At 55.1% G+C, this 55,964-nt stretch carries 63 protein-coding genes, 2 pseudogenes and 1 riboswitch (1 of these 66 running past the window's edge); of the genes and pseudogenes, 7 read left to right on the top strand and 58 right to left on the bottom strand.

Annotated features, from left to right (window positions below; genetic code table 11):
• The 9 genes from codY to ligD (BUA65_RS06500) form a co-directional block, all read right to left on the bottom strand.
• Positions 1 to 382 carry the beginning of a GTP-sensing pleiotropic transcriptional regulator CodY gene (gene codY / locus BUA65_RS06540; RefSeq protein ID WP_072868221.1) on the bottom strand. The gene continues 404 nt to the left of window position 1, outside the view, so 382 of the gene's 786 nt are visible here — the first part of the coding sequence; its start codon is at positions 380 to 382; its stop codon lies beyond the left edge, outside the window.
• Positions 383 to 397: 15 nt separating this feature from the next.
• On the bottom strand, positions 398 to 1,807 hold the full coding sequence (gene hslU / locus BUA65_RS06535; RefSeq protein ID WP_072868220.1) for an ATP-dependent protease ATPase subunit HslU: 1,410 nt from the start codon (positions 1,805 to 1,807) through the stop codon (positions 398 to 400).
• A gap of 25 nt (positions 1,808 to 1,832) precedes the next feature.
• Entirely contained in the window at positions 1,833 to 2,363 is a 531-nt protein-coding gene (gene hslV / locus BUA65_RS06530; RefSeq protein WP_072868218.1) for an ATP-dependent protease subunit HslV, read from the bottom strand.
• A gap of 64 nt (positions 2,364 to 2,427) precedes the next feature.
• Positions 2,428 to 3,330: a tyrosine recombinase XerC gene (gene xerC, locus BUA65_RS06525; RefSeq protein WP_072868217.1), complete on the bottom strand. Its 903-nt coding sequence runs from the start codon at positions 3,328 to 3,330 to the stop codon at positions 2,428 to 2,430.
• A gap of 180 nt (positions 3,331 to 3,510) precedes the next feature.
• Entirely contained in the window at positions 3,511 to 4,854 is a 1,344-nt protein-coding gene (gene trmFO / locus BUA65_RS06520) for an FADH(2)-oxidizing methylenetetrahydrofolate--tRNA-(uracil(54)-C(5))-methyltransferase TrmFO (RefSeq protein WP_072868215.1), read from the bottom strand.
• Positions 4,854 to 7,097 (bottom strand): type I DNA topoisomerase, encoded by a 2,244-nt coding sequence (gene topA, locus BUA65_RS06515; RefSeq protein WP_072868213.1) that lies wholly within the window; start codon positions 7,095 to 7,097, stop codon positions 4,854 to 4,856. Before topA ends, trmFO begins: the two co-directional genes overlap by 1 nt.
• Before the next feature lie 85 nt (positions 7,098 to 7,182).
• On the bottom strand, positions 7,183 to 8,292 hold the full coding sequence (gene dprA / locus BUA65_RS06510; RefSeq protein ID WP_084062122.1) for a DNA-processing protein DprA: 1,110 nt from the start codon (positions 8,290 to 8,292) through the stop codon (positions 7,183 to 7,185).
• An 86-nt stretch (positions 8,293 to 8,378) separates the two neighbouring features.
• On the bottom strand, positions 8,379 to 8,621 hold the full coding sequence (locus tag BUA65_RS18050; protein WP_131821470.1) for a hypothetical protein: 243 nt from the start codon (positions 8,619 to 8,621) through the stop codon (positions 8,379 to 8,381).
• A 177-nt stretch (positions 8,622 to 8,798) separates the two neighbouring features.
• Entirely contained in the window at positions 8,799 to 9,734 is a 936-nt protein-coding gene (gene ligD, locus BUA65_RS06500) for a non-homologous end-joining DNA ligase (protein ID WP_072868210.1), read from the bottom strand.
• Positions 9,735 to 9,857: 123 nt separating this feature from the next.
• Here ligD (BUA65_RS06500) and BUA65_RS06495 point away from each other — a divergent pair, with 123 nt between their 5' ends.
• Complete coding sequence (locus BUA65_RS06495) at positions 9,858 to 10,193, top strand: Hsp20/alpha crystallin family protein (protein WP_072868209.1); 336 nt, start codon at positions 9,858 to 9,860, stop codon at positions 10,191 to 10,193.
• Between the two features lie 622 nt (positions 10,194 to 10,815).
• Here the strand turns inward: BUA65_RS06495 and ligD (BUA65_RS06490) are convergent.
• Both ligD (BUA65_RS06490) and ku read right to left on the bottom strand, forming a co-directional pair.
• Complete coding sequence (ligD, locus tag BUA65_RS06490) at positions 10,816 to 11,772, bottom strand: non-homologous end-joining DNA ligase (RefSeq protein WP_084062115.1); 957 nt, start codon at positions 11,770 to 11,772, stop codon at positions 10,816 to 10,818.
• A gap of 70 nt (positions 11,773 to 11,842) precedes the next feature.
• The gene (gene ku / locus BUA65_RS06485) at positions 11,843 to 12,712 is read right to left on the bottom strand and encodes a non-homologous end joining protein Ku (protein ID WP_072868207.1); all 870 of its coding nucleotides are present in this window, start codon (positions 12,710 to 12,712) and stop codon (positions 11,843 to 11,845) included.
• A 198-nt stretch (positions 12,713 to 12,910) separates the two neighbouring features.
• Here ku and splB point away from each other — a divergent pair, with 198 nt between their 5' ends.
• Positions 12,911 to 13,927: a spore photoproduct lyase gene (splB, locus tag BUA65_RS06480; RefSeq protein WP_072868205.1), complete on the top strand. Its 1,017-nt coding sequence runs from the start codon at positions 12,911 to 12,913 to the stop codon at positions 13,925 to 13,927.
• Positions 13,928 to 14,006: 79 nt separating this feature from the next.
• On the opposite strand, the gene BUA65_RS06475 is transcribed toward splB, so the two are convergent.
• The 7 genes from BUA65_RS06475 to BUA65_RS06445 form a co-directional block, all read right to left on the bottom strand.
• Positions 14,007 to 15,452: a SpoVR family protein gene (locus tag BUA65_RS06475; protein ID WP_072868203.1), complete on the bottom strand. Its 1,446-nt coding sequence runs from the start codon at positions 15,450 to 15,452 to the stop codon at positions 14,007 to 14,009.
• 142 nt (positions 15,453 to 15,594) lie between these two features.
• Positions 15,595 to 16,326, bottom strand: a complete 732-nt coding sequence (locus tag BUA65_RS06470; protein WP_242656248.1) for a GGDEF domain-containing protein — start codon at positions 16,324 to 16,326, stop codon at positions 15,595 to 15,597.
• A gap of 82 nt (positions 16,327 to 16,408) precedes the next feature.
• On the bottom strand, positions 16,409 to 17,020 hold the full coding sequence (locus tag BUA65_RS06465; protein WP_072868200.1) for a PP2C family serine/threonine-protein phosphatase: 612 nt from the start codon (positions 17,018 to 17,020) through the stop codon (positions 16,409 to 16,411).
• On the bottom strand, positions 17,017 to 17,472 hold the full coding sequence (locus BUA65_RS06460) for an anti-sigma regulatory factor (RefSeq protein WP_242656247.1): 456 nt from the start codon (positions 17,470 to 17,472) through the stop codon (positions 17,017 to 17,019). The genes BUA65_RS06465 and BUA65_RS06460 overlap by 4 nt, the downstream gene beginning before the upstream one ends.
• Positions 17,465 to 17,851, bottom strand: a complete 387-nt coding sequence (locus BUA65_RS06455; protein WP_242656246.1) for an STAS domain-containing protein — start codon at positions 17,849 to 17,851, stop codon at positions 17,465 to 17,467. Before BUA65_RS06455 ends, BUA65_RS06460 begins: the two co-directional genes overlap by 8 nt.
• Positions 17,838 to 18,581 (bottom strand): STAS domain-containing protein, encoded by a 744-nt coding sequence (locus tag BUA65_RS06450; RefSeq protein WP_072868196.1) that lies wholly within the window; start codon positions 18,579 to 18,581, stop codon positions 17,838 to 17,840. Before BUA65_RS06450 ends, BUA65_RS06455 begins: the two co-directional genes overlap by 14 nt.
• Positions 18,582 to 18,977: 396 nt before the next feature.
• Positions 18,978 to 20,171 (bottom strand): HD-GYP domain-containing protein, encoded by a 1,194-nt coding sequence (locus BUA65_RS06445; RefSeq protein WP_072868195.1) that lies wholly within the window; start codon positions 20,169 to 20,171, stop codon positions 18,978 to 18,980.
• Between the two features lie 608 nt (positions 20,172 to 20,779).
• Here BUA65_RS06445 and BUA65_RS19000 point away from each other — a divergent pair.
• From BUA65_RS19000 to BUA65_RS06425, 4 genes are all read left to right on the top strand, one after another.
• Positions 20,780 to 20,911, top strand: coding sequence for a hypothetical protein (locus BUA65_RS19000; protein ID WP_013822067.1), 132 nt, complete (start codon positions 20,780 to 20,782; stop codon positions 20,909 to 20,911).
• A gap of 319 nt (positions 20,912 to 21,230) precedes the next feature.
• On the top strand, positions 21,231 to 21,464 hold the full coding sequence (locus BUA65_RS06435) for a FeoA family protein (RefSeq protein WP_072868193.1): 234 nt from the start codon (positions 21,231 to 21,233) through the stop codon (positions 21,462 to 21,464).
• A 211-nt stretch (positions 21,465 to 21,675) separates the two neighbouring features.
• Positions 21,676 to 22,446, top strand: a complete 771-nt coding sequence (locus tag BUA65_RS06430; RefSeq protein WP_072868192.1) for a FeoB small GTPase domain-containing protein — start codon at positions 21,676 to 21,678, stop codon at positions 22,444 to 22,446.
• The gene (locus BUA65_RS06425; protein ID WP_242656252.1) at positions 22,427 to 23,809 is read left to right on the top strand and encodes a nucleoside recognition domain-containing protein; all 1,383 of its coding nucleotides are present in this window, start codon (positions 22,427 to 22,429) and stop codon (positions 23,807 to 23,809) included. Before BUA65_RS06430 ends, BUA65_RS06425 begins: the two co-directional genes overlap by 20 nt.
• A gap of 192 nt (positions 23,810 to 24,001) precedes the next feature.
• On the opposite strand, the gene BUA65_RS06420 is transcribed toward BUA65_RS06425, so the two are convergent.
• The 9 genes from BUA65_RS06420 to BUA65_RS06380 form a co-directional block, all read right to left on the bottom strand.
• Complete coding sequence (locus BUA65_RS06420) at positions 24,002 to 25,432, bottom strand: diguanylate cyclase (RefSeq protein ID WP_072868190.1); 1,431 nt, start codon at positions 25,430 to 25,432, stop codon at positions 24,002 to 24,004.
• Positions 25,429 to 26,832 (bottom strand): DUF7125 family protein, encoded by a 1,404-nt coding sequence (locus BUA65_RS06415; RefSeq protein ID WP_072868189.1) that lies wholly within the window; start codon positions 26,830 to 26,832, stop codon positions 25,429 to 25,431. The genes BUA65_RS06420 and BUA65_RS06415 overlap by 4 nt, the downstream gene beginning before the upstream one ends.
• Before the next feature lie 3 nt (positions 26,833 to 26,835).
• Entirely contained in the window at positions 26,836 to 27,204 is a 369-nt protein-coding gene (locus BUA65_RS06410; RefSeq protein WP_072868188.1) for a hypothetical protein, read from the bottom strand.
• A gap of 62 nt (positions 27,205 to 27,266) precedes the next feature.
• Positions 27,267 to 27,899: an HD-GYP domain-containing protein gene (locus BUA65_RS06405; RefSeq protein WP_072868187.1), complete on the bottom strand. Its 633-nt coding sequence runs from the start codon at positions 27,897 to 27,899 to the stop codon at positions 27,267 to 27,269.
• Between the two features lie 96 nt (positions 27,900 to 27,995).
• Positions 27,996 to 28,086: riboswitch (cyclic di-GMP riboswitch) on the bottom strand.
• A gap of 130 nt (positions 28,087 to 28,216) precedes the next feature.
• A complete protein-coding gene (locus tag BUA65_RS06400) occupies positions 28,217 to 28,846 on the bottom strand; it encodes a YkgJ family cysteine cluster protein (RefSeq protein ID WP_242656251.1) in 630 nt (209 codons plus the stop codon).
• 83 nt (positions 28,847 to 28,929) lie between these two features.
• Positions 28,930 to 29,985 carry a dTDP-glucose 4,6-dehydratase gene (gene rfbB, locus BUA65_RS06395; protein ID WP_072868184.1) on the bottom strand — a complete coding sequence of 352 codons (1,056 nt, stop codon included), beginning with the start codon at positions 29,983 to 29,985 and terminating at the stop codon, positions 28,930 to 28,932.
• An 18-nt stretch (positions 29,986 to 30,003) separates the two neighbouring features.
• On the bottom strand, positions 30,004 to 30,861 hold the full coding sequence (gene rfbD, locus BUA65_RS06390; RefSeq protein WP_072868182.1) for a dTDP-4-dehydrorhamnose reductase: 858 nt from the start codon (positions 30,859 to 30,861) through the stop codon (positions 30,004 to 30,006).
• Positions 30,854 to 31,315, bottom strand: a complete 462-nt coding sequence (locus BUA65_RS06385; protein WP_072868181.1) for a dTDP-4-dehydrorhamnose 3,5-epimerase family protein — start codon at positions 31,313 to 31,315, stop codon at positions 30,854 to 30,856. The genes rfbD and BUA65_RS06385 overlap by 8 nt, the downstream gene beginning before the upstream one ends.
• A gap of 17 nt (positions 31,316 to 31,332) precedes the next feature.
• Complete coding sequence (locus tag BUA65_RS06380) at positions 31,333 to 32,400, bottom strand: glucose-1-phosphate thymidylyltransferase (RefSeq protein WP_072868179.1); 1,068 nt, start codon at positions 32,398 to 32,400, stop codon at positions 31,333 to 31,335.
• 421 nt (positions 32,401 to 32,821) lie between these two features.
• Between BUA65_RS06380 and BUA65_RS06375 the strand changes: the two are divergent.
• A pseudogene (locus BUA65_RS06375) lies at positions 32,822 to 33,685 on the top strand (protein prkA); the annotation flags it as partial.
• 509 nt (positions 33,686 to 34,194) lie between these two features.
• On the opposite strand, the gene BUA65_RS06365 reads toward BUA65_RS06375, so the two are convergent.
• The 31 genes and pseudogenes from BUA65_RS06365 to BUA65_RS06210 form a co-directional block, all read right to left on the bottom strand.
• Positions 34,195 to 36,138: a VirD4-like conjugal transfer protein, CD1115 family gene (locus tag BUA65_RS06365; RefSeq protein ID WP_072868175.1), complete on the bottom strand. Its 1,944-nt coding sequence runs from the start codon at positions 36,136 to 36,138 to the stop codon at positions 34,195 to 34,197.
• A gap of 194 nt (positions 36,139 to 36,332) precedes the next feature.
• Positions 36,333 to 36,722, bottom strand: coding sequence for a type II toxin-antitoxin system VapC family toxin (locus BUA65_RS06360; RefSeq protein ID WP_072868173.1), 390 nt, complete (start codon positions 36,720 to 36,722; stop codon positions 36,333 to 36,335).
• Positions 36,712 to 36,942, bottom strand: coding sequence for a hypothetical protein (locus BUA65_RS06355; protein ID WP_207543866.1), 231 nt, complete (start codon positions 36,940 to 36,942; stop codon positions 36,712 to 36,714). The genes BUA65_RS06360 and BUA65_RS06355 overlap by 11 nt, the downstream gene beginning before the upstream one ends.
• Positions 36,943 to 37,096: 154 nt before the next feature.
• Positions 37,097 to 37,429 carry a nucleotidyltransferase domain-containing protein gene (locus tag BUA65_RS06350; protein WP_072868170.1) on the bottom strand — a complete coding sequence of 111 codons (333 nt, stop codon included), beginning with the start codon at positions 37,427 to 37,429 and terminating at the stop codon, positions 37,097 to 37,099.
• Positions 37,430 to 37,574: 145 nt separating this feature from the next.
• Positions 37,575 to 38,525 carry a tyrosine-type recombinase/integrase gene (locus BUA65_RS06345; protein WP_072868168.1) on the bottom strand — a complete coding sequence of 317 codons (951 nt, stop codon included), beginning with the start codon at positions 38,523 to 38,525 and terminating at the stop codon, positions 37,575 to 37,577.
• Positions 38,437 to 38,883, bottom strand: coding sequence for a phage integrase N-terminal domain-containing protein (locus tag BUA65_RS06340; protein WP_072868166.1), 447 nt, complete (start codon positions 38,881 to 38,883; stop codon positions 38,437 to 38,439). Before BUA65_RS06340 ends, BUA65_RS06345 begins: the two co-directional genes overlap by 89 nt.
• A 671-nt stretch (positions 38,884 to 39,554) precedes the next feature.
• A complete protein-coding gene (locus BUA65_RS06330; protein WP_072868163.1) occupies positions 39,555 to 39,746 on the bottom strand; it encodes a hypothetical protein in 192 nt (63 codons plus the stop codon).
• The gene (locus BUA65_RS06325) at positions 39,743 to 40,099 is read right to left on the bottom strand and encodes a hypothetical protein (RefSeq protein WP_072868161.1); all 357 of its coding nucleotides are present in this window, start codon (positions 40,097 to 40,099) and stop codon (positions 39,743 to 39,745) included. The genes BUA65_RS06330 and BUA65_RS06325 overlap by 4 nt, the downstream gene beginning before the upstream one ends.
• A gap of 16 nt (positions 40,100 to 40,115) precedes the next feature.
• Positions 40,116 to 40,466, bottom strand: coding sequence for a hypothetical protein (locus BUA65_RS06320; protein WP_013823457.1), 351 nt, complete (start codon positions 40,464 to 40,466; stop codon positions 40,116 to 40,118).
• A 17-nt stretch (positions 40,467 to 40,483) separates the two neighbouring features.
• The gene (locus tag BUA65_RS06315) at positions 40,484 to 41,488 is read right to left on the bottom strand and encodes a toprim domain-containing protein (RefSeq protein ID WP_072868159.1); all 1,005 of its coding nucleotides are present in this window, start codon (positions 41,486 to 41,488) and stop codon (positions 40,484 to 40,486) included.
• Between the two features lie 18 nt (positions 41,489 to 41,506).
• A complete protein-coding gene (locus tag BUA65_RS06310) occupies positions 41,507 to 41,947 on the bottom strand; it encodes a JAB domain-containing protein (protein WP_072868157.1) in 441 nt (146 codons plus the stop codon).
• Between the two features lie 75 nt (positions 41,948 to 42,022).
• Complete coding sequence (locus BUA65_RS06305; RefSeq protein ID WP_072868155.1) at positions 42,023 to 42,214, bottom strand: hypothetical protein; 192 nt, start codon at positions 42,212 to 42,214, stop codon at positions 42,023 to 42,025.
• Positions 42,211 to 43,071, bottom strand: coding sequence for an ArdC-like ssDNA-binding domain-containing protein (locus tag BUA65_RS06300; RefSeq protein ID WP_072868153.1), 861 nt, complete (start codon positions 43,069 to 43,071; stop codon positions 42,211 to 42,213). Before BUA65_RS06300 ends, BUA65_RS06305 begins: the two co-directional genes overlap by 4 nt.
• A gap of 45 nt (positions 43,072 to 43,116) precedes the next feature.
• The gene (locus tag BUA65_RS06295) at positions 43,117 to 43,350 is read right to left on the bottom strand and encodes a hypothetical protein (RefSeq protein WP_072868151.1); all 234 of its coding nucleotides are present in this window, start codon (positions 43,348 to 43,350) and stop codon (positions 43,117 to 43,119) included.
• A 39-nt stretch (positions 43,351 to 43,389) separates the two neighbouring features.
• Complete coding sequence (locus tag BUA65_RS06290) at positions 43,390 to 43,608, bottom strand: hypothetical protein (protein WP_072868149.1); 219 nt, start codon at positions 43,606 to 43,608, stop codon at positions 43,390 to 43,392.
• A gap of 76 nt (positions 43,609 to 43,684) precedes the next feature.
• A complete protein-coding gene (locus BUA65_RS06285) occupies positions 43,685 to 43,921 on the bottom strand; it encodes a hypothetical protein (RefSeq protein WP_072868147.1) in 237 nt (78 codons plus the stop codon).
• Positions 43,922 to 44,049: 128 nt separating this feature from the next.
• On the bottom strand, positions 44,050 to 44,235 hold the full coding sequence (locus tag BUA65_RS18215) for a hypothetical protein (RefSeq protein WP_072868145.1): 186 nt from the start codon (positions 44,233 to 44,235) through the stop codon (positions 44,050 to 44,052).
• 32 nt (positions 44,236 to 44,267) lie between these two features.
• Positions 44,268 to 44,831, bottom strand: a complete 564-nt coding sequence (locus tag BUA65_RS06275) for a hypothetical protein (RefSeq protein WP_131821469.1) — start codon at positions 44,829 to 44,831, stop codon at positions 44,268 to 44,270.
• A gap of 113 nt (positions 44,832 to 44,944) precedes the next feature.
• Positions 44,945 to 45,223 carry a YgiT-type zinc finger protein gene (locus BUA65_RS06270; RefSeq protein ID WP_013823466.1) on the bottom strand — a complete coding sequence of 93 codons (279 nt, stop codon included), beginning with the start codon at positions 45,221 to 45,223 and terminating at the stop codon, positions 44,945 to 44,947.
• A 16-nt stretch (positions 45,224 to 45,239) separates the two neighbouring features.
• Positions 45,240 to 45,584: a DUF4258 domain-containing protein gene (locus tag BUA65_RS06265; protein WP_072868142.1), complete on the bottom strand. Its 345-nt coding sequence runs from the start codon at positions 45,582 to 45,584 to the stop codon at positions 45,240 to 45,242.
• An 858-nt stretch (positions 45,585 to 46,442) separates the two neighbouring features.
• Positions 46,443 to 47,096, bottom strand: a complete 654-nt coding sequence (locus BUA65_RS18210; protein WP_072868140.1) for a hypothetical protein — start codon at positions 47,094 to 47,096, stop codon at positions 46,443 to 46,445.
• Complete coding sequence (locus BUA65_RS06255; RefSeq protein ID WP_072868138.1) at positions 47,065 to 47,904, bottom strand: hypothetical protein; 840 nt, start codon at positions 47,902 to 47,904, stop codon at positions 47,065 to 47,067. The genes BUA65_RS18210 and BUA65_RS06255 overlap by 32 nt, the downstream gene beginning before the upstream one ends.
• Positions 47,895 to 50,297 (bottom strand): DNA topoisomerase III, encoded by a 2,403-nt coding sequence (locus BUA65_RS06250; RefSeq protein WP_072868136.1) that lies wholly within the window; start codon positions 50,295 to 50,297, stop codon positions 47,895 to 47,897. Before BUA65_RS06250 ends, BUA65_RS06255 begins: the two co-directional genes overlap by 10 nt.
• Positions 50,298 to 50,301: 4 nt before the next feature.
• Complete coding sequence (locus tag BUA65_RS06245) at positions 50,302 to 50,877, bottom strand: LNS2 domain-containing protein (protein WP_131821468.1); 576 nt, start codon at positions 50,875 to 50,877, stop codon at positions 50,302 to 50,304.
• The gene (locus tag BUA65_RS06240; RefSeq protein ID WP_072868132.1) at positions 50,762 to 51,115 is read right to left on the bottom strand and encodes a hypothetical protein; all 354 of its coding nucleotides are present in this window, start codon (positions 51,113 to 51,115) and stop codon (positions 50,762 to 50,764) included. Before BUA65_RS06240 ends, BUA65_RS06245 begins: the two co-directional genes overlap by 116 nt.
• A 14-nt stretch (positions 51,116 to 51,129) precedes the next feature.
• A complete protein-coding gene (locus tag BUA65_RS06235; protein ID WP_013823472.1) occupies positions 51,130 to 51,393 on the bottom strand; it encodes a hypothetical protein in 264 nt (87 codons plus the stop codon).
• Positions 51,394 to 51,555: 162 nt separating this feature from the next.
• A complete protein-coding gene (locus tag BUA65_RS06230; RefSeq protein ID WP_072868130.1) occupies positions 51,556 to 52,539 on the bottom strand; it encodes a ParM/StbA family protein in 984 nt (327 codons plus the stop codon).
• A 40-nt stretch (positions 52,540 to 52,579) separates the two neighbouring features.
• Complete coding sequence (locus tag BUA65_RS06225) at positions 52,580 to 53,245, bottom strand: SOS response-associated peptidase (protein ID WP_072868128.1); 666 nt, start codon at positions 53,243 to 53,245, stop codon at positions 52,580 to 52,582.
• 38 nt (positions 53,246 to 53,283) lie between these two features.
• Complete coding sequence (dinB, locus tag BUA65_RS06220) at positions 53,284 to 54,432, bottom strand: DNA polymerase IV (RefSeq protein ID WP_072868126.1); 1,149 nt, start codon at positions 54,430 to 54,432, stop codon at positions 53,284 to 53,286.
• A gap of 851 nt (positions 54,433 to 55,283) precedes the next feature.
• A pseudogene (locus BUA65_RS19185) lies at positions 55,284 to 55,352 on the bottom strand (SEC-C metal-binding domain-containing protein); the annotation flags it as partial.
• Between the two features lie 144 nt (positions 55,353 to 55,496).
• Positions 55,497 to 55,964 (bottom strand): plasmid pRiA4b ORF-3 family protein (locus BUA65_RS06210; protein WP_131821467.1); only part of this gene is annotated, 468 nt, incomplete at its 5' end.

Below are 55,964 nucleotides of genomic sequence, written 5' to 3'. Positions count from 1 at the left end.
GGGTTCCCAGGCGAGAACCGGCTCCCACGATGGGAACCACGGTGGTTACCTTATTGTTGAACTTGCAGCGCTGGTTGTGATTGAACACGCATGCATTTACAGTCTGGCAAAAGTTGGCCTGTGTTTCGTTAATACGCAACAGGTATTCATTATATTCTTCGGGGAAACCCTCGGGGGACTCCACCATTTCACGCATGATCTCACAGCTGAAACCTTTCATAAAGGCATAACCCAGAGCTTTACCCCGCCGGTCGATTATATAGACACTGCAGCCTATATTTTCACTCAAGGTGGCGGCCATTTCTTTATAATCTACCGGGTAACCGGCGGACTTTTGCAGCAGTTTATTCAAAGCACGGGTTTTTTCCAGAAGATTGCGCATGCCTGCACTCCTTTCCTATAAGATGTAGCGACTCAGATCTTCGTTTTTTACTATGTCGCCTAGTTTTTGCTGGACATAATCCCGGTCGATGGTAATTGTTTGTCCCTGCAACTCCGGTGCATCAAAGGACAGATCTTCCAACAACTTTTCCATAATCGTGTGTAACCGCCGGGCACCTATGTTTTCGGTTTGCTCATTTACAGTATAAGCGATTTTTGCGATTTCGACAAGAGAATCTTGTGAAAATTTCACGTTAAGACCCTCAGTAGCTAAAAGGGCCGTATATTGTTTGATCAAGGCATTTTCCGGTTCAGTAAGAATTTGCAGAAAATCCTCTTCTGAAAGGCTTGACAATTCAACACGAATCGGGAAACGCCCTTGAAGTTCGGGGATGAGATCCGAAGGTTTGGCCATATGAAAGGCCCCAGCAGCAATAAAAAGGATGTGGTCGGTTTTCACGGGCCCGTACTTGGTCATCACCGTTGAACCTTCTACAATGGGTAGGATGTCCCGCTGCACCCCGCCCCGGGAAACATCAGGGCCGGCTCCCCCTTCCCGGCTGGCAATTTTATCGATCTCGTCCAGGAAGATGATTCCGTGCTCCTCCGCCCGGCGCACGGCATCAGTAGTCACTTCGTCCATATCGATCAGCTTTTGTGCCTCCTGCTGGGTAAGTATTTTCCGGGCCTCGGCCACCGTTACCTTGCGCTTACGTTTCTTTTTAGGGAAAATCCCCCCCAGCACGTCCTGGATGTTGATGCCCAATTCTTCCACCCCGGAACCGGTGAACACCTCCAGGGTGGGGATGGTGTTATCTTCTACTTCGATTTCCAGGTATTCGTTTTCCAGCTCGCCCCGGGCCAGCTTCTGGCGCAGGGTCTCCCGCTCGAACTGTACCCGCTTAATACGGCTTTCCTGCATGGAATCGGTTTCCCCGCCTTGCCGGGTCACGCTGCCGAAGGCGCTTCCCAAAATGGCTTCCAAGGGATTGCGGGGTGTTTCCTGGCGAGGCATGGGGGCAAGCAGCTCGATGATGCGTTCTTCGGCCATCTTCTGCGCCTTATCCATTACCTTCTCCATTTTTTCCTGGCGCACCATGCGGATGGATGTTTCCACCAGGTCGCGCACCATGCTCTCCACATCCCGGCCCACATAACCCACTTCCGTAAATTTGGTGGCCTCCACCTTGATAAAGGGGGCCTTTACCAGTTTGGCCAGGCGGCGGGCAATTTCCGTTTTACCCACTCCCGTAGGGCCAATCATCAGGATGTTCTTGGGCACCACCTCGTCCCGCAGCTCCTTGGGCAGGCGGCTGCGGCGGTAGCGGTTGCGCAGGGCAATGGCCACCGCCCTTTTGGCCTCTTTTTGCCCGATCACGTATTTATCCAGCTCGGCTACAATCTGGCGTGGAGTAAGGTTTTCCATCCCTGCTCTCTCCTTAAAAATAAAATTATAGCTCCTCCACGGTAATATTGTCGTTGGTGTAAACGCAAATTCCTGCGGCAATCAACAGGGCTTCCCGGGCGATTTCCCCGGCGGAAAGAGCTGTATGCTTAGCCAGAGCTCTAGCGGCAGCCAGGGCGTAGGGACCTCCCGAACCAATGGCAGCAATCCCGTCATCTGGCTCAATAACCTCCCCACCCCCGGAAAGGACGAGCAGGTGCCGCCGGTCGGCTACCACCAGAAGAGCTTCCAGGCGGCGCAAAAACTTATCCATGCGCCATTCCTTGGCCAGTTCCACGGCGGCCCGCTGAAGCTGGCCGGAATAGGTTTCCAGCTTACCCTCAAACTTTTCAAAAAGGGTGAAGGCATCGGCTACGGAACCGGCAAAACCGGCAATGACTCGGTCATTGTGCAGGCGGCGGATCTTTTTCGCCTGGTGCTTCAATATAGTATGCTGGCCTAAAGTCACCTGGCCATCCCCGGCCATGGCTACCCGGCCATCTTTATGGACCGCTACAATAGTTGTGGCATGAAACATATCTACCTTCCCTTCATCAGGCATCAACACATTATTGTATACTTCCCGGTTCTAAAATGCAACTTCAGGCTCTGGGATGGGCACGGCGATAAACTTCCTTTAATCGCTCTCTGGTAACATGGGTGTATATCTGGGTGGTGGACAGGCTTGCGTGTCCGAGGAGTTCCTGTACGGACCGCAAATCGGCCCCATTGTCCAGCAAGTGGGTGGCAAAGGAATGGCGCAACACGTGGGGACTCACCTGCCGCTCCAGGCATATCTGGTGGACATATTTATCGATTATTTTCCTTACCCCTCGTGCCGAAAGCCTCTTACCACGGTAATTGAGAAAGAGGGCCTCCCCGGAACTTGCAGTTACCAGTGCCGGCCGGCCAGCTAAAAGATAATTTTCCAGGGCCCGTACTGCAAACGCACCAATAGGCAGCAGCCGCTCCCGGGCTCCTTTACCGGCCACCCTTATACAGGCGCGCGACAGATCCACGTCATCCAGGCTCAAAGCCACCAACTCCCCCACCCGCACGCCGCTGGCGTAAAGGGTTTCCAGCAGTGCCCGGTCCCGCCGGCCCAGGGGAGTGTCAGCCGGGGGCGCCTCAACCAGGACCCGGCATTCATCGGCAAAGAGAAACCGGGGCAACTTACGTTCAATTTTCGGGGAAGAAAGGTGACTGGTAGGATTGGCCGGTATTACTTCTTCACGGGTTAGATAACGGAAAAAAGAACGCCAGGTGGCCAGCTTCCGGGCAATAGTGGCCCGGGAAAACCCCTGGGACTGCAGGTGGGCTAAAAAAGCCCGTAGCAATTGGCGATTGATGTCTTCGGGCAAAACCAGGTGGTCGGGTTTTCCCAGAACCCGGGCGAAAAAATCCAGCCCCTGGAAGAGATCCCGCTGGTAGTTATCCAGCGTATGGGGGGAGGCGTTCTTTTCCAGCTGAAGGTAGTAGATAAAGTTGTCTATGTATGGGTACAAACGGTTCACTCCTACTTGCCTGCCGTTCGCACGCGCTCGCTCCGTTCCCCAGCACTCACCGGGTGTAGGTACCTGGCAGGCATTTAAACAGTATATAGTCAGCACTCATCCCCTCAGAGAACTCTGGTTGCAGTGAGTGTTGGGGCAAGGTCGCTCGTTTCGTACAAAACGGCGGCCATTCTATCCTCTGTTGGTGGCAATGAAAACGTCATGGGTATCTACTTCCTTCTTCCATCCTTCCAGCGTTTCCAGCGCCCGTTGGGCCAGGGCCAGGTTGCGCCTGCGCCGGTCCTTGATGTTTTCATCCAGGGGAGGGAATAAACCGAAGTTAACATTCATGGGTTGAAAATGCTTCGGGTCCGCGCTGGTAATATAATGGGCCAGGGAACCGTGGGCCGTCTCTGGAGGAAAAGCCACGGGCTGCTGACCCCGGTAAAGCCGGGCGGCATTGACACCGGCCATCAACCCGGAAGCAGCCGACTCCACGTAGCCCTCCACCCCGGTCATCTGTCCGGCCAGGAAAAGCCCAGCCCGTTTTTTGCACTCAAATGTAGGATAAAGCAGGATTGGCGAATTGACATAGGTGTTGCGGTGCATCACGCCGAACCGGACGAATTCCGCCTCTTCCAACCCCGGGATCATGCGGAAAACTCGTTTTTGTTCGTCCCACTTGAGGTGGGTTTGAAACCCCACCAGGTTATAAAGGGTACCAGCGGCGTTGTCCTGGCGCAGTTGGACTACCGCGTAGGGCTGGCGGCCCGTGCGGGGGTCAATTAAACCAACGGGCTTGAGGGGGCCGTAGCGCATGGCATCCTTTCCCCGCCGCGCCAGGACTTCAATGGGCAAACAGCCTTCAAAATTAACTTCCTTTTCAAACTCCTTGCGAGGCGCCCTTTCGGCAGTGGCCAGGGCTTCTTGAAAACGCTCGTATTCTTCTTTAGTCATGGGACAGTTGATGTATTCCCCTTCCCCTTTGCCGTAACGGGAGGAACAAAAGACCTTATCGAAATTAATGGACTCCCGGGTGACAATGGGCGCCACCGCATCGTAAAAATAAAGATACTCTACGCCGGTTAAATCCCGCAGGGACCTGGACATGGCCTCCGAGGTCAGGGGACCGGTAGCCAGAACCACTATGCCTTCCCGGGGGATGTCAGCAACTTCTTCCCGGCAGACCTCCACCAGGGAGTGGTTTTCCAGGATCTCTGTAACTGCCCGAGCAAAACCTTCCCGGTCCACGGCCAGGGCACCCCCGGCCGGCACCCTATGTTTATCTGCACAGGCCATGATCAGGGAGTCCAGCCGGCGCATTTCCTCTTTTAACAGGCCTACGGCATTTTCCAGGGCCGCAGCCCTTAAGGAATTGCTGCAAACCAGTTCGGCAAAAAAGCCGGTATGGTGAGCCGGGGTAAATTTTTGCGGACGCATCTCATAGAGTTTTACCGGTACATTCCGCCGGGCTAGCTGCCAGGCCGCTTCAGCGCCGGCCAGCCCGGCACCTATAACCGTTACTGCCTCGGCCATTAACTTCTTCCTCCAGTTCCTGGGTTTGCAGTGCGGCTTGATTTTGCTCCCGCTGGTGAAAGCAAAGCATCGCCGTGCCAGGACTCGAAAAAGGGCCCTTCTTCCGCCAGTTCACTCCCGGCAGCCACATCCCGGGCGGCTTGACCGTCGGAACCGGCCTTTTTTTCCCTGCCGACCCGGTACCGGCACCGCTCATTGATACATTCCAGTTCCTCCTGTTCACCCCGTCCCCTTTTGATTACCAGAAGACCACCGCAGCGGGGGCATTTTTCGCCGGAGGGCTCATCCCAAACCACAAAATCGCAATCGGGGTAGCGGCTGCAACCGTAAAATTTGCGGCCCTTTTTACTGCGCCGCACCACCAGCTCGCCTTTACACTGGGGGCAGGGCACCCCGGTAGGCTCCAGCAGGGGCCGGGTGTTCCGGCACTCGGGGAAGCCGGGACAGGCCAGAAACTTCCCGTAGCGACCCATTTTGACCACCATGTTGCGGCCACATTGTTCACAGATTTCCTCGCTGACTTCATCGGATACAGTCACCTGACCGATTTTTTCTTCCGCCCGGGCGAGAGTTTCCTGGAAGGGGCCGTAAAAGTCCTGGATCACCCGCACCCAGTCCATTTCCCCTTCCTCTATGCGGTCCAGGCTTTCCTCCATTTGAGCGGTAAACTCCACATCAATAATATCGGGAAAATGCTTTTTCAACAGATCTACTACTACTATCCCCAACTCGGTGGGAACAAGCTGCTTTTTCTCCCGCACCACATATCCCCGCTTGATAATTGTTTCCAGAATGGGCGCATAGGTACTGGGGCGGCCGATCCCTTTTTCCTCTAGCGCTTTTACCAGGGTGGCATCGGTATAGCGGGGGGGCGGCTGGGTGAAGTGCTGTTTCGGTGTGAGGGATTTGACTTCCAGGGCCTCCCCCTCGGAAAGGGCAGGTAAAACCCCTTCCTCCTCTTTAGTTTCGTCATCCCTGGATTCCACATAAACCCGGGTAAACCCGGGGAACTTGACCACTGACCCGGTAGCCCGGAAAATGTAACGGCCCCCGGTAATATCAATGCTGGTGGTTTCAATAATGGCCGGGCTCATCTGACTGGCCACAAAGCGAGACCAGATTAATTTATAGAGCTTGTACTGATCCGGCGTAAGGTAGTGCTTAATGGCCTCGGGCTCCCGTTCCACCGCGGTGGGCCGGATGGCTTCGTGGGCATCCTGCACCCTTCCCCTGGCCGCCACCTGCCGGGGTTTTTCCGGGACATACTCGGGGCCGAATTTTTCCTGAATGTAAGCCCGGGCGTCCGTAAGGGCCTGCGCGGCCACCCGGGTGGAGTCGGTACGTATATAGGTAACCAGACCTACAGGACCCTCCTTACCCAGTTCTAGCCCCTCGTACAATTGCTGGGCCACCATCATGGTTTTGCGGGCCGTGAAATTGAGCTTGCGGTAAGCCTCCTGCTGCAGGCTGCTGGTGGTAAAGGGCGGGGCCGGCTGGCGGTTTTTTTCCCTGTGGGTAATTTTAACGACCCGGTAGGAGACCCCCTTCAGATCCTTTAAGATCTCCCCGATTTGCACCTGGTTTTTTATTTCTGCCTTTTTATCCCCAATCTTGTACAATTTGGCCTCGAAGGGATCCTTTCCCCGGCGGGTAAAGACAGCCGTTAAAGTCCAGTATTCTTCGGGGACAAAGGCGTTAATCTCCTCTTCCCGGTCGCAGATCAGCCGCACCGCCACCGACTGCACCCGGCCGGCTGAAAGACCTTTTTTGACCTTGCGCCACAAAAGGGGGCTTAGTTTATAACCTACCAGCCTGTCGAGTATCCGGCGGGCCTGCTGGGCATTTACCCGGTTGTAGTCAATGGGCCGGGGTGCCTTCACGGCATTTTGCACGGCCTGCTTCGTAATTTCATTAAATTCAATGCGACAGGGCGCGTTCTCATCAATTTCCAGTACGTTGGCCAGGTGCCAGGCAATGGCCTCCCCTTCCCGGTCGGGGTCGGAAGCCAGTAACACCCGGTCGGCCTTTTTGACCGCAGTTTTAAGCTCTTTAATGATTTCTCCCTTGCCCCTGATGGTGATGTACTTGGGTGTAAAACCGTGCTCTACATCCACCCCGAACTGGCTTTTGGGCAGGTCCCGCACATGTCCCATAGAAGCTTTAATGGTATATTTTTTACCTAACAATTTACCAATGCTCTTTGCCTTGGCAGGTGATTCCACAATAACCAGTGTTTTGGACAAAGAAGGCCACCTTCTTTTTTTTCCGGTTTAACCATTATATTAACCGCACGAATCTTTTTTAACAATGTATGAAGGCCCGGGAACTTTAGAACCGGGCGGGTCTTTCACGCCGGGCGTAGAGCCGGCCGGGAAACTGCCTGACCAGGCCCTTGACTTCCAGAAACATCAAGGCGGATAACACCTGCTGTGCAGCCAGCCCCGTATTTTCAATAATTATATCCACCGGTACGGGGTCACCAGACAGCATCCCGTAAACAGTTTCCTCCTCGGTAGTAAGCCTGGGCATCACCGGAGACTGAAGATGTTTTCCCGGGAAAAGGCAGGTGATGCCCAGTTCCTCCAGGACATCGGCCACACCTTCGACCAGCCGCGCGCCCTGCTTGATTAATTGGTTAGGGCCGCGGCTTTGCGGGCTGGTTACGGGGCCGGGTACGGCCATCACATCCCGCCCCTGATCCAGGGCCAGGTCCGCCGTAATGAGGGCGCCGCTTTTTTCCGCAGCTTCCACCACCACCGTGGCCCGGCATAAACCGCTGATGATCCGGTTGCGTACCGGAAAGTGCCACGCCTCGGGGGGAGAGCCGGGGGGAAACTCGCTGATCACCGCCCCGGTTTCGATAATGTCTCCCATTAACCGCTTGTTTTCCCGGGGGTAAACCACATCGACGCCGCAACCCAGCACGGCCACCGTTCGCCCCCCGGCCGCCAGGGCCCCCCGGTGGGCGGCGCTATCAATCCCCCGGGCCATACCGCTTACCACGGTTACCCCCGCCCGGGCCAATTCCTCGCCCAATTTCTCGGCCACAGCCACACCGTAGGGGGTGGGCCGGCGGGAACCGACGACGGCTACCGCCTGCCCACCGTGCGGGGGCAGGGTGCCCCGGACAAAAAGACCGGGCGGGGGATCAAAAATGACCCGCAGCAATTGGGGATAGTCACTATCCTCAAAGGTGATATAGTTTATGTTCTGTTCCTGTAACCGGGCCAGCTCCTCCTGGAGATCCAGTTCAGAGCGGCGGCGTACCAGATGTGCCGCCCCCCGGGGCTCAAAACCGCCCCTGGCGACCAGAGCTTCTCCGGAGGCCATCCAGGCCACCCGGGGGGATCCAAACCTTTCCACTAAGCTCCAAATGCGTTTGGCACTACCGGGCAGGAGATACTGCCAACCCATCCAGTAGATTTTCTCGTCCACCATGCTCACCTCGAGTTGAAAAGGCATTCGGGAAAGAAAGGTAAAACTCCTGCCCCAATGGGAAAGTTTGTACCACAAATGAATATATACTAGAGGAACTGACCGGGGTAGTAAAAAGATACCACGGCATACAGAGGGATGGCAAGATGGGCACTTTTTTTAGACACATTTTTACCATGATGAAAAAAAGGTTTTGCCGTAGTACCGGCACAGATGCCCTTCTGCCCCTCCAACAGGACGTGAACCGGCTCAAAAAAGAAGTTGCCCTGCTCAGAGAACTGCTGGAATCCCAACACTGGCGCATAGAAAAATTTCACGTTGACCGCATGCATGTGGAACAATTCACCATCAACCTGGAAAGCATTAATGTAGATCAGCTGGGAGGCGCATTAAATGTAGGTATAACCCACAGCTGCCTGGTAAGCACAGGGGACCTACCCGCACAAAAAGAGCCGGAGAACCAAAAAAACCCCCCGGCAGCACAAAGCGGAAAAGAGGAAGGCTATATCTTAACCTTCCGTCTCCAACGTTAATCCATGAGGTCTGACCAACATCTCCAGAATGCTATCCAGGCTTTGCTCCTGCACCAGAAGGTCTCTGAAAAGATCCCCGGTTTCCTTAAGGCGCTCAAAAATAGTGTTTATGTTAAAGTCGACCGGGTTCACGTTCAGGGACTGGACCTCATCCCAGGTCAGAGGGGTTGAAACGGGGGCGCCGGGCAAAGGGCGCAGGCTGTAAGGAAAGGCCATGGTTTTACCACGCCCGTTCTGTAAAAAGTCCAGGTAAACTTTCCCCTTTCTCTTGGACACTGCGCGTTCCAGGGTGGTCCGAGCGGGATAGGCCCGGTTGACCAACTGGGCGATATACTCCATGGCCCGGGCGACATCCCGGAATGGATATGCAGGCTGGATGGGGATGAACAAGTGCAAACCCCTGGCCCCGGATGTTTTGGCGAAAGCCTGGAGGCCAAACTCCGCCAGAGCCTGACGCACCAAAAGGGCCACCTGCAATAAATCCCTGAAGGTCGCTCCTTCAGCCGGATCCAGGTCCATTACGGCAATATCAGGACACTCAATATTGTCCCGTGTAGACAGCCAGGCATGCACCTCGATGCAGGCTTGGTTGGCAAGCCAAAGTAAAGTGGCCAGATCGTTGCAGATTATGTAGTTAATTACCCTTTCCGAATGGTGGACGGGAAAGGTTTCAATCCAATCGGGAGCATAATCCGGACATTCCTTCTGATAAAAAGCTTCTCCGCTGATACCGTCGGGATAGCGTTTCATGACCAGGGGGCGGTTATGAATATACGGCAGCAAAAAGGGAGCTATATCGCTGTAGTATTTTGCTAAATGAGCTTTGGTTAAACCTTCTCCGGGCCAGAACATCTTGTCCAGGTTGGTAAAGGAAAGGGGTTTTCCCAAAACCTTGCTTATCTCCTGGTCCATGCTTTTACCCCCTCACCTTATTATGGCTTCAATCACCCGACCTAAAACCGGGGGACCGGCAAAAGCACTAAAGTCCTCCCTGGAACATATCTTGACACAAAGGCCTATACAGAGGCGGTGTTTATGGTGACCATCATTGCCCACGTTCATGAGCTGGGTGACGAAATCATCGCCGTGGTCGAGATCCCGGGATTGCAGAGGCGGGAAGACCTGCATCTTTCGGTCAGGACCAGCAGTTTGGAAATCCGCGGCCGCCGTTTTAAAAGGCTCCCGGAACCCAAAAGCCAGGCCACGGTGCTGCCTGCCGGGACGGCAGAAGAATTTCAGCAAGTAGTAAATTTCCCCTGCCCCGTGAGGCCGGAGACGGCCACGGCCGCTTACCGCCACGGCTTACTGGAGGTACGGGTGAAAAAGGCCCCCCATACCAGCAATGACAATGTTTTTATCCAGTTTCTGTGAGCTGCGCGTAGCAATAGCTAACAGGTTATCACAATCCATTCCGGGCCTAAACATCGAATGAGGGCTGCATCCTTGGATGCAGCCCTTCATTATAGTTATTTAACTGGCGTTTGACCCGTAATAGAAGAACTCTTTGCCGAAGAAGAGCAAGATCAAGAGCAGGATGTTAGAGAACTGGCTAAAAAGGGATAAAGGAACCGCTCACCTTAAACTCCATTGCTGAGTGCACCTTCTTTTGAGCACGGACTGTTTTTTTACTTGGAATTACCCCAGTAGAAAATGCCATCCCCAAAGAAGAGCAAGATCAAAATCAGAAACAGGATGAAGGAGAACTGGCCGTAAAAGGGATAATAGGAACCGCTCACCTTAACCCCCCCCCTTCTTACAAGTTTGGAAGGAAAAGCAAGCATCTACTCTCGCGTATCCAACCGGATAGCTTTACTTGGGGTTGCCGTAGTAGAAAGGCCCGTCCCCAAAGAACAACAGGATCAAAATGAGGAACAGGATGAAAGAAAACTGCGGATAAGCACCGGTTAAACCATAACCCATTTGGAGTCCTCCCTTCAATATTTGGTACCATATTATGGAGCAATCCCGGCAATGGTGACAGTTAAAAATTTTTTTACCCCAGAAGATAATGGCATTCCCGGGGTGATTTATCCGGTCGCAAACCCCGGTAGCTGCAATGCCGGAGCAGCCCACCAGCTGTTAAGGCAAGATACTCTACGGCGCAAACCAGTACTGGTTCCACCGCGATGGTTCGCCGGGCTTCTACCGGCGGCAGGGGCAGAACTGGCCGGGGGATTACGAGGCGGGATAACAGTTCCAGTAGGTGTTCCTCCTCCTCCCGGCTGAACCCCGTACCTACCTTGCCCTGGTAAACAAGCTCCTCGCCCCGGTATCCACCCAATAACAGGGCACCGAGACGCCGCCGGCCACGCCCCACCTGGTAACCGCAGATGACCAGATCGGCCTCCCTGGTGTTGCGGAATTTGCGCCAGTAAGGGGAACGCCGGCCGGGGAGGTAGGGGCTGTCCAGGTGCTTGGCCATGGCCCCTTCCAGACCCCGGGCAACGCAGGCGGCAGTAAAGGCCCGCCCATGATGCAAAACAAATTCGGACACCAGCACCTGGTCACCGGGCTTAATCATTTCCGCCAGGAGTTCCTTGCGGCGGCGTAAAGGCTCGTTTAAGCGGGAACGGCCACCGGCATAAAGTACATCGAAAGCCATAAGAATGGCAGGGTACCGGCGGACCATACCCATTATCTTCATAGGATCTTCCAACCGTCCCCGGGCCTGCAGGGCGGCAAAAGATGGCCGGCCATCCTGAAAAATGACGATTTCCCCGTCAACAATGGCCGGCTGGTTTTTTACACATTTATGCAGTTCCTTTAATTCCGGGAAAGTGGCTGTAATATCCCGCAAGTTGCGGGAGCGCAACAGCGTACCGCCGTCCAGGTAGGCCAGCACGCGGTAGCCGTCCCATTTAACTTCGTAGAGAAAATCGGGGCTGTCAAAGGGCCGGGATGACGTGGCCAGCATGGGCCGCAGCAGTGGTAGAGATGCCTGCCCCTCCACGGTGCATACCTCCCCCGTTAGTCCTTTCGGGCGGTCGTTCCTTTTGTTCAATAAAGAAAGAAGGAAAACTTTACGCCTCCCCAACTGCCTTTTTGCGTCCCCGGCGGCGGGGCTTTTTAGGAGCAATTTCTTGTTCTCCGGGAGCATCCCCGGTTGCTTGCCGGCCCCGTTCCTTTTTAGCCTTTTCGATGCTGGCCTTCAAGGCCTCCATCAGGTCCACCACCCTGGCCGCTTCCGGCCGGGTGGGCTCGGCCACCTCCCGGCCGGCCACCCGGGCCTGGATTAATTCCATAAGCGCATGACGGTATGCATCGGTATATTTCTCCGGGTCAAAGGAAGCCGTAAGGCTGTTGACTAAATTTACCGCCATCTGCAGTTCCTTTTCCGGCACCTCCACCCGGTAGCGCATTTCTTCAATGGCCCCGGCATCCCGTACCTCATCGGGATAAAACATGGTGCTCATGGACAGCACACCCCTGGCCACCCGCAACACGGCCAGGCTCACCTTGCTGCGGATGGTCACCCGGGCCACGGCCACCCTGCCGCTTTCTTCCATGGCCCGCTTTAAAAGCTCGTAAACCTTTTCCCCACCGCCGGCGGGGGCCAGGTAGTAGGCTTTGTCGTAATAGATGGGGTCTATTTCTCCCAGTTCCACGAAATCCATGATTTCAATGTTGTGCCCGTCTCCCCCGGGCAAAGCGTCAAAATCTTCTTCCCGTAAAATAACATAGCGCCCCTTTTCATACTCGTATCCCCGCACCAGTTCCTCCAGGGGAACTTCTTCTTCGCAGTAGGGACAATAGCGCCGGTACTGAATGGGGTTTTTGCACTTATGGTGTAAATAGTTGAACTTTACATCCTTTTTTTCCGTAGCCGCGTACATTTTCACGGGCACGTAAACCAGGCCAAAACTAATCGCCCCTTTCCAGATCGGACGCAAACGCCGCCACCCCCAGACAAAAAATATTACTACCGGCCCACTTTTAAGCTAGGATGGCCTTAATACTGACAAATTATGAAGTTATCCGGCGAGTCCTGCCGGACATGTAAATAGCAGTGAGGTATACCCTGGGAATTTTTGAAAGCCCAAATGGTTATAATAGAAGTTACATATGTGTACCGGCAGGGGTGGTTTGGTATGAATTTTTACCCTGATAGAGTAATATTTGAACAGGACGCCCTGGAATATCCTTTAGGTAAATCCCTCTGGGAATCATTTAAACGGGCCGACATTGAGGTGATTGTAACCCGTTCCCATAACAGGATAACTGGCATTCCCGGGAAAAATCCGCAAGAAGCCTACCGGGAAGCTAAGAGAACGCTGGTATTTGGCGTGAGGAGGACTCTTACCTTTCAAACCTGTAAACCGTCAGCCCATTACCAGCTGCCATTGACCACTTCCTGCCCCGGAAAGTGTGAGTACTGTTATTTACTCGGCAGCCTGCCCAATAAGCCCTACATCAGGGCTTATGTCAACATCGAAGAAATTTTAGAGAAAGCCAGGGACTATATCGTCCAAAGACAACCTGAAGTGACTATATTTGAAGGATCCGCCACCTCCGACCCGGTCCCTGTGGAAAAATACACCGGGGCACTGGCCAAAACCATTCTCTTTTTTGCCACCCAGGATTTTGGCCGTTTTCGCTTTGCCACCAAATTCACTGAGATTGATTCACTTTTAATTTTAAAACATAACGGGAATACAACAGTTCGTTTTAGCGTAAATACTACCAGAATAATAAAATCCTTTGAACATGGGACGCCGAAGCTGGAACAGCGATTAAAGGCAGCCAGAAAAGTTATAGAGGCTGGTTATCCCACGGGGTTCATCATTGCTCCCATCATAGCCTACCCCGGCTGGGAAACGGACTACATAGATTTATTAAAAGCAATAAGGAAGTCCCTCCCCGAGTCCCAGGTGTTGTCTTTTGAATTTATCACCCACCGGTTTACCGTACGGGCAAAAAACAGAATAAAAACGCTGTTCCCCAATACCTTTTTACCCATGAATGAAGAAAACAGAAAGTTCAAGTTCGGCCAGTTCGGTTACGGGAAATATGTTTACGCCCCGCAGTTAATGCACCGTTTAAAGGAAACCCTCGTTTCGAAAACAGAGGAACTGTTTCCCGGGGCAAAGATCGATTACTTCGTCTAACCCGAAACAAAAGGGCGGCAGGCCGTCCCGCCAAATACAGCCGGGAATGGCCGCCGCCCGCTATATTTTTCTGGAAGTGCTAGATAAATTTATTTCTCACCTTTTCCCCATTGTAAGAGAAAAGCACCTTTTTATTATCAATGACCGTCTCCAGGTGCACCGGCCGCCCCCAGAGGCGGTATACGTAAGGTAAAGTCTTCTCCAGATAAAACACATCCAGCTCCAGGCCCTCGTAACAGTGTTTCAAGTATAAATCGCCCCGTTTATTGAAATCCCCGTCTTCCACCACGATATAGGGGTAGCCGCCGTTGGTCAGGCTGGAAAGGATGCCGTCTTTGACCTTTTCCCAGTCTTTGTCCGATACCTTCCAATCGTAGCCCATCTTTTTGTAAAGATAAAGGTCCATTTCCTCTATTAGTTCTTTGGTCAGGTAGTTCCTCAGGAAGGAAATATCATTTTCCTGTTCCCGCACCTCGAAGATCTTCTGCTTTCCCTCACCGCCGGGGCGATTGTATTTTTTCCTCTCTTCCCTGGTGGGCTCGTTCCAGCGCCTTTCAATGTCTTCAAAAATTTTCAACCCCAGGTGATAGGGATTCAGGCGCACCCGGGAAGGTTGAATTACCCCGGCATGCATCTTGGCGAACTCTACCGCTTCCGCCTCAGTAAGATCTACTTCCCGCATAATGCGCAGGTGCCAGTAGGTAGCCCAGCCTTCGTTCATAATTTTTGTTTCCAACTGGGGCCAGAAATAAAACATCTCCTGACGGATTACGGATATAATGTCCCGCTGCCAGTCGTCCAGATCCCGGGCATGTTCCATAATAAACAGCAACAGGTCTTTTTCCGGCTCCGGGGGGAACTTCCTAGGTTTTTCACACTGCCCGGCGCATTTGGGCTCATCGAGCTCCCACAGGTCATCATAGGGGGTTTCCTGCCGGTGTCGTTTTCCGCACTTCCTGCCCTGGCTGCAGGCACAGGACCCTTCTTCCTTTTCCTGCTTTTTCTTTTCCCGGCCAGCCTTTATGAAATGATAGGGGTCTACGTGTTCCTGGATGGAAATCACTGCGTCCAGAAAGGCTTCTACCCTATCCTTGCCGTACCTCATTTCGTAACCCCGGAATCTTTCGGCCGCGCTGGCCATGGACTCTACCATATTGCGGTTGGTATGCTTGAAGTAGACGTTGTTTTTAAAAAAGTCGCAGTGGGCCAGAACGTGGGCTATCACCAGCTTGTTCTGGACCAGGGAATTGCCTTCCAGGAGAAAAGCGTAGCAGGGGTTGGAGTTTATTACCATTTCGTAGATGCGGCTGAGGTTGTAATCATACTGGGTTTTCATTTTATGATAGGCTTTGCCAAAGGTCCAGTGGGAGAAACGGGTGGGCATGCCGTAAGCCCCAAAGGTATAGATGATATCCGCCGGGCAGATTTCAAAATACATATCATAAAAGTCCAGACCAAATTCCCGGGCCTTGGCGGTGATTATTTCCACGGCTTCCGAAAGCTTGCGCAGCTCTTCTTTGGTCACACTAATCAACCTCCAGTTTTCCCTGGTGCCAAAGAATGTTCTTGTTTATATAGATTATGTGGGAAGCCGGGGCGAATTGTCTTTAAACTCAAAAAGTCCCGGGCTCTGAAAAATAGTTCTTACCGGGGCTAAATTTTCCTGATCACTCCTCCTGTTTTCCCGGACACTCAGATTCAACACAAGTCACCATGTTTTTCCCTTCCTTTTTTGCCTTATACATGGCCCTGTCAGCTTGAGCTATCAGGTCACTTACACTGGCAGTTCCCCTGCCGCTATATTCCGTAGCCCCAATACTGGCCGTCACAACCACGTCCATTTCTGGCAATAACCTCTGCCCTGCTATCTGGGATCTTATACGCTCCAGGGCAACCTGCGATCTATTCAGGCTGGTATCCGGCAGCATAATTATAAATTCCTCTCCACCGTACCGAACCACCTTATCTGCAGCCCGCAAAGCCTTCTTTATGATGCCGGCCGCAGCAATTAAAACCCGGTCACCCGCATGGTGGCCGAACCGGTCGTTTATCACTTTAAAATCATCAAGATCCAGCATAGCAACCACCAGCGGCTTTTCCTTCCTCTGAGCTTCTCTAAGGAGCTGGTTCAATAACGGGTATAAAGCGAGCCTGTTATACAGTCCCGTAAGCGGGTCGTGTTCTATCCTGTCTTTAAGCTGCAGAAGAAAACTATCAATGACCACCAGTATTTGAGCAAGGAATTCCGTAGCGCGATCTATATATATCCACTGGACGGGATCGCTATCCCGGCGGATGCCCATTACCTCTCGAAGTGCCCTGGTGTGGATATCCAGAATATTTGCCGCCTGAACATGTTTCTCATCCAGGCTGTGTGTCAGGTCCTGATAGGCTTCCACGAGTACTCCTTCGGTTCCACCCTCACACACATATCGTTCAAGGTAATTTTTATAAGTATTATAAAAAGCCTCTGAAGCCAACTCAGGTGCACCTCCTCCCCACCAGTACGCTGGCATCGTCTTCCGGAACACCATATTTCTCCATTATCGTAACCGCCAGGTATAGGCCATCCTGTCGCCACAGATGCCCGTCACCCCGGTCGGGCACAAAGCTACGCCTTATTCCATCAGAACATACTATTATAAGAGCATAATCATCAATCCTTACATTCCGGATAACCGGCACAAGCCTCCGCCCTCCCACCACCCCGGGCTGCCCCGGCAAAAACTCCAACCTTTGATCACCAATCACCCAGCCCCTTATGTTCCCCACCATGATATAACTTAGAGTCGCATTGTCCAGGGTACCGAGGAAGAGGGTACATCCCCGGATTCTGGCAGCGACCCTTTCGATATCACCGTACACACCCGGCAGGTCTTCTCTACGCTCTTCCAGAACTCTGTGCAGCCCTTCCGCACAGCGATAAGCTTCTTCACCGTGTCCCAGCACATCCACTACCAAAATAAAAAGTTTATCATTTCCTTTATATGCACAACAAAGGTCTCCGCCCACTGGATAGCCTGTCCGCGGCCTCCAGCACGACCAGATCTCCCAGCCGTGGCCGGACGCTGTGGCTTGTTTAAAGAAAGTCAAAATGTACGCCTCCTCTTCCCCGTAATAACCACCGTCCCCTTACCCACTTCGGAGTGAATGGCGAAGGAATCCATCAGACGTTTTACTCCCGAAAGGCCTATACCGAGACTGCGCTCCCACGTGGTATAGCCCCGCGTCAAGACCAGCTCGATGTCAGGGATACCGGGGCCGCGGTCGGCGGCAATTACTTCAATGCCCGGACTGTCCCTGTCCTCCAGCCGCTTTCTTATCATTATCCTGCCCTGCCTGGCGTACCGGTAGATATTCCGGGCCAGCTCCGAAACCGCAGTGGCTATCCTGGTAACATCGGCCAAGGAAAAGCCGATCTCCTGGGCCAGTTGTTTGGCCATCTGCCGTGCCACGGCAATGTCTTCCTCTCGAGTAATGCGGACCACTATATCGAATTCCTGCGCCGGATCCTCAATTATGGAGGTTATCCTTTCCTCATACACCTTTATCCCTCTCCTGGAAAGAGCCGGCCAGTACCAGGGCATGTTCCAGATTCCGCGCCACCGCGACCTCCTGCAGCGTAACACCCATCTGGGCCAGAGTTAAAGCTACAGGGGGTTGAATGCCGCACAATACAGTGCGGCACCCCATGAGGCGGGCCATGACAGCCGTTTCAGAAAGGGTGTACGATATATAGCTATCAATCACTTCCACCATCCTTACATCCAGTATAACCGCCCTGGCCCTCGTCCGCTCGATTTCCTTCAAAAGCTGCTGCTGCAGCCGTCCTACCGTTCTGTCGTCCAGGTCGATCTGGATGGGCACCAGCAGGTAGCCGCCCACGCGCATGATGGGCACAACCCTGTCCTCAAAGTTCATCATCTTCACCGCTTTCTTCCAGCCTGCCGCCTGCCAGACTGAAGGCTAGCTGCCTGCGCCTCTTCCTCTCTTCCATGGTTATGGCTATCCCCCGGCGGAGAGCGTCCTCCAGATCCCTGGCGACGGTAACCATCTGGAAGTCCACTCCCAGTTTGACAAGGGTATGGGCAACCTCCGGCTTGATACCGGTAAGAATCACCTCAGCCCCCAGAAACTTTATGGCGTTAAACATTTCCATAAGAAATCCCCCGACCACCGTATCGATCATGGGGACACCCGTAACATCCACCAGCACCACTTTCGCCCTGACGGAACTTACCCTGTTCAGCAATCTCTCCGCGATATTCTGGGCACGCTGGCCATCCAGGTTTCCAATCATGGCTACCAGTAAAATATCCGTCCATATACGAATTATTGGGGTGGCCAGCTCCGAAAGCATCTGGCGGAGCTGCATTAAAACATGTTCATTTTCGCGCCGCATCTCCCCGGAAACCTTCAATGCGGCCCGTAGTATATCAACAGCCGGGAAAGAAGCGTGTTCTCCTGCAATATGCAGTATTTTCGCCCCTACTTCTTCTTCACCCAGCTCTTCAATTAAAGAACGCAGAGTTTCAAACAAGCCGTCTGCTGCTTCTTTGCCCAGCGCTCCCCCCATGACCCGACGCCACAGGTCTTTTTGCCTGCCGTCTGCCGTCAGGCCATTGACGATCTCCATCACCTTACCGGCATCCATAGACACTTTCCCTCCATTATTTACAACCTGAGACCATTTTTTGCTATTTCGACATAATTCCTTATTTTCCTGCCGGAAGCAACCGCAGGAGCTGCCCTTTCAAAACGCCTTCATTAATGAGAAAAACTGCAGGGAAAAACCCTGACTTCCCTGCAGCTACGTTTCTCTACTACAACCCGGCCTTTTCGATTACTTCAGGGGAAACTCCAGACCTGTGGTTTTGCACTTCCGGCTTTCGCCGGGATTCGACATTTTTTCTTTATCCAGACCTCACAATACCTAACTCAATTAAACCACTGCCTGAAGTTACCGTCAAGAATAACGCCGCCGTTCTTTTGCGCCGTTCTACGCCCCGTCCGGAGAAACACCGCCGTCACCCACCTGACAACCGCCAGTTTAATCCTGCGCCAGGACGCCGGGGTTGTTCCGGCAAATGACCAGGCACGCCTCCACCACCTGCGGATCGTAAAGGACGCCGCTGTTCCGGCTGATTTCTTCCAGGGCGGCCTCCATACCCATGGCGGCCCGGTAGGGCCGGTGCGAAGCCATGGCTTCCACCACGTCGGCAACGCCCAGGATCCGGGCCTCGGGAATGATGGCCTCTCCCCGCAGCCCGTTCGGGTAACCGCTCCCGTCCAGTCTCTCGTGGTGCTGCAGCATTGCCTGCGATACCGGCCAGGGAAAATCTATCCCCTTCAGTACTTCGAATCCCAGCACCGGGTGTAACCTGATCAGTTGCAGCTCCGGTTCCGTCAACCGGCGCGGTGCGGTGAGGATCTCTGCCGGGATGGCCATCTTGCCTATATCGTGCAGCAACGCGGCGAGCCGGAGACCCTCCACCCGGTCTTCCGGCCATCCCATCTCCCGGGCGATGGCACAGGCCAACCCGGCCACCCGTATCTGGTGGCCGGCTGTGTACGGGTCCCGCAGTTCCAGCATTCTGCTGAGGGCCTCCACCGTGCCGTACAGCATCTGCCGAAGCCGGATGACCGTTTCGTCCAGCTTTCTTTCCAGGCGCAGCCGCTTGATCCCCAGGGCAATGTCGCCTGCAATTTCGGCGAGAAAGGCAATTTCTTCGGGGCCAAAAGCGTCCGGCAGGTGGGAATAAACATTAATGGTTCCCACAACTTCGCCCTCGTGCACGAGGGGAATGGCCGCGCTTGACGCATAGCCACGGCGCACCGCTTCCTCGCGCCAGGGCGCATGCTGCAGGTCGCCACCTATATCCCGCACCACTACGGGCTCGCCCGTCCTGATGGCCGTGCCGGTCGGTCCGAAACCCGTCTGGCTGTCGTCCCAGGTAACCTTTACTGAACGCAGGTAGCCGTTCTCAAAACCGCTGTGGGCAATGGGCGTTACGCCAAATGTCTCTTTCTCGGCAAGACCGATCCAGGCAAACCTGATAAATTCGAGCCCGGTGAGAAGTTCGCAAATGCGCTTGAACAATTCGCTCTCCTCGCGGACCTCGAGAAGGAGAAGATTTACTTTTCTGGTGATCAGAATGTGGGCCTTCAGCCAGTTAGTATCCGGGGCTGTCCCGGAATTTTTCTCCGGACTCTGAGCTGGGACAACCCTTTCCTCGCTTTTCACTTCAACCTTCACTCCCATGGGTATGACTTACCATAAGATCTCAACTGGATGAATGTACAGGCAACTGTATATCAGACGGGTTTTTGATAGATGATGGCGTTTTGAAATTGGTTAGAGTGGCACCGGCGAGGGGTAGGTGGCTCCGGTTTTTGATAGATGATTGCCTGACGAATGAAATCAGGGGGGAAAAAGGTGGGGAACGCAGGTAGATGCAGGGGAGGATGTACGCCAGAACAATCCATATTAGGTATATTATGGTATAAACGGGTATCCTTACCCCCCCCCCAACACACGTTCTAAAGCTAAACTTCTTTTTCCTCTGCACCATGGAAACCATCTCCGTCCCTTTCTTTTTCTTTTGCGCAAATAATGATTCCCCGCAGGAAACAAAAGACCCTTTATTTAGTCCCCGGCCTTTACCGGGCCTGTTCTCCCGGAGGGCAAGATTTTTACCCGGGCTTTTTTCGACAAAAGAAATGCTTTTCCTTCATGATGCTCCGCTTTTTCCCCACTTTTTTAAATCAGGTCTTGCCGGGAGTTGCTTTGTTTGTTAAGATAAAGTTAAGGGATTTTGTATACAAGTATACAAAATGCGGGGGGACCGGAAAATGATGCCCTACCTGGTGACCTGGCTCGAAGGAGAAGAGGTGTGCTGGCGCTTTGTGGACGAAGATGAGCTGGCGGAGATCTGGGAAACGGAAAAACACTTCATAGTTACCAAACTCAACCCGGCTGCATAAAAAGACGAATGCAACCACCTGTCCGGCAGTTAGATGGTAACATTTACCTGAATCCGGCTGAAATTATAAGGGGAGCGCACCTTGCGTTCCCCTTGTTTTTTTGTCATCCACGCACGACAGCGAATAGTGCCGGGTTAGCAGGAAGCGCATCCATCGTTTTCCTTTATTTTTAAGTAACCAATATAACCGTAGACCCGTAATATATAACCGCCGGGAAAAGAAACGCCGGACACGGTGAACCTGCTCTAGGATGAGCCCGGACGTCGGTAAAGCGGCCGTTTTGTCGCCCTAAAATTTCCATAAGGAGGGGAACGCCGGAGTGAAAGCCCTGCCGCTGTCCGAACTGCCCACTGGCCAATGGGGACGGGTGGTGTCTTTAAAAGCACGGGGCATGGCCAGGTGCCGGTTGCTGGACCTGGGCCTGGTTCCCGACACGCCGGTCCAGGCGGTAAGGCGCAGCCCGCTGGGCGATCCAACCGCCTACCGCATCCGGGGAGCATTAATTGCCCTGCGCCGGGAAGAAGCCGGGCAGGTGCTGGTGACACCCTTATGATACTGCCGGCGCGCTGAAGGCAGCACGAATCACCTTTGCAAACTGCCCGGACGGCGGCCTACTTTTCCCGCAGTTCCTGTGTTCCGGCCCCTGCCGCCGCCTCCTCTGGCTTGTGCGAAGCCCTTGAAAAACCGCGGTACACCATCCGCGTCCGTATCCTCTGCCACCCGGAGAAGCCTTTTAAGAGCAGCACAAGTAGTGAGGTGTTTTTATGCCCCTTGCAACCGAACTGCGCGAAAGGTTTAACATCCACCCGGACCCCGGCGCCGCCGTAATTGCCCTGGCGGGCAACCCCAATACCGGCAAAAGCACCATTTTTAACGCCCTGACCGGGTTGAAACAGCACACGGGCAACTGGCCGGGTAAGACGGTACTCCAGACACAGGGCACATTTCATTTCGGCGGCAAAAAGTACATCCTGGTGGACCTGCCGGGAACCTATTCCCTGCTGGCAAACTCGGCCGAAGAAATAGTCACCCGGGACTTTTTATGCTTTGCCCGGCCGGACGCCACAGTGGTAGTTACCGACGCCACCTGCCTGGAAAGAAATTTAAATCTGGCTTTACAGGTGATGGAAATTACCAGCAAGGTAATTGTTTGTGTTAACTTTATTGATGAGGCGCGCAGGAAAAACATTTTTATTGATGTCGATTGCCTGGCCCGGGAACTGGGTGTACCCGTGGTAGTCACGGCTGCCAGGAACGGCCTGGGCCTTACGGAATTAAAGGCCGGGATCGACGCCCTGGCACGGGGACAAATAGTGACCAGCCCCCGCCGGCTGATTTACGATCCCGATATCGAAGAGGCCGTGGCACGGCTGGAAGAAAAAATACCCGGGGAAATCAAGGAGTGGATCAACGCCCGCTGGCTGGCGTTAAGAATAATCGATCACGACCGGAGCACTCTCGATAATATAAGGCAATACTTTAAGGTACCGGAATGGGGTGTTTTACGTGAGCGGTATAAATACTGCCCCACCTGAAGCCGGGCCCGGCGTGGTGAACGAAGCCCATCAGCTTGAGATACGGGACCGCATCGTCAAAACAATTTACCGGGAGGCGGAAGCCATCGCCGCCCGGGTGGTCAGGCAAACCGGTCCCCACAGGGATTGGGAACATAAAGTGGACGACATCCTCACTTCGCGCCTGCTGGGCTTCCCGATTATGTTCCTGCTCCTGGGGCTGGCTTTCTGGATAACCCTGGTGGGAGCCAATTACCCTTCGCAGTTACTGGCGAAGGCCTTGTTCTGGGGGGAGGAACGGCTTTCGGAAGTCTTTGTGCGGCTGGACGCTCCACCCTGGCTGCACGGGCTGGTGGTCACAGGCGTCTACCGCACCGCGGCCTGGGTGGTATCAGTGATGCTACCCCCCATGGCCATCTTTTTCTCCATCTTCGCCCTGCTGGAAGACCTGGGTTACCTGCCCCGGGTGGCCTTTAATATCGACCCTTTATTTAAGATGGCCGGCACCCAGGGTAAGCAGGCGTTAACTATGAGCATGGGATTCGGCTGCAATGCAGCCGGCGTAATGGCCTGCCGCATTATAGAATCCCCCCGGGAAAGATTGATCGCCATCCTGACCAATAACTTCGTCCCCTGCAACGGCCGTTTCCCCACCCTGATAGCCCTGACCTCCATATTTGTCGGCCCGGCGGCAGCCCCGGGTTTCAGCTCTCTGGCCGCTTCCTTTACCGTAGTGGGGCTTATTCTGGCGGGGATACTGATTACCCTGCTTACTTCGTGGCTGCTTTCAAGAACCATCTTGAAAGGGGTGCCTACCACCTTTACCCTGGAACTGCCACCACTGCGCCTGCCCCAGGTGGGCCGGGTGCTGGTCCGCTCCGTACTGGACCGCACGCTCTTCGTCCTGGCCCGGGCCGTGACTGTAGCCGCGCCGGCGGGCGCTGTGGTGTGGCTCCTGGCCAACATCAGCTTCGAAGGACAGAGCCTGCTTGCCCGGGGAGCGGGTTTGCTGGAACCCTTCGGGCGGGCCCTGGGTTTGGACGGCTTCATCCTGCTGGCCTTCATCCTGGGCCTGCCGGCCAATGAAATTGTCCTGCCCATTCTCCTTATGGGCTACTTATCCGCTGGAACTATGGTGGAAGTGGACAGCTTAAACGTTCTGCAAAACATTCTGGTTCACGGACACGGCTGGACGTGGCTGACCGCATTGTGCACCATGCTCTTTTCCCTGCTGCATTTTCCCTGCGGCACCACGCTGTTCACCATCCAGCGGGAAACAAAAAGCATCAGGTGGGCAGTTTGGGCGGCGGTCATTCCCCTGGCCGTTGCCGGCCTGGTTTGCTTTGCGGTGGCACAGACGGTGCGGTCGCTGGGGCTGGTATAACTCCCGCCCCACCAGCGGGGGGCGGACTAACCTGTTCCTCCAACCGTACCAGCTTGTCCGTAAAGCTTTTCCCGGCAAAGAGAAGGGCCTGCAGGAAAAGGTAGACTTTCCATCCTTCTTTGCTGGCGCTTTAATTTTTGGTGGAAAGAGTTCGGAAGCCGGAAAGTGAGCCGGCCCGCACTCCAAAAAGTGTTACGATGGATCCAGATAGAGGTGGTTTTTCCCTCGTTCCTTTGCCTGGTAGCAGGCTTGATCCGCCCTTGCAAGCAGCGAGTCGACAGAATCGTTTTTTTTCGCCTGGGCCACGCCCAGGCTTGCCGTAATCCGGCGGTGCGGGAAAGGGTAAACCTCAACGGATTTACGTATTCTTTCCGCCACTTTCGCAGCATCTCCCCCTTTTGTCCCCGGTAGAATGATTATAAACTCTTCGCCCCCGTAACGGCATGCAATATCCGTAGTCCTGATGGAGTTTTTTATTAACTCTGCCGTTTTCTGCAACACCACATCGCCGGCCAGGTGCCCGAAAGTATCGTTATAAGCCTTGAAGTCATCTATATCCAGGAAAATAACCGACAGGTGGTAACCGTACCTCGCTGCCCTCTGAAGTTCGGCAGCCAGTACATCCCGCAGAACGCGCTTGTTAAGAAAACCGGTTAGGTAGTCGGTTTCGGCTTCTCTTTCCAGGCGGCGTATGAGAGTCGCGTTAGCCAGGGCTACCGCGGCGAAGTTTATATATATCTGCAGGTTTTTACTGCCGTTGTCACCCAGGGAGGCAGGGGCCGCTATACCCAACAACCCGACGATCCCCAGGGCAGTCCAGAGGGGATAAACCATGATTTCAGTTCCGGGAGCAGCCTCTGTACCGGTAAAGCCCGGTAAAACCTTAAGCTCCTCAATACTCAAAGAAGACGGTTCAACTTTTGAAAAAATCCGCTCAACCAACGGGTGGACCAGGGGCCATTCCTTCCCGATCAACTGGCTGCCGTGAACGCCTTTCCCCTGGGCCACCCTGATTTTACCACCTTCCCTGAGGCCAACAAAGCACAAGTCAGCTTGATAAATTATGATCAACGAATTAGTTATAAGTTCCAGAACCCTGTCCAGCTCGACGATCGAGGTCATGAGGCGGCTGATCTCGTAGATGCTGTTCAGTTCCAGTCTACGCAACCCTAACAGGTTCTTTTCTAAAATGGCGCTGAAAACCTCGTTGATCGTCCGGTAAACGTTATGCGCTTTCGTGATGAAAGCAATTTCTTCCTCGCGTTCCACCAGGGTCGTGTGCCTGGAAGGGGCAACCATGAGATAACCTATTCTCTGGGCATAGCTGCCCAGGCGGTACGCGCAGAGCTTAAGTCCATAAGGACAGGTAAGCATGTCTTTCTCTTCTAACGAACCGCAGGCAAGCCTGTAAAAATCGATGCACTTTTCGTTACGGAGCTCCCTCCCTTTATTCACCTCCTGGCATAATTCAGCCGGCAAACTGAACCGGGAAAAAGGAGCGCCGTTCGCGTCAAAGATGTAGATGTTCGCGTTCGTGGCTCTGGCCAGCGTATCTTGAAAATCCTGCCAGTACCTTACCGGGACGCTGAGTAAAAGGTTCGTGTGCACTAAGTAACACCTCATTTTAGCATATCTGCTTTGTCCAACCTGCCGAGAACGTTTATCCCCTCTGGAGAAAACTCGTACTCCCTCAGGGACTTGTCGTGGTCGCTTCCACGGGTTTTCAGGACTCCAAGAACCTTTCTGATGCTGGAATTGTCCTCCACGTACCGCAGTATGATTATATTATCGGTAATCAGGGATAATTGCGCTCTGGATACTATCAGGGGCGAAAAGAGGTCCTCGTTGAGCACCGTAAGAATAGTGGTAACGTGCCGCCTCCTGAGTTGCTGTCCTATCGCCCAGAGATAATCCCTGTACTTTTGTATATCGGTAACGCTGCTTTCAAAAGAGGAGATGCTGTCGATGACAAGCCTCTCCACCTTTTTTTCCCCGATCATGTCCAGTATCTCGAAAGCGTGTTTATCTACGTCCAGTTCTACGGGAGAAATAAACTTGATCTCCAGCTGGCCCTCTGCCAGATATTTATCTATCTCCCAGCCCAGACAGCGGGCAGTATTCTGAAGTTGATCTACAGGCTCTTCAAAAGAAAGGAATATCCCCCTTTCGCCTTTCTCAGCGCCTTCCAGCAAGAACTTAAGGGCAAACATCGTCTTGCCCGTACCTGTGGCACCGGAAATGAGTGTGATAGTCCCTTCCAGCAACCCACCGCACAACATTTCGTCCAGTCCACAGATCCCGAATTCCTTTCGCCCCAGCTTGACATCGTACCGGAGTTCTTCACCCTCCGGCCTCATCCTTGGGTACACTTTTATCCCCACAGGACCAATTTGAAACAAATGTTCCCCGTGCTGGAAACTGGTACCCCTCATTTTCAGGACGCGCATGTACCTTTTTTGAAACCGCTTTTCTTCCTGCCCGTAAAGGTGAAAAATCCCGTCGGCGATGGCAAACTCGCTCAGGCGCGTCAGTTCCTGTTCCTCGTATTCTCCGACGAGAAACGCGGTGATCTCCCATATCGATAGAACGGCAGCCAGCTCGAAAATAAAGGACCTGAAGGTTTTCTCGTCCGGGAAGAGGTCCCTTATAACCTTGACACTGTCGATTACAACTATGTTTGGCAAATGTTCTTTGATCATTTGAGTCAGGTAATCCAGACCCTCGCTCGCGCCCTGCCTGCGCAGGACGGCCCCCAGATCCCCGTAAATAACTCTGTCCCCCAGCAGGTCGTCCGAGAAGAACTCAAAATCTTGAAGATGCCTAACCATCTTCAGCTGCGATTCCGATATAGTGGTCAGGTACAGGCTCTTAAGGCCGTTCCTGGCATTGTTAAATATGATGTTCTGGACGAATATCGTCTTCCCACTGCCCGGAGAACCAGAAATGATGTTCAGCGAATAAGCGGGTATACCGCCGCCGAGAATATAATCGAGATTTTTTATGCCCGTTATCAACCTCTTCATCTCTCATTCCTCCCTGGAAGCAGCAGGATCCCCGGCAAATTCCTCGTCCAGCTTCTTTTTTATCTCTTCCGCTCTTTCATGACCGAGAAGCCTGGCCAGGATTTCCACGTACCTGGTGATAAACTTTATAAACATATCTTCGACCGGCAGGTCCGGGTTTTCCTCCAACTTGGCCGCCATCTTCGCGCACGATATCCCATTTTGATCGTACTGCAGGAGTTCTATTTCCTTGTATTCCAGCGAAACCTCCCATACGACCCTTTCCACCAGAAGATTCACGGAAAACGTCCCAAGGTACTTCGACGACGCTGCCCACATCTCCTTAAGCAGAGTTTCATAGCGTCCGATCCGTTTTTCGATGATTTCGCTCACAACAGCCCCTCCTTTTCGGCTAAGAGCTATCGCTCCAGTATGAGCAAGGCCCGGTTCCCCGGTTAGTTATTTCGCAGGTGCTTCACACCACCAGGAATATCGACAGTGATCCGGTAGAGTTCAGGATCTATTCCCTCAGGCACGACCCGGCAGCAAAACACTTCCACCAGTTGCGGGTCGAATTGAGTACCAGCACAGCGGTAGAGCTCCTCTGTGGCCATTTCTTCAGACATCCTGGGCCGGTAAACCCGATCCGAAGTCATGGCATCAAAACTATCAGCCACGGCCAGAATTCGCGCCCCCAGGGGAATGGCCTCACCCCCCAATCCTTCCGGATACCCGCAACCGTCATATCTTTCGTGATGGTAAAGGGCCATAAGGCTGATGGCTTTCATCCCCGGTATGGCCGAAAGGATTTCATAACTATAAACAGGGTGCTTTTTTATTTCCTCCCACTCCGCGGCAGTCAGTTTGCCCGGCTTGTGCAAGATAGCACTGGAAATACCCAGCTTCCCTATGTCGTGGAGCAACCCGGCCAGGTATATACGATTCTGTTCCTTTTCAGACATACCCAATTTCTTCGCGAGCACAGCAGCATAGGCTGCCACGCGCCAGGAATGATTGGGAGAAACCTTAAACCGGACCTCCTGTAATTTCATCAACGCCCGGGCAGCATGGATAAATGTGGATTTCATGGAAGCACCTCGATGTATTTATTCTAAAAATTTCTTTAGAAAATGAAAAGCCGCAGGGAGAAAAATTTTTGCGCTTCCCTGCGGCTTCCTTTCTCCCCTTGCAACCCAGCCGTCATGGTTCCCCGTGGGGAACTTTAGACCTGTGGCTTTGCGTCCCCGGCTTTCGCCGGGTTTGCCCTCCGGAAAGTTACGACTTTTTAAGAAGTATTTCAACGTTTTTTCAAGAAGTATTTCAACATTACCGTTAACTTTCCCTCCTGATTCTATATATAACTACAGCAATATTTGCCCTGCTTCCCAATTTCTCGGCCCGGGCGTCAGGCTGAATGAACCGGTATCCCCCGGGAACTCAGCACTTTAAATAAAGGGCGGCCGAAAATAAAAAGTTCAAACTCCTCACGCAATCCCAATTCCGATATGGCGTAAAAACGTATGGCCAGGTCTTTACGGACAAGCTCATTCAGCCTGGCCAGGGTTTTCGATTTATCCGTTTCCCGGGACAGGTTGGAGATTAATTCTTCTACCTCCTGGTACGGACATTCCCTTTCATGCATTTCAATCAACTCAATAATGGGATCGTGAGAATTGATAATGTCGGCGCGCACGATGGTGTTTCTGCCAACCACGCCTTCCAGTGCCGAGGTGTCCCAGCACTTCAACAGCCGGCACTCCAGCGGGCGGTGCTCGTAGATGGTGCACGAAGAGCTTTTTTCCTCAAAAAAGCAGCAGGACCATTCCTTCCCTTTCCCGCGCACCTTGACCAGTTCCCGTTCCACCGGCCTAACGGTGTCAAGGACGGGGTCATAGGCCGGTTCACCCTTCCTGATGGTTACCAGGTGCTGGTATCCCACATTCCCGGCCAGCAGTAAGCCTTTGTCCTCATGGTGCAGGGCCGGCCCGCCCTTTAGGCAGCAAGTACCGCACCGGGTACAAGAGTCCCTTTTAATGTTTTGACACCTTCTTTCTCCCTGCAGAATGTTCTTGCAAAAGGTTGGACACGCCGGCTAAAACCCGGCAGAGGAAAATTGTTTTACGCCTTTATTGCCCCGTACATCTTCTGATAATACTCCCGGTAGGCACCGGATTTTATCCGCTCCCACCAGGAACGGTTTATTATGTACCACTCCACCGTAGCCGCCAGGCCTTCTTCAAATTTATGCCTGGGTTCCCAGCCCAGCTCCCGGGTGATCTTTGAGGGATCGATGGCATAGCGGCGGTCGTGGCCGGGCCGGTCTTTGACAAAACGAATAAGGCTTTCCGGCTTACCCAGATGTTTCAAAATTGCCTGCACCACTTCCAGGTTGGTGCGCTCCCCGTGGCCGCCGATGTTGTAGACCTCCCCGGGCTTCCCCCGGAAAAGAACCAGCTCCAGCGCCCGGCAGTGATCCTCCACGTGCAGCCAGTCCCGCATGTTCAAGCCGTCGCCGTACACGGGCAGGGGCTGATTCTCCAGCGCATTGGTGATCATCAAGGGGATGAGCTTTTCCGGGAACTGGTAGGGACCGTAGTTGTTGGAACAACGGGTGATGACCACCGGTAGCCCGTAGGTGCGGTGGTAAGCCAGGGCCAGAAGGTCGGCGGCGGCCTTGCTGGCGGAGTAGGGGCTGGAAGGCTTTAAAGGGCTCCCCTCGGTGAAGCGCCCCTCCGGTCCCAGGGAGCCGTAAACCTCGTCGGTGGAGACCTGGATGAAGATCACGGGTTCTTCAGCCCCGGCCGCCGCCCGCCCGCCAAACCTATCCTTCCAGTATTCCGCGGCCGCGTCCAGCAGCACCTGGGTGCCCCGCACGTTGGTCTCGATGAAGGGCGAGGCGTCCACGATGCTGCGGTCCACATGGGACTCGGCGGCAAAGTTGATCACCGCGTCCACGCCGCGGGAAAAAATCTCCCCCACCAGGCGGCGGTCACAAATGTCACCGTGGATGAACGCATGGCGGGGGTGATCCGCAAGATCAGCCAGGTTTTCCAGGTTGCCCGCATAGGTGAGCTTATCCAGATTGATGACCGAAACTCCAGGGCAGGCCTGCAGGATATAGCGGGTGAAGTTGGAGCCGATGAATCCGGCTCCGCCGGTAACCAGCAGTTTCATTGATCACATTGCTCCTTTTTAAGTTATTTTTTGTCTTTCCGATAGGTACCTTTCCAGGGCGTCTACCCACGGCGGGAGCAGGTAACCGATGGTTTCCTTCAAGGGGAACGGGTCCAGCACCGAGTAGAGCGGTCTTCGGGCCGGGCGGGGAAACTCCGCCGTGGAGCAGGGGGCCAGTTCCACCTCCAGGCCGGCCAGTTTGAATATTGCCGTCGCAAATTCGTACCAGGTGGTGTTGCCGCTGTTGGTAACGTGGTAGGTGCCGTATCGGCCGCTTTCCACCAGGTCGGCAATAGCCCGGGCCAAATCTACCGTATAGGTGGGGCAGCCCCGCTGGTCGCTAACCACCCGGGCGGCGCCCCTTTCCCGGCCGATCTGGAGCATGGTCTCCACGAAGTTCCTGCCCCCGGGGCCGAAGAGCCAGCTGGTACGCACGACGAAGCAGCGGCCGCCGACCTCCGCCACCGCCCGCTCGCCCCAGAGCTTGCTTTTACCGTAAACGTTCAGGGGATTCGGGGGGTCGTACACGCTGTAGGGTTTGCCCTTTTGACCGTCAAAAATGTAGTCGGTGCCGACGTGTACCAGCACGATACTCATTTCCCGACACGCCAGCGCAAGGTTTTTAGGTCCCAGGCCGTTGACCAGGAAGGCCCGCTCGCAGTTGACTTCCGCGCCGTCCACGTCAGTGTAGGCAGCGCAGTTGACCACCACCCGGGGCCGCAGCCGCCACAGGGCGGACCGTACCGCCGCCGGATCGGTGATGTCCAGTTCCCGGCGGGAAAGGGACAGCACCTCTTCCCCGCGTTGCCCGAACTCCGCGGTCACCGCCCGGCCCAGCATGCCGGCGGCGCCGGTGACCAGCACCCGCCTAACCATGCCGCACCTCCCAGGAATAGGGAATGGAGGGGTCGTTGTAGGGCAGCCGGAATTCATCGGGCTGTTCGTAATTGTACAGCTCCGTAGGGAAGTTGACGATTAAGGCCGTCCGGTTGCCCTCGGCGGTAAAACCGTGATAAACCCCCGGCGGGATCTTCAAAAGGCAGGGGTTGAGGTAGCCCAGGTGGAACACATTGAGCACCCCTTTTGTGGGGCTGCCCTCCCGCGGGTCGTAGAGCACCACTTTGGCCATGCCCCCTACGCAGACAAAGTGGTCCCACTGGATTTTGTGGTAGTGCCAGGCCTTGATCACCCCCGGGTAGCAGGCAGTGATGTAGGCCTGCCCGAACTTATCAAACTCCGGCCAATCGCTGCGCAGCATCTCCATGAGAAAACCCCGCTCGTCGGGAATCAGGCGCAGCTTCTTCACCTGCACGCCGTCGATCAACTCCATAGAAAAACCCTCCTGTATCAAATTACCACTTCCGCGTCGTCGCCCACGAAAAGGCGCAGGGCCCGCCGGCGTCCGCCGGCCCGGACCACGCGGGTGTTGCTCCCGATAAGGCTGTCTTCGATGTGCTCCACGTCCAGCAGACGGCAGTTCTCCAGTACTACCGCATGTTCCAGGGAAACCCGCTCCAGTTGACTGCCGCCGGCAATAGCGGTGTAGGGGCCTACAAAAGAGTCAATAATCGTAACTCCATTGCCGATGACCACCGGCCCCCGGACGACGCTGTTCACCACCCGGCTGCCCTCCCCTATTTCCACCCGTCCCACCACCTGGCTGTCGCCGTGAACCTCTCCCCGGACGTCCCGCCGGGCGAACTCGTCCAGCACCACCCGGTTGGCCTCCAGGATATCGTCCTTTTTACCGGTGTCCAGCCACCAGCCCTCCAGGATGCGGGCTTCCACCAGGCAGCCCATATGGATGAGTTCCTGGATGGCATCGGTGATCTCCAGCTCCCCCCGCCAGGAGGGTTTTATGCGCCCGATGGCTTCGTGAATGGCTGGCCGGAAGAGATACACGCCCACCAGGGCTAGGTCGCTGGGCGGCTCTTTTGGCTTTTCAATCAACTGAACAACGTGGTTCCGGCTATCCAGCACGGCCACGCCAAAGGCCCGGGGATCTTTTACCCTTTTGAGCAGGATGAAGGCGCCGGCTTCACCGGCGGCAAAGTCCCGCACGAAGGCCTCGACGCCACCCTGGATGAGGTTATCCCCCAAAAACATCAAAAAGGGCGACTCTCCCAGGAATTCCCGGGCCGTCTTCACGGCGTGGGCCAGCCCGGCGGGAGTCTCCTGCAGTATGTAGGTGATCTTTATTCCCCAGCGGGAGCCGTCCCCTACGGCGTCTTTCACGTTTTCGCCCGTTTCCGGTGAAATGATTACCCCCACATCATCTATCCCCGCCGCTGCGATTTGCTCCAGCACGTAAAAGATGATGGGCTTGTTGGCGACCGGGATCAGCTGCTTGGCCGTAGTATAGGTTAGGGGCCGCAGGCGCGTGCCCTTCCCGCCGGCCAGTACCAGAGCTTTCAAACTGCTCCTCCCCTTTCAGAACACCGTAAACAAAGTTATCACCGGCACCCGCAGGCGCGGGTGCCGCCCGTTCCGCGGCGGCAACGCCCCGATCACCCTCTGGCCGGGCGATGCGCTGGCCGGGATCGTTCCAGATGGTTTTCATATGGATGCAGTGGTTCGTTTTTCCTATATGAACAATTATAACATGGTAACAGGGTGTTTTCTATGCAGCTCATATAAAAGTAGAATTGTGCACGGTTTAAGATGTTGCCGGGATCCCGGCAGACCTTTCCGCCAACGGTTCCTTCTCCGGCCCGGGTGCAGATATTGTCGGCTAACGGATTCTTCTACCAAGCCAAAGTGCATATAATGTAATACTAAACACTGGGAATGTACAAATCCGGCTTGTGGATCTATTCCACAGCAAAGGAGTGAGATTATGGACTTCCTGAAGAGGTTGGAAGAACATCGTTCCCTGGAAAAGGAACTGTCCTGGGAGGGTACCTTCCAGGAGTATTTGCAGATAGTTAAGGAACGTCCCTGGGTTTGCCAGCTTGCCCACGCCCGGATCTACAACATGATCAAGGACGCCGGGGTAGAAGAGATAGATGGTGTCAAGCGTTATAAATTTTTCTCCAGTGAACTCTTCGGTCTGGATAGGACCCTGGAAAAACTGGTGGAGGAATACTTCCACCCTGCTGCCCGGCGGCTGGACGTACGCAAGCGCATCCTCTTGCTGATGGGACCGGTAAGCGGCGGCAAATCCACCCTGGTGGCCATGTTAAAAAGGGGCCTGGAGAAGTACAGCCGCACCGACCGGGGGGCCCTCTACGGCATCAAGGGCTGTCCCATGCATGAAGAACCCCTGCATTTAATCCCCAGGGAGCTGAGGCCGGAATTTGAGAAGGAATACGGCGTCTACGTGGAAGGAGAGCTCTGCCCCTACTGTCGCATGATGCTGGAAACAGAATACGACGGCAAGATTGAAAATGTACGGGTGGAAAGGATTTTTCTGTCCGAGGAAAACCGGGTGGGCATAGGTACCTTCACCCCTTCCGACCCCAAGTCCCAGGACATTGCCGATCTCACCGGCAGCGTGGACTTCTCCACCATTGCCGAGTACGGTTCGGAGTCGGACCCCCGGGCCTACCGGTTTGACGGCGAGCTGAACATTGCCAACCGGGGCATCATGGAATTCCAGGAAATGCTAAAATGTGACGAAAAATTCCTGTGGAACCTCCTGAGCCTTTCCCAGGAAGGAAACTTCAAGGCCGGCCGTTTTGCCCTTATTTACGCCGACGAGTAAGCAGTTATCTCATAATACCAAAAGAACACTCAGCCCTGTAAACCTGTTCACATACGGTTTGCGGGCTTTTTTCGTTTTCAGCCCGTGGCTGTTTCATAGCCAAACATTCGGCAAGTACCGCGTATAACCTTGCCTCGTCATCCGGAGAAGGCTGTTCCAAAGGTGGGTAAATGTTAATGGTACCAAACCTGCTTTTTATGATTTTAACAGGGATCATAGAACCACCCCAACGCTTTTCCAGGGTCCCATTCAGAAAAAAGATAGCGTCGCAAAACCTAGAACTGTTCTATAAAAGTTATGCAGACCAATTTGTCCATGTTTACAGAAAAATTCAGCCGGTAAGAACTACGTCGGGACTATCTAAGGCAGCTTCGCTCAACCCTCCATCCCTCGTATACTAGAGTCTTTTCATTCAATGCCCAATAATGGCTGGTTTGGGTTGCGAAAAATAAAACCCCTGGATAAGCGACACACCGCTGGTCACCGTTTCCAGGAGCTGGTTCCTCCTACCAGGGCACCCCGGCCCGCACGGCACCGGATTGGCTTGTTGTTTCCTTTTCTTCCGTTGCCGTTTTGCTGGAGGCATCGTACGAGATGTGATTCTCAGAAGGTGTAAAGGTTTCAAGTTCAGCAACAGTTGTATTACAAACATCGGGCTCTTCGAATATAAGCCTGGGATGTTCAGGACTTCCCGCCTCCGATTTGATTCTGTTTAAGCGCTTTAAATCTTTTGCTTCGGGAAAGTTTTCATAATCCAGCACCCGAAGTTTTGCGGGAGGCGTACCATCAGGTAGGAAAGCCAGGCAGAACTTCGAACGCATTTTGATTATCTCTTCCGGCCGCATAAGTTCACGACCTGTGGTGCTGCGGGTCTGCCGGTCGTCAAAAAGGCCGGGACCAAAAAGAGACTTCACCTCACGGGTCGCGCTTTGTGTTTCCACGGTGCACTGCCCCAGCATGCGGCTGAAGTACTGCGCCGTGTAGTCGTCTTTAACACCGATTACCAGGGTGGTGTCGCAGCAGGCCTTGATTTCCTGCCATGTACGCCCGTAAACCCGCTCCAACTGGGGAAGGCTCTGTACTATAACGTGGCACTCTATGCCCCGGGACCTGACGGTGGCGATTTTCTTTTCGAACTCGGGAATGGTTACTATGTTTGCAAACTCATCCAGGAGGAACTTCACAGGTACCTGCAGGCGGCCGTCGGGCCTGGCGTCGGCCGCTTCCACCAGCCGTACGAATTCAAAAGTGAAGAAAAGTGAAGCCAGAAAATCAAAGGCCCCGTGTGTATCCGGGGTGATGAGAAAGTAGGCGCATTTTTCCCTGCCAGGCAAAGCAAGGTCTATATCCGATTTGCAGGTCACCTGCCGGACCAGTTCCTGCTGGAAGACCTGCAGCCTGGTGCCCAGCCCGATAACCACGCCGCCCCTTACGTTCTGGCCGGCCATGGCGTAGACGTTGTAAGGTCCTTTGGCCGGGTGGTTCACCGGCAGCTTTGCGAACATGGCATCCACCTTTTCGGGGTCGCCGGAGGCCAGGATGTCGTACAGGGAACCCATATGTCTCTCTTCTTCCGGAAGCTCCAGCACCACGTAGAGCGCGAGGGCCTTCAACAGATTCTGCTCCGCACGGTCCCAGAACGAGTCGCCACCCCTTTTGGGACCGGCATCGGTGGTTGCAATCACCACCTGGGCGAACACATCTGCGTCCAGGGGTGTCCGTATTTCCGTCAGCGGGTTCCACCGGTCGGATTCCTCCATGCGAACGAGATTGAGTACCCTGACTGCATATCCTTTCGTCCTCAGCCAGGCAGCCATGTCACGATACAGCTCACCCTTTGGGTCGGTGACGATGACGCTCTCCCTAGCCCGCACGGCGGCAAATATGTTGGGGCGTACGTAGCCCCGGCTCTTACCCGACCCGGGAGCGCCGACCACCAGCACATGCTTGTTCATCCAGGTTTTCGGCTTCACCGGTATGCGCACCGGCCTGCTCCCGAACGCGCCGAGTATTATTCCGGGGCCGAAGCCGAAGTCGCACACCCGGGCCAGGTCGGCCTTCACAGCCCACCTGGCGCTGCCGTGGGTGGCGTCGCCGGGTTTCATCCTGATCCCGCTCCATCCGGTCCCACCGCGGAATCTTCCCCCCAACCACCAGCTGAAAGCCGCCAGCGCAGTAAGGCCGTGCAGGGCCAGCCAGATTTTCCGTGGACCCGGATTAGCCAGTTCCCGTTTTGTGAGCCAGGCCCACGCAGTTTGTAAGGGATGCTGCGCGTACCAGGATACGGCATCGAAAGCATGGGCTGTTGCGGCTTTCTCCGCCGGAGTGGCGAATATGGATTGCCCCTTCAGCCAGGTCCCAAGGCCGTGCAACCAGGCGGCTGCCGTGCCCAGGGTCCATACATCGAGGAGATAGAGGCCACCAAGGGCCAGCACTGAAGTTCCAGCCATAATTCCCCCTCTAGCTAACGCGGGCATGTGTTTAAAAGCTGAATAAACCTCCTCCTTCACCCGGGATAACGACCATCTCATAAAAACCACCTCGCCTAATGAATTTAGCTGTCCCAATAAAATGAAAAAGGCCCGGATAAACCGGACCCAAAAAAGGAAAAACCCGGCGAAACCGGGTTTGCTTCTTCAAATTTCTACCATTTTTCGATCTTCAAATCTTCAATCTCAGAAAAATGAACATCTCTCGTCACTAAAACGAAATCGTATTGTCGAGAAATGGCCGCGATCCAGATATCGTTCTCGGGTATGGGCCGCCCTTTCTTCCGCAATTGATCTTTGATTAAGCCGTACTCACGCGCCGTACCTGTGTCACAGGCCACCACCGTGCTGCTGGATGCGAATTCCGCCAACCGCGCAAGGTTCTTCTCCACCTGGCTGGACTTGTGGGCTCCGTAATACAACTCCCCCAGGACAATGCAGGGTACAAACACTTTGTTTGCTTCCATCAATTTTTCCTGAACAGATTCGTCCCCTGCAAAAAGGGCAATGACAATGTTTGTATCCAGAAGAAACTTACCACTCATTTGCATCCACCCGCTCGCAGGCGTCCTCTATAGCTCTTTTCATCAATTCCCCTTCTTCCGGCGATATAACCCCGGCAAAGCGAAGCAAATCCCTACCGGGCGTTCCTTCATTGAGAGTAAACCTTAATGCCCGAGCGAATTCAAGAACTCGTTTTTGAAAATGGAAAGGCAGGCGGTTAACCTCCATTAAAATTTCCTGTTGAATTGGCTTAGTGTCCACTTTAACCACCATCCCTGTTTGTTTAAATCCTAACACCGCTACGGAGGTCGGGTGTAAACCTAGTTAAGCACTTTTAAAAGCCCATTCACCCTCACCCCAGTTGTCCCAGGCTTTTTCCATTTTCTGTGAGGCAAATTCTTTTTTGAAATCATTATTATCCATGGAAAATTATCCCCTCTTGAGTAACGTTGCGGTAAAAAGGATCAACTTTAAATGAGGGAGAATCGAATTCTTGAATATCGCACGCCAGAGCTATCACCGGAATGTCTTCTCTCAGGCTGATTTCAAAGGCTTCATCTACAATCGTATCGCGGATCTTTTTATCAAGCCTTTCCGTCACCACAAGTACGTCAATATCGGACCCCGGAACGCTGGTTCCCCTTGCCTGGGAGCCGAATAAAATTATTACTTTCACCGGAACATCTTTTTTCCTGAGAGCTTCCGCGTATGATTTTACGATCTCTACAGCTCGTTTATTAATAGGCACGGAACAATCGCCTGCCGGGGTTTAAACTGTAGTCATACAGGATCTTCCAAAGCTCCAAGGTTAAAATACCACATGTATGCATACGAATGCAACCGTATGGTAGTCAAAAAATAAAATTATCTCATGCTACCCCACTGATGTAAAGTCACTTCCCTGTATAAACACTGGTCACTTCCGGCCTGCCGTGGCCCAGAAGCTCCGCCACCTCCAGTTTTGCCGCCCTTTCCGGACTTACCCTGCGGAAGCCGTATTTCTCCGGATGCTCCAACCGGCAGGCCAGCTCCTCCCGGGCGTAGGCGTGGCGCAATCCGTGAAAGGTAATCGGCCGGTCGGTGATTTCTTCCCGGTGCCGTTCGATGAATTTCTGGATGCTTTTGATAACTCTGTGCGTCTTTTCGCCTGGCGCGACGAAGATCTTCTCCCCCCTGGTCCCCCCGCGCTCTTCCAGGAACCGCTCCAGTTCCACCTTTAACTCCAGGCGCAGCGGCACCCGGCGCACCCGACCCCCTTTCCCTTTGACCTCCAGTTCTCCATCCTTCAGGGCGTCCCGGACGTGGCCCACCGTGAGCCGGGTACACTCGTGGATCCTCAGCCCCGCGTGGCGGGCCAGCTTCATGGCCATCACCACGTCCGCACGGCCCAGTTTTTCGGCCTTCTCCAGCATCCGCCGGTATTCTTCTTCCGTCCAGGCCCTATCTTTGCCGCCGGCCGGGGTCTTTTCGAGCCCCAGCGCCCGGTTATCCGGCAGTTCATTGCGCGAACTGGTGAAGCGATGGAAAAACCGCACCGCCGCCAGGTCGTTTTTCAGCGTCTTTTCGGATATGCCTTCCTGGCGGCGGTATTCCACGTATGCCCGCAGGTGCTTTTCGCCAATGTTGGCGATCTTCTGCAAACGAAATTTTTCCGCACAGAACCAGAGGAAGTTTTTCATGCTCTCCCGGTACCGGAAATGAGATTTTTTGGACATCGCGTGGGTCGTGTCTTTTACCGCCTCACGCCAGATTTTTTCAAGCTGAGCCGAGAGATTTCTGTATACCCCTTCGGAACTTTTTGCGCCGGCAGTTGTTTTTGATTTCTTCACAGAATCGTTTGTCATCGAGCCTCGCCTCCAATTCCAGAAGCACCTTATTCTCGGGCATTTCATACTTTCGCCATGGGATCTGCCGGTGCCACCAGCGGATGATGGAAAAATAATAAAGTATAGTTCGTCCGCTCCTTCCCTGTTCTTTTAAGTGTCTGGCGAAAGCTGCGACATGACGGGGTTGTATGTTTCGTATGTCTTCCGGCGCAAAACGTTCTGCCAGGAAGCAAAGAAATTTTACGTACTTGCGAAACCGCTCCAGGCGCTTCTCATAAGAGCCACCCCTTGCATACCGGGCTACCCTTTCCACGAACTGCCGCCCCAGGCGGTCGAGGATGGGATTTCCGGTATTTTCCCAGGAAACCCGTAGCATTTTATCCCCCCTGATCTGTATTTTCCTTTTGTTTTTACGGCTTCGCCGTCACTGCAAAAAAGACAAAAACTCCCTAGAGGTTTATCCCCCCGGATCCTCATCACATAGGTTTGCACCGGTGGAAACCTCTTGCAGATTACCCTTCGGGCCTTATTTTTTGCGGCTTCGCCGTCGCGGGCTGCGCCCGTCTCAGTGCCCCCTCCGCTTTCGCTCCGGTGGCCTGAGACGGGCTTCCGCCCGTTTTTGCGCTTCGCGGTGCGGGCTTACGCCCGGTTGCGGCTTTGCCGTGCGGGCTTACGCCCGTTGCCTGCCGCTCCGCGGCTTGCCCGGCGGGCTGCGCCCGGGTTTGCACCCCCGGGGCCCTTGCCCCGTCCGCTGCGGGGCAACCGCCCCGGGGGTGGTACCTGTTTGTTGTCTGCGTGCTCCCGACGGCCGGCTCTTCCAATGCCCGCCTCGCACGCCGTTATGGGCTTGTTAAGCATTCACTGAGGCCCCGTTACCCCACTTATGGGGGCGGCAGGTGCCGCCAGGGCCCATAGCGTGGACCCCATACTCCATATGGAGTGGTTAGTCAGCGATCAATCGCGTCATAACCGGGGATCCGGTAACGCCGCTAATTTGCGGCGGGGAAGGAGCCGGCCGGAAGCCGGCGTCCCACCCCCGTTGGTTGATTACCTGTAGGTCTCACAGCTTGCTACATTTACCGCCCTGCCCAGAATCTCAAGGGCCATCCCGGGTTTCTCATAGATGACGTGGTGCGGTATTACCCTGGCAAGGGCATCCGTGTCCTCCGCCTCGATTGCCCTTGCAGCCCGGCGGGCGTAGTGGTCTTTGAGAGCTTCTTCGAGTTGTATCATTTTCACCACTTATACCTCCCGTATGGTTTTTTCCAGGTCGTGCCGGCCACCCCGTTCTCTTGTTTTCGCCCTAAAATCACATCCAGCGCAGCGGCGAGGGTGGCTGCATCCACCGGGTTCTCGATCCCGATGTACTGCTGCACGTCCGCTGCAGACCACTTGTCGGCATCCAGGCAGCCGCACCGGTTGAAGTTGATAACCGCTATTAAATGGCTACCTCCACCGATACCACCGGACGGCCGGACAGCAATCCACATCTCCGTACCCCGCCCCGTAATCACGTAGTTACCCGGTGCTCTGAGCGGGTGTATTTTTACCGGCCATCTGTTATCATGTAAAGATGCCTGTACTTCCATCATTCGTAATTTAACCCCCTTAAACTCCCAGGATTATATCCCCTTCCGTTTCCCCTGTTTCTTCACCCCACTGACTGCGCGGGGCCAGCAGGGTACCGTTCCAGTTGTAATCTTTTCCGCAGCGGTCGCAGGTGTTGGTGAAACCGTCGCAGATGACGGTTTCACCGCAGTCGCACCGCACTTCCACATAGCCCGGAATTCGCCTTTTGATGTACCTGACAGGATCCGGCACTTCCATTGTTCCGCAAATAGGGCACTTTTCGGGAGTGGTCCTTTTCCAGTTACCGGCTCCGCATTTGGGGCATATAACCCCACCACCGATTTGTTCGGTAACATATTCAGCCGGAACCCTTTTGATGACTCTTGACATTCGACCCATCTCCTTTCTTATGCCCGGACGACCCGCACTTCCATACCGGCCGCCAGGGCATCGTCAATGCCTTTTTTATCGCTCCACACTGCCCGGCTAACCGCTAGGCCGTGCTTTTTTAGTTCTACTTTCAGAGTCAAGTATGCTCGTGCCACTTCCGGGTTACTTTCCACGTCCCGGTCGAAGGCGATTATGACTTCTTTTGCTTCAAGAGCCAGGATAGCCGGTATAGCCGGCCGCCAGGTGGCGGCGCTTAATGCGCCCACCACGACGGCGCCCAGGTACTTGCAGGCGATGTCCGCTTTCAACGGGCCTTCGGTGATCCATATCCGCCGGTCTTCGACTTTTGCGGGCCTGGTCACGTGGGCAGGGGTGCCGCAGGAGCAGCCGCCCCGGCTCTTGTGACCGCTGAACAGCTTATATTTCCCGCCCCGCGCGTCGTCCATGCGGCGCTGCAGGGCCTGGATCCGGCCCTTTTCGTCCCGCACCGGGATGAAGTATCCCGGCTGCCGGTCGAAGGTCCAGTAGGTGCCGCCTCGCGGCCCCCGGGCCTTGTAAAAGCCGGGGATGCCGGCCAGGTCGTGGCCCATTCGGATCAGGCGCCTGCAGACCGACCATGGGGCTTCGGTTTCGGGGACCGACCGGTAGCCGTTCCTCCTGATCTCCCATTCAGTCAGTCCGCGCCGGAGCAGGTCCTCTCTGTGGCGCGGCTGAAGGTAAAGGAGTCGCAGGAAGTCACGGTACACCCGGTCCCGCACTTCCACCGGCGCGGTTTGCGCCGCGGTTATTGAGTCGTCTTTCATGAGCGCCGGCAGGTTTACCATGCCCGGTTCCAGCCAGTGGAGGTAGGCTACCTGGCCGTTGCTCAGGACCACTTCCTTGAACGAGCCCTCGCGCACCCGCATGCAGCTGGCGATGAAGCTGTTGAAACCGCACCAGTCGCCCTTGCCGCAGATGGGGCAGGGGCGCCAGGGTTTCACCGGAATGAATTTTTCCTCGGGGTAACGGTGTTCCGCCTGCACCCCCGATCCCCCCTCTGCTTAAATCAATCCCTTTGTTTTCAGGCTTGCAAACTTTCCGTCGCCGATGATGATGTGATCCAGCACCGGGATGCCGACTATTCTCCCGGCCTCGGCCAGGTTTCTTGTGATAGCCATATCCTCATCCGAAGGTTGCGGGTCACCGCTCGGGTGATTGTGAACCAGGATTACGTGGTAACTGTTGGCCAGGATTGCCGCTTTAAAGACCTCCCGGGGGTGGACCTGGACGCTGTTCAGCGTACCTACCGCTACCGTATGGATTGCCGTCGGTTCGTTCTTGGCATTAAGGCATATAACCAGGAAGATCTCCCGGTCGGCGTCCTTCAGAAAGTCACGAACCAGATCGGCCACATCCTCCGGTCTGGTTATTCTGCGGGCTGCGTAAAATATGCCCGCTTCCTTGACAAGTTTCACCGAAACGATATTTACCCGTTTCTTCATGCTCCGGGGCGGCCGCCGGCGCCGCCCCTTTCACCTCCTCTTCGGGTGATTGGGCGGGCCGGGCCGCCTGAAGTTCTAAATCTCGCAGTCTGCCATCCGCCGTGCCCGGTTCCGGTCTTCCGTCTCCGCCACCAGGCGCAGCAGCCGTATCAACCTCTCGCCACGGGCAATCTCCTCGCGCAGGGAAATCTCCCGCATGCCGGACATTGCCACCAGGTAGGTGGTATCTTCACCTGCGTTTCGTGCCTCCCAGATCCGGTATGTCAAGCCGCACACCCCCTCTCTTCCGGGGTGGCGGCTTCCCAGATCCTTTCCAGCACTTCTTCGACCTCGCAGAGCACTTTCATTACGAGTTTGAGCGCCTGTTTCGGCTTGCCGCCGGCGCAGGCTTTGATGTACTGCCACCCGTGCCAGGCATATCCGGTATAGCCGTAGATCTCGCAGAGGGTACAGGCCACTGTCTCGGCGACCACTTCCTGCACCGGATCCTGGCCTCCCACCAGGGGGCGGATGGTGTTATGCACCGCGTGCGCAAGCTCGTGGAAGTACGTTTTGACGTCGTGAGTATGCAGGTTGATCCTTTTAAGTCCGGGCTGGAAACTGCCGTAACAACTGCCGTCTCCAGGGCTGTATCTAACTTTGACCCCCAGCCTTGCCGCCACGTCGAACAGGGGAGGCAACTCGGGAGGCATGTAGTTTATCTCCGGCAGGGGTTTACCCTCCGTATCTTCCAGACGGAACACCGGGATGAAGCGGAAACCCACAATCACAGGGCGTTCTTCTTCCCGCTCCTCGCCCGTTTCGGGATCCTGTATTTTGACCTTCCTGGTTTTGGTCAGTGGAGCGAGGATATGGAACGCTTTCGCGCCCTTTTTAACATGCCGTCCTACTTCTTCCCACTGCCTGTAACCCCTGGCGTCCTCGGTCCCAGCCAGGTACATCAGCAGGCGGTTGCCCAGGCTCCATTTGTCAGACGGCCTTTCATCGCCCGTCTGGCGCCGGATCATCGTCCGGGCCACCGCCGGCGGCAGGTTGCCACTTTCGAACATTGCCAGCAGCTTTTCAAGCGCTTCGCGCAATCTTTCTTCTTTCATGATCCGGGGCGGGGTACCGGCCCGCCCCATTCCCTCCTTTCCATGAGAACGGTTTGCGGGCCGGTGGCCCAATTTTTAGTCTACTTCCGCACACTGCGGACACAGGAAGCCTGCCAGGTTATCCCGGCTGTCGAAGTCGCCGTGGACTTCGTAATTCCCGAAACGGTCCGATTCGGCCCATTCGCTTGCCGGGCGCAGGCAGCCTTCGCAGTAGCCGCTGCGCTCAAACTCCCTTGCGTCATCTCCCCGCAGGTAAACTGTACCGGTCACTGCCATGTTTTCCGGAGCGGACCATCCGGCCCGCTCCATTCCCTCCTTCCCGTGGAAATGGTCGGGTCGGTAACCCGTTTACTGGCCCACCTTCACCGGGACAACTTCCTCATCCCGACAAAAATGCACCAGTTGGTCGGTTTCAACAGCCCGCGCGTTCCATACGGCGATAGTACCGCAGGCGTGGCAGGGGCCAGCGTCCTCCCAGGGTTGGGGATCAGGGATCTTATAGAACAGGCGTTCTTTGCCCCACGGAGTGCGGAACAGTACTCCCGGCTTAATCTTGTCAAATTTCACTTTCGCAGGGCGGACCCTCCCGGCCCGCCCCTCACACCTCCTTGTTCTTGGTGAGTTAAAGGGCGGGCCGGGCCGCCTATTTTAACGATTGCACGCTTACGTCAACCTTATATAACTTTTCCGTCATTATCATTACGAACTCGGCTAAAGCGATGCATGCTCGTCTTAACGCCTCAGGTTCCGTCCCGTTTAATTCTGTTATGTTGTTTATCGTTTCGTACCATCCCGGAAACGTCTTTTCAAACCATTTCCGAAACCGCTCTTCCTTTTCCCGTTCCCTTCTCTCAATCTCGTCAAGCCACTCATTAAACATCAGTTACACCTCCCAGCGTCTCTCAAAACGGGCCGGGCCGCCTGAAAAGCAAAAGAGGACGGTCGGAACATGAATGTCCCGTTTTCCGTCCTCTTGCTGGCCTTTAGGCCGTATTCCGGTACTTATAGTTACCCGCGGTACGCCTTGCTCCGGTGGACCACTTCTGCGATACGGACTTCCTTGCGGTCAAACCGGTACCGGAAGGTCACGCGCCAGTCGCTTCTCTCCATGAGATAGAGAAACCAGTGCGGAGGCACTTCAGGCGATTGTTCGCCTGTGGCAGCCACTTCTCTTTTTGCTTCCATAGCCATCACCCGCCTTCACCTCCAGTTTATCATCCCGGAGGCTAGCCGGCAACCTCGACGCTTACCGCGAAGAGTTTGTCATCGCCCATAGGCCGGTACTTAATCTTCGCCTGTTTGCCCGAGGATGCCTGCAGGGCCTGGCCGTTGCCGTTTTTGGCGCAGATTTTGTATTCCGTACCGTCCCCGGTAACCGCAATCGCCCAGATGGTACTTTCACTTTTTCCGGGCTTCACTTCTTTAATGGCAAAAGTATCAACCTTCAGCTCTTCCTGATCTTTGCTTTTTTCCCTGTTGGATTCATTTTCGTCTCTTTGTGCCGATTTCTGCTCGCCTTTTACCAGCGCCGCCAGAACTGCCTGCGCGTCATCCGCTCTGCCCGCGCCGATGAGCGCAGACAGCAGGTTGATGGTCGCTACGGCGGCCGTCTGGCGGGAGCGCAGCCACTCCAGTTCCCGGTCGGTGTGCGCCAAGTTGTCCCTGACGGCCCGGAGGGCTTCTTCGTCCCCACCTTGGGAAAGCTTCTTTTCGAGGTCCGTCCTGGCGGTCATTATGTCGCGTATTACCGTCGGTATCTCGTTAACTTCCTTAACCAGCTTGACCAGCATTTCTTTCATGCTTCCGGGCTACGGGCCTGCGGCCCGCGCCCAATCACCTCCCTGGAAATGATGATTGGTTTTGCGGGCCGGCGGCCCTTAATTTCTCTTTACACTCGCATCCCTTACTGTACTGCCGACTCGGAAGGAACGCAGAACAGGTTACCAACGTCGATGGTTTCGCCTTTTCCGTTTCCTTCCGTAAACCTCTTTATTGCCCGTTCCACAAAAACTTCGACATCGAGATCGTAAGTTTCCTCTCCGCAGCGCGGGCAGTAGTAATAGGGGATTCTTTTGAGACAAAGCGCTGCGCCGTCTTTTACCAGCGTTTTTTCTTTAAACCGAAGTTCGGCGTTCTCGTAGTAGCACCCGGCACAAATGCCGACCAACTCAAGCTTCTCCATGATATCGCATCTCCTTTTATTTCCGGGGCGATTTGAGAGTCCGGTGATCGTCTTCCCAGATATCCGGATCCGGTTCGTAGGCTGTAACCAGTATTACGGTTTTCCCGTGAAGCGCCACGACCAGATGGAGGATTCGACCACCGCTCCCACGGCCCATAACCACTCTCACGGGGTCCGGATTGCTTCCGTACATTCCCGGCGCATGGCCCTGGATGATTTCTCCGTTATTTATAACGTTATACACTTCTTCCACCGTTATACCTCTTGCTTTGATCCGCTTCCGGCAGTGCCTGGAAAACCGGACACGGGCACGGCGAATGCGGATCATTTCTTCCCGCCATCGTTCTTTGCCGTCATACATTTCCCGGGCTGCCTCCTTTCTTTCGAAATTGAAGCGCCCGGGTTTTTCTCCCGCGGGCGCCCGTTTCCAACGCCCGCAGGGGCTTTCAAAAGCAAAGAAACACCTCAACGTTCAAGCCTATAATTTTGCTTGCCCGTCAAGGTGTTCCACTTCCAAAATCCTCGTTTTCTCCCGCACGCCTCCCGGCGTGCATGTTCCGGCACCTTACATGTCACTGATACTCCGCCCCAGGCAAGCCTATCGGCTTGCAAACTCTTAACGCCGCAGGCGGGGGCACAGCCTTTCGCGCGGCGCTTAGCCCGTCTCGGTTTCTTTTCACCGCCGCAGGTTGGGCGTTCCTGTTTCCCGGCGGCTAGCCCGGTTCGTGTCGGGGAGGCCACCCCCCACTCTCAACGCCACTCGAAGCTGGGCGGCTTCGGCCTGTGGCGCTTGGGACCTCTCGCTTACAAGGGGTGTCTTGCGGCTGCCTTCGGAAGAGTCCACCTTCCTGCCGCTGCGGCCTAATACCGCTCACCCCAGGGACCGGATACAGCTCCGGCCAGGCAAGGCACCCTGCTGCTCATCGCCTACAGTCGTGCCGTTTTGCCCCTTTCTTACGGCTGGGTCCCACCGCCCCGTCCGCTCTCACAGACGCAGGACTGCCACATCCGCTCTCACAGATGCAGGCCGCTCCAGGAGTACACCCTGCTCTCGCGAGGAATTTTTCCTGGAGCCTCCTTGCCAACGCATTCGCCCGCTCACACAGGCGACCGTTCCGGAGCTTCCATCCGTACCGGGAGAAGGCGTCCCGATAGGCAAGGAGCTTAAAACTTGTGTCTTTTATTCTTGCCCAAAACTTAGCAAGTTTTTTGGAATCTGTCAAGTGCTTTTTAGAAAAATTTTTTCGCGCAACTCGCCGGGTATAAGAAGCAGTTCATCCGCAGTGTACCTTTTCCCCGGCGGGGTGAGGTCTTCTCCCTCCTGTAAAGTCGGGAAAATGTACACATCGGCATGTGGGAAAGCGTCTTCACCCCGGCGGGGCGCATCGATGACCCACTTCTCCGCAATGCCCGCTCTCGTCACAAGCTGCATTTCCGCTGTAACGCCGCCCTTTCCGTTCCGCAGCACCTGCCACTTGAATCCGGGCACTTCATTTTTCGCCAGGGCGTAGAAGAGACCCAGGGCCGCCAGGCGGCATGCTTCCTGGGCGTTTTTGGGCGGCCTGCCGTCGGCAGGATACCAGAGACGAAACTGCCCCTTGTGTTGCCCCATTTCGGCGAATACGCCGACCCAGCAGACCATCCCAGCCCACCAGAGGCTGGTAAACGCCGAACCGGCTACTTTACGGTGGCAGGACAACGCGCTGGCGGCCGCACTGGTGGTCAACGCCTGGGCTTCTGTCAGGCAGGCCAGCAGGTCGAAGGCCCGACCGGTGAAGTCGATTGATTCGCCGTCTCCACGCTTGCACTGGGCCGCGCCCAGGGCAAGTCCCTTTGCGTAGTTAAAGCTTCGCTTCCCTGATTCTCCTTTCACGCCGCACCCTCCTTCCCCGTATGCGTTCCGGGTCCAGCACGACCAGGTGCAGTTTCCTTTCCATCTTGTCGAAAGACAAAACCTGAAACGGCAATTGTTCCCCTTCCTCAATCCTTTTGTTGAGCGGATAGCCGGCCAGGCCGATCAAGCCCTGGCGGACTTCGACGAACATTTCCCTGCCGCGAATTTTTAAAACTCTGCCGGTCAGGATGGTGCCCCGGCTGAATTCTTCGTTTTCCCAGGGGTCCTTGATTGATACCCGTATATCTTTCTTCTCTTTGTCGATGGCCTGAACCGTAACCCTGATCAATTGCCCCGGCCTGTATATCACGTCCAGGGGAAGCGATCGGGAATAGGCCGCATTTCGATACGGCACTTCAACTATCACGCCGCCGCCGATGTCCAGCCCCACGCCTCTTCTGGATACATAGCGCACCAGGGCCGGAATTTCTTCGCCTTCAGTGAGGGTGCCCAGCAACTGGTTGACCGCCTCTTCGACCACTTCCCGCCGGGTGCAGGCCACAATGCCGTTCTTCCTGTCGATGCTTTTTATTTTGACGTTCACTTTCTGATTGACGAAGAAATTCATTGTTCTTTCGCTGGGCAGCCCGGTTTCGGACGAGGGTACCACGCCGCGCACTCCGTCCGCGTCTTCAAATTTGAGTTCCCAGTATAATCCGTTCAATGTTTTCGGCCTCACGACGGACGTTACGACCGCGCTTAAAACGCTGTCGCGGTCTTTGGCATCATAGAAAATATCCCATTGATCCAGTTCCGTTATGCTGGTTCCTTCCGGAGCTATCCGCATACATTATCCCCCCTGTCGGTTTTGAACTCGAATTCTATCTTGCCGTCTTCACCCAAAACCAGGACAGCTTCAAATTCCCTGCCGGCTTTGGATTTAAAACCTTTGATGACGCCGGTTTTACCTTTCTGGAGCAGTTCTTTTGCCTGGCTGACCGTGATCTTTTTGCCGGCGACCTCTTTCCAGATGACGAACTTGCACCCTTCCTTCCAGCCCGCGCAGCCGTAACCTTTTTTGCCCTCGATAACGTCCTTTCCGCACAGCGGGCACCTACCCAGGACATGGCCGGCATGATCCGCAAACTCGAAGTTGACCCTGCCGTTTTCGCCCAAAGTCAACGCAGCGTCGAAGTTCTTGCCGGCTTTCGATTTGAAGCCTTTGATAACACCGGTTTTGCCTTTCTGAAGCAGTTCTTTTGCCTGATTGACCGTGATCTTTTTGCCGGCGATCTCCTTCCAGATGGCAAACCCGCAGCCCTCCTTGTACCCGCTGCAGCCGTAGGATTTGGTATATTCCAGCACGTCACGTCCGCATAGAGGACACCTGCCTATCACCTCCTTCTGATGTACCGCGCCGTTTGCTTCCTGTTCTTTTGCCATGGCCACCATCTCCACCGTGAAATTTTTGAGGCCAACCAGCCACAACCGGGCATCATCCAGCCCCTCCTCTATACGCCGCAGCCCGTCTTCCCATTGAGCGGTCAGTTCCACCGATTTCAGTTTTTCCGGCACCAGGTCTACCAGGGCTTCGCCCCGCGGGGTGGGCACCAGGGTTTTCTTGCGGCGCTCGACGTATCCCCGCTTAATCAGCGTTTCGATGATCGCCGCCCTGGTGGCGGGGGTGCCGATGCCGCCGGCGGCTTTGAGGGTTTCGGCCATTTCCCTGTCGTCCACCAGGCGGCCGGCATTTTCCATGGCCGCCAGAAGCGTGGCTTCGGTGTACCGTTTCGGGGGTTTCGTCTGCCGCTCGACGGCCCCCGCTTTTTCGACAGCGACCGTCTCGCCTTCGGCCAGGGGCGGAAGCGGTTGTGATTCTCCGTCTTCGTCCTTCCCATCCTTTTCCTCCTTTTCTTCCGGCCCGTATACCGCTTTCCAGCCCGGCTCGATCTCGACCCGGCCTCCGGATTTGAAAGTCTCGCCCCCGGCTTCAGTGACCACTTTGGTTTCGTCGTAGACTGCCGGGGGATAAAACATGGCCAGGAACCTCCGGACCACCAGATCATATACCTGTCGCTCCGCGGGGTTGAGGGCCGCCGGGTCTGGAGTCACGTCCGTGGGGATGATGGCGTGGTGGTCCGTGACTCCGGCGTCGTCGATGTGACGTTTGCCCGGCATCATCCCCGGCCTTATACGGCGGACCAGTTCCCCGTATTCCGGGCATTTTTCCAGGGCGGCCAGGCGCTTTTGCAGGGTGTGCCGCGCCAGTGCCCCCGTTAGATGGCGGCTGTCGGTCCTGGGGTAGGTGATCAGTTTGTGCTTCTCATACAGAGATTGGGCCGTGTCCAGGACCTTCTGGGCCGTCATTCCGTACTTCCGGTTGGCTTCTTTCTGCAGGTCGTTCAGGTTGAAGAGCAGGGGCGGGGCTTCCGTTTTGGTGCGTTTTTCAACCTGTGTCACCCTGCCGGAACCGGCGGCCAGGGCGGCCCGTACCAGTTCCTCCGCCCGTGATTTTTCTTTGATGCGGCTCTCGCCACCCCTGAACCACCTGCCCCGGTAGGTGGCCCCGCCGCTTTTCTGGAAGGTGGCCCGGACCTCCCAGTAAGTCTCCGGCTTGAAATCCCGGATTTCCCTTTCCCGCCGCACCACCAGGGCCAGGGTGGGCGTCTGCACCCTGCCGACAGAAAGCAGGGTTTTGTGTTTCACCGAAAACGCCCGGGTGGCGTTGATCCCCACGATCCAGTCGGCTTCGGCCCGGGCCCTGGCCGCCGCGGCCAGGTTGTCCAGTTCGCGGCCGTCACGGAGCTTTTTGAAGGCCTCCTTGATAGCGGAGGGGGTGGCCTCCGAAAGCCACAGGCGTTTGACCGGTTTTCTGCAGCCGCACCACTCGTATATGCGGCGGAAGATCAGTTCTCCCTCCCGTCCCGCGTCACAGGCGTTGATTACTTCCGCCACGTCCGCCGAATTTAGCAGTTGATTCAGGATTTTGAGTTGCTTCGTGCCACTCCTGATTGGATGCAGTTTGAACTCCTCCGGAAGGATGGGAAGCTGCTCAAGAGTCCATTTGACGAATGTCGGGTCGTATTCGTGCGCGTCGGCCAGTTCCAGGAGGTGGCCCAGAGCCCAGGAGATGACCAGACGGTCGTTCTCCAGGTAGCCGTCTTTTTGCGCGAATTTCCCCAGGGCGGAGGCAATGTCGCGGGCGACGGACGGTTTCTCGGCTATAACCAGCTTGCGCAAAACACTATTCCCCCTTTTTGCCGATCAGGGCCGCTAGGTCCGGGTTGCTGGTGACCACCGCCTTTTCCACCTCGCTCCAGGCCCTGAACCTGATCACCCTTTCGGCGTTCCATCTCGCGCCTTTCCCGGCGGGCAGCTTCCTGTTGTACGGCCAGTCTTTGAGCCAAAGCGCCGGTACCTTGTTGAGCAGGGCCGCTGCGAGCACCGGATCGTCTTCAAAGACTGCCACGGCCTGCAGTTCTTGCGTAGCCACCTCCGCCTTCCCCTGCCTGTCCAGGCCGCACAGCACCTGGTCCGCAGGGAAACCGTGTTTCTGCAGCCAGCGCACGGTGAGAAAAAGGGCGTCCCCGGGACGGGAGCTGATGTAGGCGATGCGGTAGCCGAGGTCAGCCAGGGTTTTCAGCGTTTCGGCTGCGCGGGGGAACGGCTCTGCCCGTTGCAAAAGTTTCAGGCCTTCCTGGGTACTAAAAAACCCCGGCGGTAGCGGCGCCGGGTATTTGTTCAGCGGCACGCTGAACCTGCGCACCAGCTCCAGGTTCGTATTCGCCACGGTGTTGTCCACGTCTACCGCTATCCACATGTGTCTTCATCCTTTCTTCCAGGTGTGCCAGGACCCGCCGGGGGTCCACGCCCGCCAGCTCGAATATACCATGCTCGTAGCCGTCCTCCAGTGCCGCTTTCCGGATGAATTTCCGGGCGTCGGCTTTGATATGCCTGGCGGAATAGTCGCGTGAGCCATACCTCACCGGGTTTACAGCGTCTTTAACGGCCTGGAGAACGACTGCCCGCGCCAGGCGGACGTATGCGGGTTCGAACATGAAAACCACCTCGCTCAAAGGTTCATAAATGCTTCCACATCAAACTCCACGGTCTTTTGGGGAACTTTCCGGGTGCTGGTACATGCTCCACCGGTGAGTTTTTGCGCAATCCCGGCCAGTTGTCGCTCTATCTCCGACAGCCGCTCTTCAAGACGGATGGCCGTGTCGATAAGTTCCCTCGCCCTGGCCGCCCGCTGGCCGGGAGGGTAACGGAACAGCGGGTGGTCAGCCGGCAGCCGCAATTCCAGCCGCTTATACTTTGTCTTATTCCTCGCCACAACGAACCACTCCTGTAAGAGTACCGGTACCTTCTTTTCCAGGCGTCATGCGGCTTCAGACCCCTTTTTCCCGCTCCGGTTCCGGCACTTAATGGCCGCGACGATCAGCGCCAGAAAGGAGTACCGGTACCTGGAGCGAAAAATTGCCCTCAAAGCCGGATTTTACGCGCTTTTGAGGGTTCCGGTTACAACCTTCAAAAATCCTTCCGCGTTGGCCCACTGCGGGTCCGGCAGGATCTCGGCCGCCGGGAACATATCCGTCAGCTCCGGTAGCGCTTTCGCCCCACCGCCGGCCAGGTAGAACTTCGCCACGAAGTCCCCTTTTTGCCCCAGGGCCGCCAGCACGCGGTCGGCTATGGCCCGGGCGGTATTGACGCGGGCCGCCTTCACCGCTGCCGTCAGGTCCAGTTCCCTGCCCCGGAACGTTACCCTGCCCTGAGCGGCTACGGCTGCTGCCACGTTCATGTCCAGTGGAGCCCCTGTCGCGGATCCGAAGGCGGCTGCCACAGTTTCATACATCTGGAAGACGCCGTACTCAACAGAACCGCCACCTTCGGGGCCAACCATACCACCGGCCACCTTAGCCAGTACGTAGTCCGTGGTTTTGAAACCCACGTCCACGAGGCATATTAGACTGTTCTCCGGCAGGTCTGAGGCCGTCAACAGCGCTCCAGCCCCCTGGGGATATACCACCACCTTCCCGAAGGAGACCCGGGCGAGGGGACCGTCGTCTACAGACACCTTCGCGTGCAGAGCCTCCAGCTGTTTACGCAGTTCTTCCTTCTGCAGGCGGTAGTAGGCTACGGGAAGCCCGACCACCAGAGTAGCACCCTCCCGGGCCTCCAGGAGCCGGGCGGCTGCCAGTACGAGGATGTCGTGGTTGGGATGTCTGTGTTTCTCCCGGTCAAGGGTAAATGTCGCCCCCTGTCCTTCCCGCAGGGCCAGCTCACCCACGAAATACTTTTTGGTATCGCCGTTTTTGGTATCGCCGTTCAATTTGCGGATTTCAACCACGTGGCCGGAGCCGTTACGGGACAGTTCAGCCAGCGGTAGTTCGCGGTGCGGGGCCACCACGGAAGGTATGAGCACCCGGCGGTCGGGGGATATGGCTTTTGTGTGACTGTAGCCCACGTCGATGGCTATCACAAAACCAACTCCTTTCGATAAATGGCCACAAAAAAAGCGCTTAACGCGCTGTTTCTTCCAGGATGAGTTCGGGCATGTCGTTTTTTGGTGAATTGACCAGTTTCGAAACGGGGTAAATATGAAGCCTTCCCTCATAAGGGCGGAGAATTTTCTTCAAGGCGCGTAAATCTCCAGTCTCAAGCCACTCGATGTACTCTTCCTCGTCGCTGAGTATGACAGGCATCCTGTTGTGGATCTCCTTCATGGATTCGTTTGCCTCGGTAGTAATTATTGTAAAAGAAAACACGCTTCCTTCTGGGGAATCCCACCTGTCCCAGAGACCGGCAAAGGCAAACACCTCTTTGCCGGGAAGCGCTATCCTGTAAGGGGTGCTCTTTTTCCCCTCTCTTTTCCACTCGTAAAAGCCGTCGGCGGGAACGAGACACCTTCTTCGGAAGCGAAAGGAATCCCTGAAAGAGGGCTTTGTCAAAACAGTTTCAGCCCGCGCGTTGATGAGTTTGCTCCCCCTCGAGGCGTCTTTCGCCCAGTGAGGAATAAGACCCCAGCACATAACTTTGAGAAGCCGCCCGGATTCATCTCCGACGATTACAGGGACGTCTTGCCCGGGTGCGATGTTATACCGCGGAGAGTAGGGAATATCGAATGGGACGCGGAAGGTTTTGCTGATTGTTTCCGGAGCAGCAGTTAAGGTAAAGCGACCGCAGATGACGAATACCCCCTTCGTGGATAGTGAATTTGCCGCCGTTAAAAAGAGGAAAAGTTCAACAACGCAGCCTTTTTTATCACATCTTTCCCATACTTTTCCCTCAGTTCATCTATTATAAAACACAATTGTTTTTCCTTTTTTCTTTCTGCAAACAAGGACAGCTGCTCGTAAGACCCATCTTCCAGGTTGGAAACCTGTATTCCGACCAACCTCCAGGGAGGCCGACCGCAGTTGTCCAGAAAAAGCTCCCGGGCTGCTTTGTAAATGGCTCCGTCCTCATCAACGGAATTGAGCAGTGTCCGGGACCTGGTGATGGTACTGAAGTCGCTGAAGCGTATCTTTACCGTGACCGTCCGGCCTTTAAGCTTTTTCCTGCGCAGGCGGTAACCGACCTGCTCGGCCAGCTCCAGGAGCGTTCTCAAAACCGCTTCCCTGTCGTATACGTCCCTGGGGAACGTCGTTTCCTCACCTACGGATTTGATTTTCCGCACCTGTTCTATTTCCCGGGTGTCAATCCCGTTGGCGTACTGGTGTAGAGTCGCACCGAAACTGCCGAATATCCTGACCAGTTCGCTTTCCAGAAATGCTGCCAACTGGCCGATTGTCCTGACCCCAATTTGGTGTAATCTTTCTTCCGTATGCGGCCCCACTCCGTGCAGTTTCCTCACCGGCAGCGGCCAGACCACCGCCGGCACGTCTTCCGGCTTAATCTGCTTTAAGCTGTCCGGCTTGGCCAGCTCACAGGCCATTTTCGCCAGGAGTTTGTTGACCGACACTCCGATGGAAACGGGCAGGTTCAATTCCCGCCTCACCGCCTCCCGGATTTTCCTGGCCGTTGCCATTCCCCTGCCGGAAGGCACGGCAAGGTATGCTTCATCGATGGATACCGGCTCTATTTGCGCGGCGAACCGGGCATAGACGGCGAATACCTGAGCCGATACCCGGCGGTAGCGGGCCATGTCAACCGGGAGAAAAACGGCGTTGGGACACAACTTGACCGCGCGGCTCATGGGCATGGCCGAGCGGATACCGTATTTCCGGGCTTCGTAGGAACACGTGGCGACCACGCCGCGTTCGTCCGGGCGGCCGCCGACGATGACCGACCTGCCCCGGTATTCGGGGTGGTCACGCTGTTCCACGGAAGCGAAGAAGGCGTCCAGGTCGCAGAGCAGGATATCGTGGGACATGAGGATCACCTTTTCCCTTTGCTTCTTTCCTCTTTCAACATCTGCAACCTCTCCAGGACATCTTCCCTACCGGCAACGTTTCGTTCTAGTGCCAGACGATAAATATTCTCCGCTCTGTCGTAATTGCGCGGGGCCTTGCTGTCCCGGAACAGCCAGTACATGTCCCCCCAGCCGATGTACGCCCAGGCGGAATCGGGAAATTCATTCACCAGAGACTGAAAAGCTTTTTCTCCTTGTTCAACTAGACCAAGGGCGAAGTAAGATTCTGCTTCCGCCCTCTTCATGTTTTCGATGATCAGCCTCTCTGTTTCCGGAAACAGTGAGCAAAACTCCCGGCAGTATTCTATCCTCTTCTCGTAAAAGACCGGGTCTTTTAGCCCCGCGTTACTCAGTTCCATCTCCAGGTCCTGGCACCAGTTGTGTAGGTTCTGCAGCCCTGAAAAGACTTTTTCCGCGTCATTGATGGACTTCATCTCCGGAGTAAAACGTTTTTTCAGGTGCTCCCACACTTCCAACCATATCTGGCAGCCTTCTTCCTCTTTTCCTTCGCTGCAGAGACGGTACCCTTCCTGTATCATGTCGTCCAGTTTCTCGGAATTAATCATGTGCGGGGCCAATCTTTCCCACAGGACAACGGCGGCCATCCAGGGGAAGTCCTGGTCGTAGCCTTTCGCGGTGACTTTATTGGTCTTCCACCAATGTTCGGCCAAATCGCATGCTGAATAAAAGTTTTCGACTTCTTTAAGAAAGCTTTCTTCGGTTACGTTTATTCCGAAGTCACGCAACTTTAAGATGATCTCTTCTGTGGTAAAAGAGCGGACCTCATCCAAAGACCAGTGCTTTTTCCTGCTCTGACCAAGGCAACATTTCTTATATTTCTTCCCGCTCCCGCAGGGGCAGGGGTCGTTTCTACCGATTTTAGGCAAACCCATCCTCCTCAACATCTTATCTGTTCCCCCTGTCAGTTTAGGCAGGGACAGCTGCTCACAAATCGAATCATCCTACGTGGGAAAACCTTTCATACACACTAAGAACACCCGAAACTTTACAACACTGTAGCGAGTTCATTTTATCTTTGCCAGTGCCCGGTTCACTTCGTTGATGTAGAAATATTCCGGGTCAAACTTCCTCCCGCCTGTGTCCTTTTCTGCCCAGATCAGGTAATCATTGTATTCCGGGTGTTCGGGGTCGCTGATTATGTTCAAAAATTCTTCATAACCCGAAACTCCACCGACATCCTCCGGTGGCCTGTGGCGGGCGCCGGCTATGCACACCGGGTAATGCCGTCTTTCTTCGGCCGGCAGGATTGTCTCCAGGATTACATCATGCCGCCAGTTATCCCCAAAGTCGTAGGTATAGACGCATTTTTTGCGTTCACCGAGAAGAGCGTCGATCTTCGTTCTTTTGGCGTTCAATTCTTTTGCGCCTCCGTACAATTCTCCCGGGGCATAATCAGGGTCGGGAACGTGAACCACCACATCACCGAAGTCAAAATCAAAGAGGTGGTAGTCCTGCCAGCCAAAGGCGGCCTG

Source organism: Desulfofundulus thermosubterraneus DSM 16057, assembly GCF_900142025.1.
Taxonomy (GTDB): Bacteria; Bacillota; Desulfotomaculia; order Desulfotomaculales; family Desulfovirgulaceae; genus Desulfofundulus; species Desulfofundulus thermosubterraneus.
Note: the sequence above shows the minus strand (reverse complement) of the source record. Positions and strands in the feature narration are given on the sequence as shown.

What these genes read in the sequence shown, in the direction of transcription:
- hslU (WP_072868220.1), bottom strand. Translation starts at nt 1,807, where the DNA reads ATGGAAAACCTTACTCCACGCCAGATTGTAGCCGAGCTGGATAAATAC.
- hslV (WP_072868218.1), bottom strand. Translation starts at nt 2,363, where the DNA reads ATGTTTCATGCCACAACTATTGTAGCGGTCCATAAAGATGGCCGGGTA.
- trmFO (WP_072868215.1), bottom strand. Translation starts at nt 4,854, where the DNA reads ATGGCCGAGGCAGTAACGGTTATAGGTGCCGGGCTGGCCGGCGCTGAA.
- dprA (WP_084062122.1), bottom strand. Translation starts at nt 8,292, where the DNA reads ATGGTGGACGAGAAAATCTACTGGATGGGTTGGCAGTATCTCCTGCCC.
- BUA65_RS18050 (WP_131821470.1), bottom strand. Translation starts at nt 8,621, where the DNA reads ATGCATGCGGTCAACGTGAAATTTTTCTATGCGCCAGTGTTGGGATTC.
- ligD (WP_072868210.1), bottom strand. Translation starts at nt 9,734, where the DNA reads ATGGACCAGGAGATAAGCAAGGTTTTGGGAAAACCCCTTTCCTTTACC.
- BUA65_RS06495 (WP_072868209.1), top strand. Translation starts at nt 9,858, where the DNA reads ATGGTGACCATCATTGCCCACGTTCATGAGCTGGGTGACGAAATCATC.
- splB (WP_072868205.1), top strand. Translation starts at nt 12,911, where the DNA reads ATGAATTTTTACCCTGATAGAGTAATATTTGAACAGGACGCCCTGGAA.
- BUA65_RS06455 (WP_242656246.1), bottom strand. Translation starts at nt 17,851, where the DNA reads ATGATGAACTTTGAGGACAGGGTTGTGCCCATCATGCGCGTGGGCGGC.
- BUA65_RS06450 (WP_072868196.1), bottom strand. Translation starts at nt 18,581, where the DNA reads ATGGATGCCGGTAAGGTGATGGAGATCGTCAATGGCCTGACGGCAGAC.
- BUA65_RS19000 (WP_013822067.1), top strand. Translation starts at nt 20,780, where the DNA reads ATGATGCCCTACCTGGTGACCTGGCTCGAAGGAGAAGAGGTGTGCTGG.
- BUA65_RS06430 (WP_072868192.1), top strand. Translation starts at nt 21,676, where the DNA reads ATGCCCCTTGCAACCGAACTGCGCGAAAGGTTTAACATCCACCCGGAC.
- BUA65_RS06420 (WP_072868190.1), bottom strand. Translation starts at nt 25,432, where the DNA reads ATGAGGTGTTACTTAGTGCACACGAACCTTTTACTCAGCGTCCCGGTA.
- BUA65_RS06415 (WP_072868189.1), bottom strand. Translation starts at nt 26,832, where the DNA reads ATGAAGAGGTTGATAACGGGCATAAAAAATCTCGATTATATTCTCGGC.
- BUA65_RS06405 (WP_072868187.1), bottom strand. Translation starts at nt 27,899, where the DNA reads ATGAAATCCACATTTATCCATGCTGCCCGGGCGTTGATGAAATTACAG.
- rfbB (WP_072868184.1), bottom strand. Translation starts at nt 29,985, where the DNA reads ATGAAACTGCTGGTTACCGGCGGAGCCGGATTCATCGGCTCCAACTTC.
- rfbD (WP_072868182.1), bottom strand. Translation starts at nt 30,861, where the DNA reads ATGGTTAGGCGGGTGCTGGTCACCGGCGCCGCCGGCATGCTGGGCCGG.
- BUA65_RS06385 (WP_072868181.1), bottom strand. Translation starts at nt 31,315, where the DNA reads ATGGAGTTGATCGACGGCGTGCAGGTGAAGAAGCTGCGCCTGATTCCC.
- BUA65_RS06365 (WP_072868175.1), bottom strand. Translation starts at nt 36,138, where the DNA reads ATGGCTGGAACTTCAGTGCTGGCCCTTGGTGGCCTCTATCTCCTCGAT.
- BUA65_RS06360 (WP_072868173.1), bottom strand. Translation starts at nt 36,722, where the DNA reads ATGAGTGGTAAGTTTCTTCTGGATACAAACATTGTCATTGCCCTTTTT.
- BUA65_RS06345 (WP_072868168.1), bottom strand. Translation starts at nt 38,525, where the DNA reads ATGACAAACGATTCTGTGAAGAAATCAAAAACAACTGCCGGCGCAAAA.
- BUA65_RS06340 (WP_072868166.1), bottom strand. Translation starts at nt 38,883, where the DNA reads ATGCTACGGGTTTCCTGGGAAAATACCGGAAATCCCATCCTCGACCGC.
- BUA65_RS06325 (WP_072868161.1), bottom strand. Translation starts at nt 40,099, where the DNA reads ATGATGGAAGTACAGGCATCTTTACATGATAACAGATGGCCGGTAAAA.
- BUA65_RS06320 (WP_013823457.1), bottom strand. Translation starts at nt 40,466, where the DNA reads ATGTCAAGAGTCATCAAAAGGGTTCCGGCTGAATATGTTACCGAACAA.
- BUA65_RS06310 (WP_072868157.1), bottom strand. Translation starts at nt 41,947, where the DNA reads ATGAAGAAACGGGTAAATATCGTTTCGGTGAAACTTGTCAAGGAAGCG.
- BUA65_RS06300 (WP_072868153.1), bottom strand. Translation starts at nt 43,071, where the DNA reads ATGGGGCGGGCCGGTACCCCGCCCCGGATCATGAAAGAAGAAAGATTG.
- BUA65_RS06295 (WP_072868151.1), bottom strand. Translation starts at nt 43,350, where the DNA reads ATGGAGCGGGCCGGATGGTCCGCTCCGGAAAACATGGCAGTGACCGGT.
- BUA65_RS06285 (WP_072868147.1), bottom strand. Translation starts at nt 43,921, where the DNA reads ATGTTTAATGAGTGGCTTGACGAGATTGAGAGAAGGGAACGGGAAAAG.
- BUA65_RS06275 (WP_131821469.1), bottom strand. Translation starts at nt 44,831, where the DNA reads ATGCTGGTCAAGCTGGTTAAGGAAGTTAACGAGATACCGACGGTAATA.
- BUA65_RS06270 (WP_013823466.1), bottom strand. Translation starts at nt 45,223, where the DNA reads ATGGAGAAGCTTGAGTTGGTCGGCATTTGTGCCGGGTGCTACTACGAG.
- BUA65_RS06265 (WP_072868142.1), bottom strand. Translation starts at nt 45,584, where the DNA reads ATGTATGACGGCAAAGAACGATGGCGGGAAGAAATGATCCGCATTCGC.
- BUA65_RS06255 (WP_072868138.1), bottom strand. Translation starts at nt 47,904, where the DNA reads ATGCGGATAGCTCCGGAAGGAACCAGCATAACGGAACTGGATCAATGG.
- BUA65_RS06245 (WP_131821468.1), bottom strand. Translation starts at nt 50,877, where the DNA reads ATGTGGATAGCGGTAGACGTGGACAACACCGTGGCGAATACGAACCTG.
- BUA65_RS06240 (WP_072868132.1), bottom strand. Translation starts at nt 51,115, where the DNA reads ATGTTCGAACCCGCATACGTCCGCCTGGCGCGGGCAGTCGTTCTCCAG.
- dinB (WP_072868126.1), bottom strand. Translation starts at nt 54,432, where the DNA reads ATGTCCCACGATATCCTGCTCTGCGACCTGGACGCCTTCTTCGCTTCC.